The organism is Streptomyces sp. NPDC036813 (assembly GCF_055609245.1).
This window is the reverse complement of record NZ_JBVJPV010000001.1, coordinates 474,212-531,882: the sequence shown is the minus strand read 5'-3', so window position 1 is coordinate 531,882 and position 57,671 is coordinate 474,212. Positions and strand designations below refer to the sequence as shown.

Sequence of the window (57,671 nt, the reverse complement as noted above, 5' to 3'; positions counted from 1 at the left end):
CACCATCGTGATGACCGCCGGTGTGTCGATCTTCGGGATCTCCTTCCAGGTGGACTTCGCCAAGGAGGTCGGCTTCGGACCGCTGGTCGCCGCGTCCTCGATGGGCCTGATGGCCGTCATCAACGGCGTCGGGCGGGCGGTGGTGGGCTGGCTGTCGGACCTGTGGGGCCGCAAGATCACCCTGGTGTTCGTCATCGTGGTCCTGGGCCTCGCCCAGTTCGGCGTGATCTGGGCCGGTGACGTCAAGAACGAGTGGCTGTTCCTGTTCTTCGCGTTCCTCTCCGGCTTCGGGGGCGGCGCCTTCTACCCGCTGTTCGCCGCGCTCACCCCGGACTACTTCGGCGAGAACTACAACGCCACCAACTACGGCCTGGTGTACAGCGGCAAGCTGATCAGCGGCCTGTTCGGCGGCGGCCTGGGCTCCATGGTGGTCTCGGCGTGGGGCTACAACGGGGCGTACGCGCTGGCCGGCGGGGTGTCCATGGTGGCGGCGGCGATCGCGCTGCTGCTGCGGCAGCCGGGGCGGGCGTCGACGGGCTGAGACCGACGCCGGACACCTGAGGAGGGGCCTCCCCCGCGACACCGGGGAGGCCCCTCCTCATGGGTTGCGCTACTTGCGGCGCAGGGCCGCCATGTTCCGGTAGCCGATCGCCGCGTGCTCCAGGGACTGCCCCGGGTTGGTGGCGCTGGGCGCGTTGTCCTGTTCGACCATGGGGTTGTGGTAGTTGCGGTGGCCGACACGGGAGAAGAAGGTCGTGTAGTCGATCACGCCGGTGCCGAACGGCACCATGTCGTAGCCCATGCCGTTCGTGTTGTTCACGACGCCGTCCTTGGCGTGGAAGAGCGGGTAGCGCTTGTCGTACCGCTCGACCAGGCCGGCCGGGTCGAAGATGTCCGTCTGCGTGGAGCCGTCGTGGGCGGTGTAGGTGCGGAACTTGTACTGCGCCACATGCGCCCAGAAGACGTCCATCTCCAGCCACACCAGCTGCGGGTCGGTGACGGTGAGGAAGTACTCCAGCTTGCGCAGGCCGGAGCTTCGGGTGGGCCGGCCCTGGGCGTCCAGCGGGCCGCCGTCCAGCAGGAAGCCGTAGGCAGCGTCGTGATTGTGGGTGTACAGCTTGATCCCGGCGGCGCGGGCGATCTCGCCGAGGGCGTTCCACTTGTCGGCGGCCACGTCCCAGTCGGACTTCACGGCGCTGGCGGTGGGGTCGCCACCGGTGCCCATGTGCCCCATGCCGAGGATGTTCGCGATCTCCAGGTGCTTCTTGAAGGTGTCCAGGTCGGCGCTGGTCAGCGGCCAGGACGGCGGGATGAAGCCGTGGTTGCCCTGGGCGCGCAGCCCGTAGTCGTCGAGCCAGCCGCGCAGCAGCTTCGCCCCCTGCACCGACTCCAGGTTGGCGCCACCGGGCGCATTGGCGTGCTGGCCGTAGCCCGCGAACTCGACCTGCCGGTAGCCGAACCGGGCCAGCTGCTCGAAGACCGCGCGGAAGCCGGACGGCAGGCTGCTGGTCAGCGGGTCGCGGCCGATGGCGTCGCGCACGGTGTACAGGATGATGCCGCGCCGGTCGGCGGGCACCAGCTCGTGCCCGCCGGGAGTGGCGCCGTCCGCGGCCGCCGGGGTGGCGGCGTGCACGGGGGCCGCGCCGAGGACGGGCGCGGCGATCGCGCCGGCCGCGACGGCGGTGCAGGTGCTCAGGAACGAGCGGCGGCCGATGCCGAGGGAGCGGCGCAGCTGGTCGTCGGGGGTGCGGATGTCGTTCACGGGTGCCTCTCTTCGCCATGGTGGTCCGGTCCGTCGAGACCGGCAAGGTGGAGCAGGAGGGACTTCACGTCGGTGGCCGCGACACGGTCACCGACGGCGCGGGGGGTGGAGCACAGGACGAGCGGACCGTCGTCGTCGCTCGTGGGGAGGCGGCCGTGGCTGCCGCGCACGGGTGCCGGGTCCAGCGGCACGACCGCCATGCGGTAGCGCAGGCCGAGCTTCTTGCGGGCCAGGGCACCGGCCGCGCGGAGTTTCACATACGGGTCGAGCGGGTCCATGAACAGCTCGGCCGGGTCGTAGCCGGGTTTGCGGTGGATGTCGACGAGCCGCGCGAAGTCGGGGGCGCGGGCGTCGTCGAGCCAGTAGTAGTACGTGAACCAGGCGTCCTCCTCCGCGACGGCGACGAGGTCGCCCGCACGGGGATGGTCCAGGTGGTGGGCCTTCTTGCCCTCGTCGTCGAGCAGATCGGCGATCCCGGGCAGGCCGCCGAGGGCGGCGCGGGTGGCGGCGAGGTCCTCGGAGCGGCGGACGTAGACGTGGGCGATCTGGTGGTCGGCGACGGCGAAGGCCCGGGAGGCCATCGCGTCGAGGTACTCCATGCCGTCCTGGGTGTGCACCTGGAGCAGACCGGCGCGGCGCAGGGCGCGGTTGATGTCGACCGGGCGGCGCACCGGGGTGATCCCGTACTCCGACAACGCGAGCACGGTACGGCCGTCGGCGCGGGCGTCGTCCAGCAGCGGCGCGAGGGCGGCGTCGAGGTCGGCGGCGGCGCGGTGGGAGCGCGGGTCGTCGGGGCCGTAGCGCTGGAGGTCGTAGTCGAGGTGCGGGAGGTAGCACAGTGTCAGGTCGGGCCGTCGGGAGCGGTTGATGTGCCGGGTGGCGTCGATGATCCAGCGGCTGGAGGTGAGGTCGGCCGTGGGTCCCCAGTAGTGGAAGAGCGGGAACGTGCCGAACTTCTCGGTGAGTTCGTCGTGCAGGGCGGGGGGCCAGGTGTAGCAGTCGGGTTCCTTGCGGCCGTCGGCGTAGTACACCGGGCGGGGGGTGACCGTGCAGTCGGTGTCGGCGCCCATGGCGTACCACCAGCAGATGTTGGCGACCGTGTAGCCGGGGTGGGCGCGGCGGGCGGCGTCCCACACCTTGTCGCCCTCGATCAGCGCGTTGTGCTGCCGCCACAGCAGGACGTCGCCGAGGTCGCGGAAGTACCAGCCGTTGCCGACGATGCCGTGCTCGCCGGGGTGGGTGCCGGTGAGGAAGGTGGCCTGGGCGGAGCAGGTGACGGCGGGCAGGACCGTGTCCAGGGGTGCGCGGGAGCCGTGCTCGGCGAGGGCCTTCAGGCGCGGCATGTGCTCCAGCAGGCGTGGGGTGAGGCCGACGACGTCCAGGACGAGCAGGGGGGTCGGCTCGGTGGTGTCCGTGGGGGCTGGGTCCGGTCGGCTCATGGCAGCTCCTTCAGGCCGAGGTCCGTCAGCAGGTCGCGGGCCAGCGTGAGTTCGGCGGCGATGCCGTCGACGAGTCGCTCGCGGGTGCGCGGGCGCAGCTCGGGCGGCAGTGCCTGCCAGGTGTAGGTCTCGACCTCGAGGTGGTGGGTGAGCGGGTGCGGTCCGCCGGCCAGCCGGGTCAGCGCGGCCTCGAGGACGGGCAGGGTGGAGGTCAGCGGCGGGGCGGGGTCGGCGTGCAGGGGGATGTGGAAGTGGGCCCGCCAGGGCCTGGCGTCGGGCAGCGTGTCACCGCTCAGGGCGTCGCCGAGGTCGTCGGTGCCGCGCAGACCGGTGGCGGTCAGGGTGCGGGTCTGGTGCAGGAAGCGGGGTTCGGCGAACGCGGCCAGCGCCTGCCGCACCTCGGGCAGGTGCGGCTGCTCGGCGTGCAGGGCCGCGGACAGCTGGGACTTGACCACGGGGACGCCGGCCGCGGTGAGCGCGTCCAGGGCGGCGTCCGGGTCCTCGAAGGAGGTGGCGAGGTGGCACGTGTCCACGCACACCCCGATGCGGGGATGGCGGATCGCGGCGAGGGGGGCGAGGGCGTCGCCGGTGGTCTCGATCACGCACCCGGGCTCTGGCTCCAGGCCGATCCGCACCCCGCGTCCGGTCAACTCCCGCAGGGTGTCCAGACGTTCGCCGAGCACTCGCAGTGCGTCGAGGCCGCGGTCGGTGTCCGCCGCGGTGCGCCAGGCGAGCGGCAGGGTGGAGATGCTGCCTTCGGTGACGTCGTCCGGGAGCAGGGCGGTGAGGATGCGGGCGAGGGCGGTGGTGTGGTCGAGTCGCTCGGGCTCGGACCAGTCGGGCCGGTACACGCGGTACTTGACCTCTCCGGCGCCGAATCCCTCGTACGGGAAGCCGTTGAGGGTGACGACCTCCAGGCCGCGCCGTTCGAGTTCCTCGCGCAGGCCGCGCAGCGCGGCCGGGTCGGCGGCCAGGGCGCGGGCGGCGCCCTGCGCGAGCCACAGGCCGATGCCGAGGCGGTCGCGGCCCAGGCGGCGGCGCACCGGCTCGCAGTACTCCCTCAGCTGGGCGAGGACCCCGTCGAGGGTCTCGGCCGGATGGACGTTGGTGCAGTAGGCGAGGTGGATCGTGGAGCCGTCGGGGTGGCGGAAGCGCATCGGCGTCACTCCCCGCCGCGCAGCACGGAGTTGCCCTCGTGGGTGGGCCCGGTCGCGGTGACACCGAGGGCGAGGCGGCCGCTGAGTCCGTAGAACGCGACCGGGTTGCGCCACAGGACGCGGTCCACCTCGTCCTCGGTGAATCCTTCCGCCAGCATCAGGTCGGCGACCTTGCGGGTCTTGAGGGGGTCGCTGCGGCCCCAGTCGGCGGCCGAGTTCACCAGCACCCGCTCGGGGCCGTGGGCGCGCAGGATGGCGACCATGCGGGCCTCGTCCATCTTGGTGTCCGGGTAGACGGAGAACCCCAGCCAGCAGCCGCTGTCCTTGGCCTCCTTCACCGTGGTCTCGTTGAGGTGGTCGACCAGCACCCGTTCCGGTGGCAGCGCCGATTCGCGCACCACGTCGAGGGTGCGGCGCAGACCGGCGAGCTTGTCGCGGTGCGGGGTGTGCACGAGCGCGGGCAGGCCGTGGTCGGCGGCGAGCTGGAGCTGCACGGCGAGGGCCTTGTCCTCGGCCGGTGTCATGGAGTCGTAGCCGATCTCGCCGACGGCGACCACGCGGTCCTTGACGAGGTAGCGGGGCAGTTCGTCGAGGACGGGCAGGCAGCGCGGGTCGTTGGCCTCCTTGGGGTTGAGGGCGATCGTGCAGTGGTGGGCGATGCCGTACTGGGCGGCACGGAACGGCTCCCAGCCGAGCAGGGAGTCGAAGTAGTCGTAGAAGGTGGCGGGTGCGGTGCGGGGCTGGCCCAGCCAGAAGGCGGGCTCGACCACGGCACGCACCCCGGCGGCGTGCATGGCCGCGTAGTCGTCGGTCGTGCGGGACGTCATGTGGATGTGCGGGTCGAAGATGCGCATCACCGGTCCTCCTCCTCGGTCAGGGTGAGCACGCGGCAAAGGTCGTCCGGGACGGCACGGCCGGCGGCGGTGCGTTCGGCGGCGTAGTCGCGCAGCATGCGGGCGAGTTCGGCGTCACCGCGGGCACGCCGGTCCAGGTCGGCGACCGCGTCCACGGGCACGCCGGTGAACAGGCATTTCAGTACGGCGTGCCGCCAGGCGTGGGCGTCGAGATGGCGGGCGGCGTACGGGCCGACGGCGGCGGCCAGCAGCCGGGTGTCGTTGGTGCGCAGCGCGTCCTCGACCAGCGCCACGGCGTCCGGTCCGGCCACCAGGCCGGGCAGCGCGCGCAGCACGGCGAGGCGTTCCTCGGCGGTGCCCTGGTGGTAGACGCGGGCGAGGGCGTCCGGGGCGGGGCGGGCCGCGGCGAGGATGAGGGAGCGTGCGGCCTCCGCGTGCTCGGGTCCGCAGCGCCGGCCCGCCTCGGCCAGGCGCAGTTCCCACACGGAGATCGGGCCGTGCGATCCGGGATGGTCGGTGGCCTCGGTAAGGGCCTTGTCGAGCCAGGCGCGGGCGGTGCCGGGGAGACGGCCGCGCAGCTCGTCCGCGGTGGGAGGGGTCATGAGGTGCTCCCTTGGGCGTGCCTGAGGAAGGGCAGGGAGAGCGCCGCGAAGTGCGGGCCCGCGTGGGAGTGACGGGGCAGTTCGACGACGGTGAGGCCCTGGTAGCCGGTGTCGTCGAGGGCGGCGAGCACCGGCGGGAAGTCGATCTCGCCGTCGCCGAACGGGAGGTGCTCGTGGACGCCGCGGCGCATGTCCTCGATCTGCACGTGCCGCAGCCAGGGAGCGGCGGCGCGGACGCAGTCGGCGGGCGGCAGCGGCTCCAGGCACTGGCAGTGGCCGATGTCGAGGGTGAGGCCGAGGGGTTCGGGGTCGCCGAGGGTGCGGCGCAGGCGGTGGAAGTCGTCGAGGGTGGCGAGCAGGTGGCCCGGTTCGGGTTCTACGGCGAGCGGGACACCGGCCGCGCCGGCCGCGTCCAGTACGGGTGAGATGCTTTCGGCGAGCCGCTTCCAGGCGGTGTCCTCGTCGGTGTCGTCCGGGGGGAGGCCGCTGAAGCAGTGCACGGCGTGCGCGCCGAGGTCGGCGGCGATCGTCACGGCGCGCAGCAGCAGACCGGTGCGGCGGGTGCGGTCGTCGGGGTCGGCGTCGAGCAGGGAGGGGCCGTGTTTGCGGCGCGGGTCGAGGACGTACCGGGCGCCGGTCTCCACGGTGACGCCCAGCCCGAGTCCGGCGAGCCGCCGTGCGACCCGGCGGGTGCGGGCCGCGAGGTCCGGGGCCAGCGGGTCGAGGTGCATGTGGTCGAGGGTCAGGCCGACGCCGTCGTAGCCGAGGTCGGCGAGCAGGGCGAGGGCGTCGTCGAGGCGCAGGTCGGTGAGGCCGTTGGTGCCGTAGCCGAAGCGGAGGCTCATGTGATGCTCACCCTCTTCGCGAGGCGGGCCCCGAGCGGGGCGAGTGCCGCGATGAGCAGTGCGCCGGACCGGGCGCCGGAGCGGGCGGCGAGTGCGGCCTGGAGCGGGATCGTGGCGCGGATCCCGGCGCCGACGGCACGCTGGGTCAGCGGGGGCGACGGGTTGAGCGCGGCGTGGGTGTAGGGGCGGGCGGCGGTGGCGGCGTAGAGGGTGGTCAGGGCGGGGACGAGGGGGTCGGCCCAGCGTGGGGCGGGCCGGGTGCGGGCGGTGGTGGACGTGGGGCCCGGCAGCCCGCGGGAGGCTGCGTCGCCGTGGGCTGCCGGGAGCCGGGTGAGGGTGCGGCTGAGCCATGTGGTCGCCGCGAGGGCGGCCAGCGGGGCCAGGGGTGCGCCGCCGCGGGTCTCGGTGCGCGAGACCGTGGTGACGGCGAGGGTGTGGGTGCCGAGCAGGGCCGCCGACGGCACGGCCGCGCGGGTGCGGCCCGCGGTGGCGGCCGCGCCGAGCAGCAGGTCGAGGGCGCGGGCCGCCGCCATGGCCGCGGGTCCTGCCGGGGTGTGTTTCAGGGCGAGGTCGTACGCCCAGACGGTGGCCGCGAGCGGTACGGAGACCGTGAGGGCGGGGCGGCCGGCGCGGGCGGCGAGGCCCAGGCCGGCCGCCGTGAGCGCACCGGCCGCCGTGAGGGCCGCGGCGGGGCTGACGCGGCCGGACGGGAGCGGTCGGTGCGGGCGGTCCACGGCGTCCTCGGCGCGGTCCGCCCAGTCGTTGAGGGCCATGCCGGCCTCGTACAGGCACATGGAGGCGCCGACGGCGAGGAGCGTGCGCCGGTTCGGCCGTGCGGCGGCGGCCGCGGCGCCCGCCAGGACGTCGCCCGGGACCGTGCACAGGGCGGGCAGCCGCAGCAGTTCGGCCCAGGCCCGCGGGCGGGGCCTCACCGCTGTCCCCCGCCGAGCCGCTCGGCGAACCGCAGCAGCGCCGCGTACTGCTCCCCGAGCGCCGCCGGGCCGTCCCCGACCGGGTCCTTGAAGTAGAAGCCCAGGTCGGTGAGCGGGCCGCTCAGGCCGGCCTCGTGGGCGCGGGCGGTCAGCCGGGCCAGGTCGAGGACGAGGGGTGCGGCCAGGGCGGAGTCGCAGCCCTGCCAGATGGTCTGCAGGACCATGCGTGAGCCGAGGAAGCCGTCGAAGGCGACGTGGTCCCAGGCGGTCTTGAAGTCGCCGAGGGCCGGTACGTCGTCGATGTGCACCTCGCCCTCCGGCACGGCGCCGAGGGTGTCGGTGAGGACGCGTTCCTTGCCGGCGTTCTTGGCGGCCGCGGCGGCCGGGTCGGCCAGGGCGGCGCCGTCGCCCCCGCCCAGCAGGTTGGTGCCGGACCAGGCCCGCACGGTGAGCGAGCGCTGCGCGAACATCGGCCCGAGGACGGCGCGCAGCAGCGTCTGGCCGGTCTTGCCGTCCCGTCCGGCGTACGGCAGCCCGCTCGCCGCGGCGGGGGCGGCCAGTGCCGGGTGGTGGAGTCCGGTGGAGGGGGTGAAGTTGACGTAGGGCCAGCCGGCGCGCAGGGCGGCGGCCGCGTAGAGGGAGCTGGCGGGCAACTCGCCGTCCATGGGAGCCGGTTCGGTGGAGGCGACGTTCACGACGACGACACGTGCCAGCTCGTTCCTGTGCCGGAAGCCGGTCAGGTCGGCGGTGAAGTCCTCGATGAGCCGGTCCGCGTCCCTGGTGTCGCCCGGCAGGGGTCCGCCGGGCCGGATCTCCCGGTCGGCGGCGGCCAGTTCGGCGGCGACTGCCGACGGCAGGCCGTGCGGCAGCACCCCGGCCGCGGCCAGGTGCTCGGCCCGCTTGGGCAGCGGGCAGTCGACGGTGTCGTGACCGCCGAAGACCAGCGAGCCGAGCGGGGGCCAAGAGGCCGCGGCGAACGCCGGGGTCTCGGTGACCATTCCGGTCGGTGGGTGCAGGCCCGCCGTCAGCGCGGCGCAGCCCGCCACCACGGTCGTGGCGACCGAACCGCGGGCGCCTATCAGCCAGACTCCGGTGCGGGACGCGGACATGGGCAGCCTCCTTGTCGCGTGCGAACCCTGAAAAGGGTGGGGAAAAGACGGCGGGCGGGGGTCCGGCGTCCCCCGCCCGCCGCCGCTCAGTCGCCCTCGGCGGGCAGTTCCTTGATCCGGATGTCGCGGAAGGACACCTCGTCACCGGCTCCGTGGTTCTGGATGCCGATGTGTCCGTCCGCAAGGCTCCGGGCCGGATCGGTGTTGGTGAAGTCGTTGATCTGCACGCCGTTGAGCCAGACGCGCAGGCGCTCGCCCTGCACCCGGATCTCGTACGTGTTCCACTCCCCCGGCGGGTTCAGCGCACGGTCGCGCTTCTTCAGGTCGGCGGACTGAAAGCCGTAGACGGACCCGGTGGTCTTCTCCGGGACGTCGGTGGCGTCGATCTGGACCTCGTAGCCGTTGTTCACGGCCGACCACGGGTCGTCCGAGGGCGGGAAGCCCACGAACACACCGGAGTTGTCGTCGCCGGCCGTCTTCCAGTCGAGCTTCAGGGAGTACGACCCGAAGCTCGCGTTCGCGTACCAGAGCAGGCCCAGTCCGCCGGACGAGGTGAGCGTGCCGTCCTCGGAGAGGGTGAAGGAGCCCGGGCCGGCCTGCTTCCAGCCGTCCAGCGAGGTGCCGTCGAAGAGCGGCCGGTAGCCGTTCTCCGGCCGGCAGTCCGCCTGGGCGGCACCGATCGCGTACCGGATGCCGCCCAGCAGGTGCTGCCGGAAGGCGGGGTCGGCATAGGACTCCTTGGTGTGGCCGCCGCCGGTGTAGAAGGCGCGGCCGCCCTGGTACTCCTGGCACCAGGCGATCGGGTGGTCGCCGTTCATGGTGCCGCCGCTGTACGACGACTCGTCCAGCGAGGCGAGGACATGGGCCCGCTCGCGGGGATCGGAGCGGTAGTTGTACCACTCGTCGGTTCGCTGCCAGCTGGGCCCCAGGTGCGCGGTCGCCGGGTGGGCGCGGTCCTCGACGTTCACCGTGGCGGGCTGGATCGCCGGGTGCGACTGGAAGTAGGCGCCGGCCAGGCCGCCGTAGAACGCCCAGTCGTACTCGGTGTCGGCGGCGGCGTGGACGCCGACGTAGCCGCCACCGCGGTGGACGTAGTCCTCGAAGGCCCGTTGCTGGGCGGCGTTCAGCACGTCCCCGGTGGTGGACAGGAACACCACGGCGGCGTACCTGCGCAGGTTGCCCGGTGTGAACGCGCCCGCGTCCTCGGTGGCGTCGACCGTGAAGCCGCCGCTCGCGCCGAGCTGCTCGACCGCGGCCACCCCGTCCGGGATGGAGTCGTGGCGGAAACCGGCCGTCTTGGAGAAGACCAGCACCCGCTTGCCGTCGCCGGGCTGGGAGGTCGCCGGGCCGGTGGCGCAGCCGAGCAGCAGCGCGGCACTCGCGGCGGCGGTCGTGACTCTGCCGACGGTTCGCATGACGGCCTCCTCTCAGCCGGTCGTGAAGGTGAAGTCGTCCACGTCGAACAGGGCTCCGGTGCCGCCCTTGAACACCAGGTAGAGCGTCGTGGTGCCGCGCGGTGCGCGGGACAGGCCGGCCTCGACGTCCTGGAAGGTCTCCCAGCCGCCGGTGACCGGGACGGCCGCCTTGCCGAGCAGGGTGCCGGTCGGGGAGCCGGCGCGCACCTCGAGGGTGCCGCCCGCACCGCCGGAGGAGACCCGGGCGGTGATCCTGGTGGCGTTGCTCAGGGCGTACGGCGTGAAGGAGATCCAGTCGCCGTTGTCGATGTCGCCGACGGTCCTGCCGCCGTGCGCGGTGTCCTTGGTGATGACGTCGACGCCGGAGCTGTCACCGAAGTGCTCGGCCTGGCGGTGCTTGGGCTGGGTGACGTGCCGGGCGTGCGTGGTGAGCGGGGCCTGGCCGCCGCCTCCGAGGTCGGTGTACTGGGCGTCGAAGACACCGAAGATGTTGGCGTCCTCGTCGTGGCCGCCGTCGGCGCTGGTCTGGATGGTGCCGGAGCAGCCCGTGGCGGAGGTCAGCGGGTGGCCGTGGCTGTCGTGGCCGAGGACGAAGGTGACGGTGACCTTGGAGCAGTCGATCGCCGTGCCGTCCTCGGGGTCGGTGACCTTCACCTTGAACGGGATGGCGTCACCGAAGCTGAAGAGCTGTCCGTCCTGCGGAAGTTCCAGCGTCACCTTCGGTGCGGTGTTGCCGACGACGATCTGCACGCTCGCGCTGCCGGTGCGGCCGGACGTGTCCTTCGCGGTCAGCGTCGCCGTGTAGGTGCCGTTCGTCCGGTACTTGTGCGTGGGGTTCGCCTCGGTGGACGTGGCGCCGTCGCCGAAGTCCCAGCTGTAGGTGAGGGCGTCGCCGTCCTGGTCGGAGGTGCCGGCGGAGGAGAACTGCACCTTCAGTGGCGCCTGCCCGTTGGTACGGCTCGCGGCGGCCTGGGCGACCGGGGAGTGGCCGTCGGTGGCGTTCTCGATGCGGTACAGCGCGGAGTTGTCGTCGCCGCCGAACCAGGCCAGCCCGTAGTCGAGGACGTACAGGGCGCCGTCCGGGCCGAAGGCCATGTCCATCACCTGGGTGCCGGACCAGGGGAAGGGGTTGATGGACTGCACGGCACCGTTGTCGTCGCTGACGATGCGCTTGATCCAGCGGCGGCCGAACTCACCGGCGAAGAAGTTGCCGTCGTACGCCTGGGGGAACTTCACCGGCGAATCGAGCGCCGGGTCGTAGTGGTAGACCGGGCCGCCCATCGGGGACTCGGAGCCGGTGCCGAACTCCGGCACGGAACCGCCGTCGTAGGGGATCCACGCGGGCTGGGCCGGGGGCAGGTCGGTCAGGCCGGTGTTGTGCGGCGAGGTGTTCTTCGGCGCGTTGCAGTCGAAGGCGGCGCCGGAGGTCTTGGTGGCGAAGTCGTAGTCCACGTAAGCGTCGTTGGCGCCGGTGCAGTACGGCCAGCCGAAGTTGCCGGGGCCGGTGACCCGGGCGAACTCGACCTGGCCGGCCGGGCCGCGGCTGGGGTTGGCGGAGCCGGCGTCGGGGCCGTAGTCGCCGACGTAGAGGATGCCGGTCTTCTTGTCGACGCTGAACCGGAACGGGTTGCGGAAGCCCATGGCGTAGATCTCGGGCCGCGTCTTGTCCGTGCCCGGCGGGAAGAGGTTGCCCTGCGGTATGGAGTAGGAGCCGTCCGCGTTGACCTTGATGCGCAGGATCTTGCCGCGCAGGTCGTTGGTGTTGCCGGCGGTGCGCTGGGCGTCGAAGCCGGGGTTGCGGCCGTCGCGCTCGTCGATCGGTGTGTACCCGTCGGACTGGAAGGGATTGGTGTCGTCGCCGGTCGACAGGTAGAGGTTGCCGGCCGCGTCGAAGTCGATGTCGCCGCCGACGTGGCAGCACAGGCCCCGGGTGGTGGGGACGTCGAGGATCTGCTTCTCGCTGGCGAGGTCGAGGGTGCCGTCGCTCTTCAGCACGAACCGCGAGAGCCGGTTGACGCCGTCGAAGGGCGCGAAGTCGGCGGCGGTGCCGTTCTCGGGGGCGTCGCCCGCCGGGGTGTTCATGGGCGGGGCGTAGTACAGGTAGACGAACCGGTTGTTCGTGAAGTCCGGGTCGATGCCGACGCCCTGCAGGCCCTCCTCGTCGTGGGAGTACACGGCGAGCTTGCCCGCGAGCCTGGTGTTTCCGGCGGCGTCGGTCAGGCGCAGCTCACCGTCGCGGGAGGTGTGCAGGACGGAGCGGTCCGGAAGGACGGCGAGCGACATCGGCTCGCCGACCTCCGCCTCGCCCTTGGCGAGGGTGACCTGCTGGAAGTCCTCGGCTGCGAGGGCCTGTTGGTCGGCGACGGCTGCGCCGGCCGGCGGTGTGGTGAGGGTGAGCGTGGCGCCCGCGAGCAGGGCACCGCTGAACAGCGCGAGTCCCGCGCGCAGACGTGAGCGAGGGGATCTGGTGGTGCGGTCGTTCCCGTGCACGAATGCCTCCAGATGAGGGGCTGGTTGTACGGGCGGGTGGACACGCCGGGATGCGCCGTCATCCCGGAGATGGGGGAAGGGAAGTCAGTTGCCGAACGCCGCGTCGAAGGACGCCGTCGGGGGTTCGAAGTCGTACGCCTTCAGGCGGGACAGGGCCTCGGGGGCGCCCTGCAGGCGGTCCATGCCGGCGTCCTCCCACTCCACGGAGACGGGGCCCTGGTAGCCGATGGAGCGCAGCATGCGGAAGACGTCCTCCCACGGGACGTCGCCGTGGCCGGCGGAGACGAAGTCCCAGCCGCGCCGCGGGTCGCCCCAGGGCAGGTGGGAGCCGAGGCGGCCGTTGCGGCCGTCGAGGCGTTTGCGGGCTTCCTTGCAGTCGACGTGGTAGATCCGGTCGCGGAAGTCCCACAGGAAGCCGACCGGGTCGAGGTCCTGCCACACGAAGTGGGAGGGGTCGAAGTTCAGGCCGAACGCGGGGCGGTGACCGACCGCTTCGAGGGCGCGCCGGGTGGTCCAGTAGTCGTAGGCGATCTCGCTGGGGTGGACCTCGTGCGCGAACCGTACGCCCTCGGCGTCGAAGACGTCCAGGATCGGGTTCCAGCGGTCGGCGAAGTCCTGGTAGCCGCGCTCGATCATCGCCTCCGGGGCGGGCGGGAACATCGCGACCAGGTGCCAGATCGCGGAGCCGGTGAAGCCGATGACGGTGTCGACGCCGAACGCGGCCGCGGCGCGCGCGGTGTCCTTGATCCGGGCGGCGGCCCGCTGCCGTACGCCCTCCGGGTCGCCGTCGCCCCACACCTCGGCCGGCAGGATCGCCTTGTGGCGTTCGTCGATGATGGCGTCGCACACGGCCTGCCCGACGAGGTGGTTGGAGATCGCCCAGCACTTCAGGCCGTACTTGTCGAGCAGGCCGTTCCTGGAATCGATGTAGGAAGGGTCGGTGAGGGCCTTGTCGACCTCGAAATGATCTCCCCAGCAGGCGAGTTCGAGACCGTCGTAGCCGAAGTCGCGGGCGAGGCGGCAGACCTCTTCGAGGGGCAGGTCGGCCCACTGGCCGGTGAACAGCGTGAACGGACGCGGCATGGCGGTGGCTTCTCCTCAGAGCCCGACGGGCGTGTAGACGGAGTTCTTCTCGGCGCTCTCCTCCACGGCCGCGAGCACGCGCTGCACCTGCAACCCGTCGGCGAAGGAGGGCTCGGGGCGGCGGCCGTCGGCGACCGCGTGGACGAGGTCGCGGGCCTGGTGGACGAAGGTGTGCTCGTAACCGAGGCCGTGGCCGGGCGGCCACCAGGCCTGAAGGTAGGGGTGGTCGGGTTCGGTGACGAGGATGCGGCGGAAGCCCGCGTGCTCGCCGGGCTCGGTGCCGTCGTGGTACCAGAGCTCGTTGAGCCGCTCCAGGTCGAAACAGAGCGAGCCGCGTTCCCCGTTCAGCTCGATGCGCAGCGCGTTCTTGCGGCCGGTGGCGTACCGGGTGGCCTCGAAGGAGGCGAGGGCGCCGGAGGTGAAGCGGCCGGTGAACAGCGCCGCGTCGTCCACGGTGACCGTGCCGGTGCGGGCGGCGGCGGTCCCGGCGGACAGTCCCTGGACCGCCCCCGCGGGCAGCGGGCGTTCCCGCACGAAGGTCTCCGTCAGCGCGGACACCCCGGCCAGGTGCTCGCCCGCGACGTACTGGGCGAGGTCCACGATGTGCGCGCCGAGGTCACCGAGCGAGCCGGAGCCCGCCTGCTCCTTGCGCAGCCGCCAGGTCAGCGGGAACGCTGGGTCCACCAGCCAGTCCTGGAGATACGTCACCCGCACGTGCCGCAGGGTCCCGAGCCGGCCTTCTGCGACCATGCGGCGGGCCAGCGCGGTCGCCGGGACCCGGCGGTAGTTGAAGCCGACCATCGCCACCAGACCGCGTGCCTCGGCCTGCCGGGCCGCGCGGACCATCGCCTCGGCCTCGGCGACGGTGTTGGCGAGGGGTTTCTCGCACAGCACGTGCTTGCCGGCGGCGAGCGCGGCAAGCGCGATCTCGGCGTGGCTGTCGCCGGGGGTGCAGATGTCGACGAGGTCGATGTCGTCGCGTTCGATCATCTCCCGCCAGTCGGTGACGGCCGCCGCCCATCCGTGCCGTTCTGCCGCCGCGCGCACCGCGGCAGCGTCCCGGCCGCAGATCACGGCCCGTTCCGGGCGGCGGGGCAGGTCGAACACCCGGTCCACGGTGCGCCAGCCCTGGGAGTGGGCGGCGCCCATGAAGGCGTAGCCGACCATCCCGACGCGCAGCGGCGGTCTGTCCCGGCCCGGTGAGCCGGCCGGGCTCGTCGGGCTCTGGGTCCCGTCTGACTGCTGCGGCTGTGCCATGGGGTAAGTCCTCCGTCCTCGTCGTGACGACGTCGTGGCGGTGCGGTGGGGGGTGCGGGGTGTGCGGCCCTGCCGTTCGGCGCGCCCGGTGGGGCGGGGCCGGCCGGCCCGGCTGTCAGCGGAAGCCGACGGGCATGTACTGGTCGACGTTGGTCTTGTCGACGACGGCCGAGTAGAGCGTGATCGACGCCGGGATCTCGTACTCGGCGAGGCCGCCGACGCCCTTGCCCTGGCCGAGGGCGCGGGCGAGGTCGATGGCAGAGGCGGCCATGGTGGGCGGGTAGAGCACGGTCGCCTTGAGCACGCCGTTGTCCTGCTTGATGGCCTGGAAGGCGGACAGCGCGCCGGCTCCGCCGACCATCAGGAAGTCGTCGCGGCCGGCCTGCTCGATGGCGCGCAGCGCGCCGACGCCCTGGTCGTCGTCGTGGTTCCACAGTGCGTCGAAGCCCGACTGGGCCTGGAGCAGCTGCGCCATTTTGGCCTGGCCGGACTCCACGGTGAACTCGGCGGCCTGGCGGGCGACCTTGCGGATGTTGGGGTAGTTCTTCAGCGCGTCGTCGAAGCCCTGGGTGCGCTGCTTGGTCAGCTCCAGGTTGTCGAGGCCGGCGAGTTCGACGACCTTGGCGTTGGGCTTGCCCTTGAGCTTCTCGCCGATGTAGTGCCCGGCGTTCAGGCCCATGCCGTAGTTGTCGCCGCCGATCCAGCAGCGATAGGCCTGCGGGGTGTTGAAGACACGGTCGAGGTTGACCACGGGGATGCCGGCGCGCATCGCCTTCAGGCCGACCTGGGTGAGGGCCTTGCCGTCGGCGGGCAGCACCACCAGTACGTCGACCTTCTTGTTGATGAGGGTCTCGATCTGGCCGATCTGCTGCGCGGTGTCGTTGGAGCCCTCGGTGATCTCCAGGGTGACGTCGGAGTACTTCTTGGCTCGGCTCTTGGCGTTGTCGTTGATGGCGTTGAGCCAGCCGTGGTCGGCCTGCGGTCCGGCGAAGCCGATGGTGACGTGCTTGCCGGGCTTGTCGTCGGCGGCCGGCCGGTCGTCCGCGGCGGGCGTGGAGCCCTTCGGCTCGTTGCTGGTGCAAGCCGTGAGGAGGGCACCGGCGGAGACGGCGGCGGATCCGAAGAGCAGTCCTCTGCGGGTGGGCAGCTGGGGCATGGCGGGGAACCCTTTCCTCAGGTCGTGCTTGCGGTACGGCGCTGGACCAGCACGGCGGCGACGATGATCGCGCCCTTGGCGATCTGCTGGACGTCGCTCTGCAGGTTGTTCAGGGCGAAGATGTTGGTGATCGTGGTGAAGACCAGGACGCCGAGCACGGATCCGGTGATGGTGCCGCGTCCCCCGGTGAGGAGGGTCCCGCCGATGATGGCGGCGGCGATGGCGTCGAGTTCGTAGAGGTTGCCGTTGGTGTTCTGGCCGGAGCCGGACAGGACGATCAGCAGGAAGGCGGCGATGCCGCAGCACAGCCCGGACAGCAGGTACAGGTAGAGCCGCTGGCGCCGGACGTCGATGCCGGCGAGCCGGGCGGCCTCGGCGTTGCCGCCGACGGCGACGGTGCGCCGTCCGAAGGTGGTGCGGTTCAGCAGCAACCAGCCGAGGACGGTCACGAGTGCGAAGACCAGCACGAGCGGCGGGATCCCGAGGATGTAGGAGTCGCGTTCGCCGAGGCTCAGCACACTGTCGATGCTGACGATCTGCGTCTTGCCGTCGGTGATCTGCAGGGCGAGGCCCCGGGCCGAGGCCAGCATGGCGAGGGTGGCGATGAACGGGACCATCCCGCCGTACGCGATGAGCAGTCCGTTGACCAGGCCGCAGCCGAGACCGACGACCATCGCGGTGAACAGGATGCCGGCGAAGCCGAACTCCTGGGTGGCCAGCGTCGTCGCCCACACCGAGGCGAGCGCGACGATCGCGCCGACGGAGAGGTCGATGCCGCCGGAGGTGATGACGAAGGTCATGCCGACGGTGACGACACCGATCACCGAGGCCTGGGTGAGGACGAGTTGCAGGTTGCGGGTGTCGAGGAACTCGTCGGGCTTGGTGACACCGCCGATGACCACGAGCACGGCGAGCACGCCGAGCAGGGACAGGGTGCGGACGTCGGCGCGGCCCATCAGGGTGCGCCAGGCGGGGAGGTGGACCTGCGGCACCTTTCCGGTGCCGTCCCGCGGCGGGGACACGTGCTGCGTCATGACGCCGGGCTTCCTTCCATGACGAGGTCGAGGACGCGGTGTTCGTCGAGCTGCCGGGCGGGCGCGGTGTGCACCACCTGGCCCTCGCGCAGCACCAGGACGCGGTCGGCGAGGCCGAGCACCTCCGGCACTTCGCTGGAGACGAGGAGCACCGCGAGGCCCTCGTCGGCGAGGCGCCGTACCACCGCGTACAGTTCGGCGCGGGCGCCGACGTCGACGCCGCGGGTGGGTTCGTCGAGCAGCAGGACGCGGCAGCCGCGCAGCAGCCAGCGGGCCAGGACGGCTTTTTGCTGGTTGCCGCCGGACAGGGTGCGCACGGGCACGGACGGGTTGTCGGGCCGCAGGGACAGCTCCCGCACGGCGGCGCGGGCGGCACCGTTCTCGGCCCCGCGGTCGATCCATCCGCCTCGGGAGAACCGGGACAGCGAGGAGACGGAGACGTTGCGGGTGACGGACTCCAGCATCAGCAGCGCCTGCGCCTTGCGCTCCTCGGGCGCGAGTCCGAGCCCGGCACGGACGGCGGCACGGACGCTGCCGGGCCGCAAGGGAGTTCCGCCCACGCTCACCTGACCTGCCGTCGGCTTGCGGGCGCCGTAGATCGTCTCGAGGATCTCCGAGCGCCCCGAACCGACCAGCCCGGCGAGCCCGACGATCTCCCCGGCGTGCACATCGAGGTCGAGCGGCGCGAACTCGCCGTCCCGGGCGAGGCCGCGCACCTGGAGCACCGGGGTGCCCGCGGGCGGCTCGGTCGGCCGCCCGGGGAAGACGTACTCCACGTTCCGGCCGGTCATCAGGGCGACGACGTCACGTGTCGGGGTCGTCTTCGCGGGCAGTCCGCCCGCGACCGCGCGCCCGTCCTTCAGCACGGTGACGCGGTCGCCGATGCGGCGGATCTCCTCCAGCCGGTGCGAGATGTAGACGACGGCGACCCCGTCGGCGGTGAGATCCGAGACGATCCGGAAGAGGTTGTCCACCTCGTCGGGGTCGAGCGCGGCGGACGGCTCGTCCATCACGATCAGGCGTACGTCGTGGGACAGCGCCCGGGCCATGGAGACGATCTGCTGCTGTGCCGCTGACAAGTCCCCGACTGGGCGGCCCGGTTCGATCTCCGGATGGCCGAGTCGCCTGAGCAGCGCGGCGGTCGACTCCTTCGCGGCCTTGCGCCGTACGACGAAGCCGGCGGCCGTGGGCTCGTGGCCGAGGTGGACGTTCTCGGCCACGGACAGGTGCTCCACCAGGTCGAGTTCCTGGTAGATCGTGGCGATGCCCAGGCGCATCGCGGCGATCGGCGAGCGCAGGGTGACCGGCTCTCCGCGCCAGCGGATGGTGCCGGTGTCCGGCTGGTGGGCTCCGGCGAGGACCTTGATGAGGGTGGACTTGCCGGCGCCGTTCTGGCCGAGCAGACAGTGCACTTCGCCGGCCTGGACCTCGAGGTCGACGCCGTCGAGGGCCCGGACTCCGGGGAACGACTTGGTGATGCCGGACATGCTGAGCAGCGGTGGTTGTGGTGCCATGCGGATTCCCCTCGGCGGGCGTGCGGGCCGGGTCAGGGCGGGTCGGGGCAGGGCGGAGCAGGGCGGGGTGGAGCAGGGCAGGGTGGAGCAGGGTGAGCGGCTCCGGGCGGGCCGGGCCGGGTGGCGGAGCGGTTTCGGGCAGGGCGGAGCTGGGTGGGGCGGTTTCGGGCAGGGCGGAGCGGTGAGCTGTGCTGGTACGCCGGTGTGGGGCCGGAAGTGGCGCGGCGGCGGAGCCGGCGGCTACGCCGGTGAGAACAGGTGGTCGCTGATCAGCCGGGCCGCGCCGATGACTCCGGCGACGGGTCCCAGCTCCCCCAGGACGATGGGCAGGTTGCCGGTCGCCAGCGGCAGCGACTGGCGGTAGACCTGGGTGCGGATCGCGGCGAGCAGGGTGTGGCCGAGGCCGGTCACCCCGCCGCCGATCACCACCAGGCCGGGGTTGAAGAAGCTGACCAGGCCGGCGATGACCTGGCCGGTGCGGGTGCCGCCCTCCCGGATGAGGTCGAGGGAGGTGGCGTCACCGGCGGCCGCGGCCGCGGCGACATCGGCGGCGGAGAGCGTGCCGCCCGTCTCCAGCCGGGACGCCAGTTCCGGCGACAGCCCCTGGCGGGCGGCCTCGGTGGCGTCGCGGGCCAGGGCGGCACCGCTGAAGTGGGCCTCCAGGCAGCCGCGGTTGCCGCAGGCGCACGGACGGCCGTCGGGCACGGCCTGGATGTGGCCGATGTCGCCCGCGCTGCCGGTCACCCCGCGGTGGACGCCGCCGCCCACCACGATGCCGCAGCCGATGCCGGTGCCGATCTTGACGCAGAGGAAGTCGCCCACGGAGCGTGCGACGCCCGCGTGCATCTCCCCCATCGCCATCAGATTCACGTCGTTGTCGACCATGACGGGGCAGCCCAGTTCCTGGCTGAGCGCCTCCCGCACGGGGAAGCCGTCCCAGCCCGGCATGATCGGCGGTGCCACCGGGACGCCCTCCGGGAAGCGGACCGGGCCCGGGACGCCGATGCCGGCGCCGTCGTAGCCCTCCGCGAGCCCGGAGTCGCGCAACTTCGCTGCCATGGACAGCACGTGCTCGAAGACCGCGACGGGTCCCTCACGGACGTCCATGGGCTGGTTGAGGTGGCCCAGGACCTCCAGCTCGGCGTTGGTGACGGCGACGTCGATCGAGGTCGCGCCGATGTCGACGCCGAGGAAGCGCAGCTGCGGATTGAGCCGGACGTTGTGCGAGCGGCGTCCGCCGCGCGAGGCGGCGAGTCCGTCGGCCACGACCAGGCCCGTCTGCAGCAGCCGGTCGACCTCCACGGCGAGCTTGGACCGCGAGAGGTCGATCTGATCGCCCAGCTGCGCGCGGGAGTTGGGTCCCCCGTCGCGCAGCAGCTTCAGCAGCTGAGCCTGATGCGTGTTCCCGGGTCGTGCGGTCATGCGCCTCACGTGCCCCTCCCCGCCTCACATCGGCCACCGTCGTCGGGCTTTCGAGGGGAACGTAGCAGTGGCTGTTGAATGTGGGAAGAAGTCGCGCACGGATTCCCGCAGACTTTTTCCACTGACAGGACAAAGACCCGCGACCCCAACTCGCCCGTCCGCACGGCCCCTTACGATCGGCGAGCACACCGATCACCTGGGGGAACACGTGAACACCGCGCCATCGGAGCCGGGCCGCAGAGTCACCACACTGGAGCTGTTCTTCGACCTCGTCTTCGTCTTCACGCTCACCCAACTCACCGTGCTGCTCACCGGCGACCTGTCCTTCGCCACCGCCGGCCGGGTCGCCCTGATCCTCATGGTGCTGTTCTGGATGTACGGCGCCTACGCCTACCTGACGAACCAGGTTCCGCCCGACCGTCCCTCCCGCCGGCTGCTGCTGATGCTCGGCATGGGCGCCTTCCTGGTGTGCGCGCTGGCGATCCCGCGCGTCTTCGACGACACCGGGGTGGTGTTCGGACTGGGCTTCCTCGGCGTGGTGGTCGTGCACAGCGCGCTCTACACCCGCAGCCACGGCCGGGACACCATCTGGTACGGCGTGCCGAACGCGCTGGCCGCGCTGTCGGTGACCGCCGCGGGTCTGGTCGGCGGTCTGGCAGCGGACGGGCTGTGGGTGCTGGCGCTGGTGCTGCAGTTCGTCACCCCGCTGCTGGCGGAGCACGGACCGCGGCGCGCCGACGGCCGGTCGGCGGAGGTGCTGCGCACGCAGTTGGGCGCCCTGGACCCGGCGCACTTCGTGGAGCGGCACGGGCTGCTGCTGATCGTGGCGTTCGGCGAGTCGGTCGTCGCGATCGGCATCGGCATCGGGGATCTGCCGCTGACCCCGGGCCTGGTGGGCGGTGCGTTCCTCGCGCTCGCGCTCGCGGTGGCGCTGTGGTGGACGTACTTCGTGCGCGACGAGGAGGCGGCCGAGGCGGCGTTCGCCGCGACGCCTGCGCCGGCGCGCTGGCGGCGGGCGATGAACGCGTACTACTACGCCTTCCTGCCGATGCTGCTGGGCATCGCCTTCCTGGCCGCCGGAGTGAAGAAGACGCTCGGCCACCTCACCGAACACGCCCAGGGCGGGCCCGCGTTGGCGCTCGCGGGCGGGGTCGCGCTGTTCCTCGCCGGGGACGCGGCGTTCCGGGCGTCCCTGTCGCTGCGGCCCGTGCGCTACCGGCTGACGGCCGCTCCGGTGGCGCTCGTCGCGGCCCCGCTGGGCGTCCGCACCTCGGCGGCGGCCGAACTGACCTGTCTCGTCGCGGTGGTGGTGGCGATGCTGGCGGCCGAGGCTCGCTGGGCCGGGGGCCGCGCGACGGTCACCGAGGACGCCCCGGCGCCCGCGTAGCGGTCAGGGACGACGCCGCGGCCGCCCCGTAGCGGTCACCGGGGACCCAGGCGCCCGCGTAGCGGTCAGCCGCCCGCGTCAGGACGCCGGACGCTCGTGGTACGAGCGCCGCGTGTGCTCGGTGTGTTCGCGCATCAGCCGGGTGGCGCGGCTCTCGTCGCCGTCGGCGATGGCGGCGATCAGCGCGCGGTGCTCGATCCACGACTGCTGCCCGCGCCGGCGCGCCACCGGCGTGTAGTACCAGCGCACCCGGCGGTCCACCTGGGCGGCGAGGTCGGCGAGGACCGTGTTGCCGGCCAGCTCCATGATCGTGGCGTGGAAGCGAGCGTTGAGCGCGACGGCGGCGTCGACGTCGTCCGCGGCGACGGCCTCCTCGCCCTGCGCGCACAGCTCCTCGAGGCGGGTGATGCCGTCGCCGTCGGCGGCCGCGGCGGCAAGCCGGGCGGCCTCGGCCTCCAGCAGTGTGCGGACGGTGAGCAGCTGGTCGGCCTCCTCCTCCGTCGGCTCGTGCACGAACGCGCCCTGGGCGGGGCGCAGATCGACCCAGCCCTCGGTGTTGAGCCGCTGCAGCGCCTCGCGCACCGGCTGCCGGGAGACCCCGAGATGCCCGGCGAGTTCGCTCTCCACGAGGTGCTGGCCGGGCCGCAGAGCGCGCGTGGTGATCAGTTCGAGCAAGGCCTCGTAGACGCGCTCGCGCAGCGGGCCGGGCCGCTCGAGTCGGGGCACCGCGCCCTGCGGCAGTCCGGTCGACAACATCGCTCCCCCTCGCGGGACTCGGTGGGACGGCACGCGCAGCAGACCATCAGTATCGATTGTCTTTCGTCTACAGTCTACGGCGCACACGTCGCACCGCGGCGTGCGGCACCGTCACGCACGCGACCCCGCGCCCCACGCATCCCTCCACGGAAGCCGTCGGCGCCCGCCCCGGATCGAAGGCCCTCAGGGGCAGCGCACGACCTGCCCCGCGTACGACAGGTTGCCGCCGAAGCCGAACAGCAGCACCGGGTCGCCGGTGGCGATCCGGCCCTGCTCGACCAGCTTGGACAGGGCCAGCGGGATGCTCGCGGCGGAGGTGTTGCCTGAGTCGGTCACATCGCGGGCGACGACGGCGTTCGTGGCGCCGATGCGCTCGGCGAGCGGTTCGATGATGCGCAGGTTGGCCTGGTGGAGCACGACGGCGGCGAGGTCCTGCGGGGCGGTGCCGGCGCGTTCGCAGGCCTGCCGGGCCAGCGGCGGCAGCTGGGTCGTCGCCCACCGGTAGACGGACTGGCCCTCCTGCGCGAACCGGGCCGGCTGGCCCTCGATGCGCACAGCGTGCCCCATCTCCGGCACCGACCCCCACAGCACCGGGCCGATCCCGGACTCCTCCCCGTCGGCGCAGGCCTCGACCACCGCGGCCCCGGCCCCGTCGCCGACCAGGACGCAGGTGCTGCGGTCGCTCCAGTCGGCCACGTCGGACATCTTGTCCGCGCCGATGACCAGGGCCCGACGGGCGGCACCGGCGCGGACGGTGTGGTCGGCGGTGGCCAGCGCATGGGTGAACCCGGCGCAGACCACGTTGACGTCCATCGCGGCCGGACTCGGGATGCCGAGCCGGGCGGCGACCCGGGCGGCGGTGTTCGGGGAGCGGTCGATCGCGGTGGAGGTGGCGACCAGGACGAGGTCGATGTCGCCGGGCGTGAGGCCGGCCGCGGCGAGCGCCTTGGCGGCGGCGTGCGCGGCGAGTTCGTCGACGGGCTCGTCGGGCCCGGCGATGTGCCGCGTCCGGATGCCGACCCGGCTCCTGATCCACTCGTCGCTGGTGTCGACCAGCCCGGCGAGGTCCTCGTTGGTGAGCACCTTGGCGGGCTGGTAGTGGCCGACGGCGGCGATCCGTGAGCCGTTCATCTGGAGGGTCCCCCTCGTTGCCTGGACAGCGGACCCCTCAGTCTGATCAGTGACTCACGGGTACGAGGGCAGGCGAAGCGACAGGAATCGGGCGCGGGCGTTGTCGGCTTCCATCAGAGGACGAGCCGCTCGCCGAGCGGGGGCCAGGGTGTGCGTCGCCCCCGCTCGCCGAGCAGGGCTGCGCATACCCTTGCCCTCCTTCTCCATACTGTAGACAATATTTCGTCGACAGGATGCGTCACCGACGCGGCTCGGATACGCGGCCGCTTCCCCTGTCCGCCCTGCTCACCATCTCCGCGGTATCCCTCAAACCGAACGGAGTGTCCCCTGTGAAAGTCGCAGTTCTCGGCGCCGGAGCCATCGGCGCCTACGTCGGCGCCGCCCTGCACCGCGCGGGCGCCGACGTGCATCTCGTCGCCCGTGGACCGCACCTCGCGGCCATGAGGCAGCACGGTGTCCGGGTGCGCAGCCCGCGCGGAGACTTCACCGCCCGCGCCCACGCCACCGACGACCCGGCCGAGGTCGGCCCGGCCGACTACGTCTTCCTCGGCCTGAAGGCCAACTCCTACGCGGCGTGCGGGCCGCTGATCAAGCCGTTGCTGCACGAGACCACGGCGGTCGTCGCCGCCCAGAACGGCATCCCCTGGTGGTACTTCCACCGGCACGGCGGCCCGCACGACGGCCGCCGCATCGAGAGCGTGGACCCCGGCGGCGCGGTCAGTGCGGTGCTCGCGCCCGAACGGGCCGTCGGCTGCGTCGTCTACGCGGCCACCGAACTCAAGGCCCCGGGCGTCGTACGGCACCTGGAGGGCACGCGGTTCTCGGTCGGCGAGCCCGATCGCGGCGTCTCGGACCGCTGTGTCCGCTTCAGCGAGGCGATGCAGGCGGGCGGCCTGAAATGCCCCGTCGAGCCGGACCTGCGGAGCGACATCTGGGTCAAGCTGCTCGGCAACATCTCCTTCAACCCGATCAGCGCCCTCTCCCGGGCGACCATGGCGCAGATGTGCCGCCACGGCGGCACCCGCCGGGTCATCGAGATCATGATGAACGAGACGCTCGCCGTCGCCCGCGCCCTGGGCTGTGAGCCCGGCGTCTCGGTCGAGCGCCGTCTCGCAGGCGCCGAACGGGTCGGCGAGCACCGCACCTCCACGCTCCAGGACCTCGAACGCGGCAAGCCGCTCGAACTCGACGTGCTGCTCGCGGCCGTCGTCGAACTCGCGGAGATCACCGGCGTACCGGTGCCCACCCTGCGCACCGTGCACGCCCTGTCGGACCTGCTCGCGCTGAGGAGCGCCGCATGAGGAAGAGTCAGCCGAACACCCGCGCCGGCGCGCAGCCGAAGACCTACACCCGTCTCACCCACCCACTGGTCCGCGACTCCCGCGACGCGCCGCTGTGCCGGGCGAGCTGGGAGGAGGCCCTGGACCGCACCGCACGCGGACTGGCCCGCAACCGGGGCGCGTTCGGCCTGTTCTCCTGCTCCCGCGCGACCAACGAGATGAACTTCGTGGCGCAGAAGTTCGCCCGGGTCGTGATGGGCACGAACAACGTCGACTCCTGCAACCGCACCTGCCACGCGCCCAGCGTCGCTGGCCTGTCGGCCGCCTTCGGCTCGGGCGGCGGCACCTCGTCGTACGCGGAGGTCGAACACACCGACGTCATCGTGATGTGGGGCTCCAACGCCCGTTTCGCGCACCCGATCTTCTTCCAGCACGTACTGAAGGGCATCAGGAACGGCGCCCGGATGTACGCCGTCGACCCGCGCCGCACCTCCACCGCCGAGTGGGCGGAGAGCTGGCTCGGCCTGAACGTCGGCACCGACATCGCGATGGCCCACGCGATCGGCCGGGAGATCATCCACGCCGGCCTGACGAACACGGCGTTCGTCGAGCGGGCGACGAGCGGCTTCGAGGAGTACCGGGCGCTGGTCGAGCCGTGGACCCTCTCGCTCGCCGAGAAGGTGACGGGCGTGCCGGCCCGCGCGATCCGCGAGCTGGCCCATGCCTACGCCCGCGCCGAACGCGCCCAGTTGTGCTGGACCCTCGGCATCACCGAGCACCACAACGGCACCGACAACGTGCGCGCCCTGATCAACCTGGCCCTGCTGACCGGGCACGTCGGCCGCTACGGCTCCGGACTGCAACCGCTGCGCGGGCAGAACAACGTGCAGGGCGGCGGCGACATGGGCGCCATCCCCAACCGGCTGCCGGGCTTCCAGGATCTCCTCGACGCCGACATCCGGCTGAAGTTCGAGTCGGCCTGGGACACCGTGATCGAGCCGCACTACGGGATGACGCTGACCGAGATGTTCGAGGCGATGGAGGACGGCTCCCTGCGGGCCGTGTACTGCATCGGCGAGAACCCGGCCCAGTCCGAGGCGGACAGCGAGCAGGCGGTGCGGCGGCTGAAGGCACTGGACTTCCTCGTCGTGCAGGACATCTTCCTGACGAGGACCGCCGAGCTCGCCGACGTCGTGCTGCCCGCGACCGCCGGCTGGGCGGAGACCGAGGGCACCACCACCAACAGCGAACGCCGGGTGCAGCGCGTGCGGCGCGCGGTCACCCCGCCCGGTGAGGCCCGCGAGGACATCGACATCCTCTGCGACCTGGCCGCCCGCCTCGGCCGCGACTTCACGTACGCCGACGCCGAGGCCGTGTGGAACGAACTGCGCGCGCTGTCCCCGGACCACCACGGCATGACGTACGCGCGGCTGGAGGAGCACCAGGGCATCCAGTGGCCCTGCCCGAGCACCGACCGCATCGAACCGCCTTATCTGCACGGCCGGTTGTGGGAGAAGGACCCTCAGGCCAGGGGCAGGCCGGCGCCGTTCGGGATCGTGCAGCACGACCCGCCGGTCGACCTCACCGACGAGAGCCACCCCATCCGGCTCACCACCGGAAGACGGCTCGACTCCTACAACACCGGCGTGCAGACCGGCGGTTACGCCTCACCGCTCCGGCGCGGCGAGTCGATCGAGCTGAGTCCCGAGGACGCCGAGCGGTACGGCGTGGTGGTCGGTGAGCGGGTGCAGGTGACCTCGCGGCGCGGCTCGGTGGTGGCGCCGGTCTGGGTGGACCCGGCGCTGCGGCCGGGGCTCGCCTTCATGACGTTCCACTTTCCCGACGAGGTGGACACCAACCTGCTGACGATCGAGGCGAACTGCCCGATCGCGGGGACGGCGGAGTTCAAGGCGTCGGCGATCCGCATCGAGAAGCTTCCGGTCGTGACCTACGTGAGGTGAGCACGCGTGGACCTGCACTTCGGTGACAGCGAACCGACGGACGACGAACGCGCCGCGGTGGACGCCCTGCTGGGCCCCCCGGAGTCCTCCTGGGAGGGCGCCGACCGCTCGGAGGCGGACCTGCGCTGGGCGCGCGGCGGGCGTGCGGCCCGGGACCGCCGCGACCTGCTGCTGCCCGGGCTGCACGCCCTCAACGACCGGACCGGCTGGATCAGTCCGGGCGCCCTGGACTATCTGTGCCGCCGCCTGACCGTGCCCCCGGCGGAGGCCTACGGCGTGGCCACCTTCTATGCGATGTTCTCGGTGCGGCCCCGGCCCGCGACCGTGCTGCACGTGTGCACCGACCTCGCCTGCGCGGCCGCCGGCGCGCGGGAGCTGTGCGCCGGCGTGGAGTCCCGCCTCGGGCCGGGCAGCTGCGTCCATGTCGAGCGCAGCCCCTGCCTCGGCCTGTGCGAACGCGCCCCGGCCGCCCTCGCCCTGCGGGCCGGTGATCCGGTGCGTACGGCGGTGGCGGCCCCGGCGACCGTGGACGCCGCCCACCTCGCGGCGACGGCACCCGATTCCGCGACCGAGGAGCCGGGTGCCGTCGACGCCGTACCGCAGGCGGGTGACGACGGGCTGGTCCTGCTGCGCCGGGTCGGTGTCGTCGACCCGGAATCCCTCGACGACTACCGCGCCCACGGCGGTTACACGGCCCTGCGCCGCGCCTTCGCGCTCGGCCCGGCCGGCGTGATCCGCGAGGTCACCGACGCGGGTCTGGTCGGGCGCGGCGGCGCCGCCTTCCCCACCGGCCGCAAGTGGCAGGCCACGGCGTCCCAGCCCGACCACCCGCACTACCTGGTGTGCAACGCCGACGAGTCCGAACCGGGCACCTTCAAGGACCGGGTGCTGATGGAGGGCGATCCGTTCGCGCTGGTGGAGGCGATGACGATCGCGGCGTACGCGACCGGCGCGCACCGCGGGTACCTGTATCTGCGCGGCGAGTACCCGCGCGCCCTGCGCCGCATGGAACACGCCGTCGCGCAGGCCCGCGCCCGCGGCCTGCTCGGCGACGACGTCCTCGGCCAGGGCTACGCCTTCGACATCGAGATCCGGCGCGGCGCGGGCGCCTACATCTGCGGCGAGGAGACCGCGCTGTTCAACTCGATCGAGGGCCGCCGGGGGGAGCCGCGCTCCAAGCCGCCGTTCCCAGTGGTCAGGGGCCTGTTCGGCAAGCCGACGGTGGAGAACAACGTCGAGACGCTGGTGAACGTCCTGCCGATCCTGACGATGGGCGCCCCGACGTACGCGGCGATCGGCACCGAGGGCTCCACCGGCCCCAAGCTGTACTGCGTGTCGGGCGGTGTGGCCCGGCCCGGGGTGTACGAACTGCCCTTCGGTGCCACGCTCGGTGAGCTGCTCGACCTGGCCGGGGCGGGCGAGGGGCTGCGGGCGGTGCTGCTCGGCGGCGCGGCGGGCGGGTTCGTGCGGGCCGACGAGCGGGACATCCCGCTGACCTTCGAGGGCACCCGCGCCGCCGGCACCACGCTCGGCTCGGGCGTGGTCATGGCGTTCGACGACACCGTGCCGCTGCCCCGGCTGCTGCTGCGCATCGCGGAGTTCTTCCGCGACGAGTCGTGCGGGCAGTGCGTGCCGTGCCGGGTCGGCACCGTGCGCCAGCAGGAGGCCCTGACCCGGCTGCTGGAGCGCCGGGGAACGGCCGCCGCCGACGACATCTCGCTGCTTCGGGAGGTCGGCCGGGCGATGCGGGACGCGTCGATCTGCGGTCTCGGGCAGACCGCGTGGAACGCCGTGGAATCCGCCATCGACCGTCTGGGGGTCTACGCATGACCGCGATACCGCTCGGAGTGCCGCGCCGGCTGGTGGAGTGCACGGTCGACGGTCAGGAGGCGCGCGTGCCCGAGGGCGCGACGGTCCTCGACGCCTGCCGCGCCGCGGGGAAGGACGTGCCGACCCTGTGCCACGGCGACACGCTCACCCCCAAGAACGCCTGCCGGGTGTGCGTGGTGGAGGTGGCGGGGTCGCGCACCCTGGTGCCGGCCTGCTCACGCGCGGCGGAGCCCGGCATGGAGGTCCGCACCGACACCGAACGGGCCCGGCACAGCCGCAAGGTCGTCCTGGAACTGCTGGCCTCCTCGGCCGATCTGTCGACCACGCCGAGGGCGGCTCGGTGGATCGCGGAGTACGGCGCCGAACCGGACCGCTTCGGCCCGGACGCGGCGCGGCCGAACGAGGAGCCGAAGGTCGACAACGACCTCTACGTGCGCGACTACGACAAGTGCATCCTGTGCTACAAGTGCGTCGACGCCTGCGGTGAGCAGTGGCAGAACACCTTCGCGATCTCCGTCGCCGGCCGCGGCTTCGACGCGAGGATCGCCGTCGAACACGACGCGCCGCTGCCCGACTCGGTGTGTGTGTACTGCGGCAACTGCATCGAGGTGTGCCCGACGGGAGCGCTGTCGTTCAGGTCGGAGTTCGACATGCGGGCGGCCGGGACCTGGGACGAGACGCGGCAGAGCGAGACGACCACGGTGTGCGCGTACTGCGGAGTGGGCTGCAACCTCACGCTGCACGTGCAGGACAATGAGATCGTGAAGGTCACCTCTCCGCACGACAACCCGGTGACCCACGGCAACCTCTGCATCAAGGGGCGCTTCGGCTACCAGCACGTGCAGAACCGGGACTGACCGGGACGGATGGGGACCATGGGACGAGTGACGGAACGACGCAAGGTGATCCGTGTACGGGACGGAGCGGTCTCCGCCCGCCCGGACACGCTCGTCGCCGAGGAACCCCTGGAGATCCGGCTCGACGGCAAGCCCCTCGCCATCACCATGCGCACGCCCGGTGACGACTTCGCGCTGGCGGCGGGGTTCCTGGTCAGCGAGGGCGTCCTGGCGGAGGCCTCCGACCTGCGCAACATCGTGTACTGCGCGGGCGCCACGGCGGACGGCTCGAACACGTACAACGTGGTGGACGTCCACACCGCCGCTCACGTGGTCGTCCCGGACATCACCCTGGAGCGCAACGTCTACACGACGTCCTCCTGCGGCCTGTGCGGCAAGGCCAGCCTGGACGCCGTGCGCACCACGGCCCGCTGGCCCATCGCCGACACGCCCCCGCTGCGGGTGGCGCCGGAGCTGCTGGCGGCCCTGCCCGACCGGCTGCGCGCCGCCCAGCGGGTGTTCGACCGCACCGGCGGCCTGCACGCGGCCGCGCTGTTCTCGGAGCAGGGCGACCTGCTGGACGTCCGCGAGGACGTGGGCCGGCACAACGCGGTGGACAAGCTGGTCGGGCGCGCCCTGCAGAACGGGGACCTGCCCTTGTCCCGCACGATCCTGCTGGTGTCCGGGCGCGCCTCGTTCGAGCTGGCGCAGAAGGCCGTGATGGCGGGCATCCCGGTGCTGGCGGCGGTATCGGCGCCGTCGTCGCTGGCGGTGGACCTGGCGGTGGAGACGGGCCTGACCCTGGTCGGATTCCTGCGCGGCGCCTCCATGAACGTGTACGCGGGCGAGGACCGCATGGCCCTGAAGGCCACGGCCGACCAGGGCTGACGCCCTGCCCGCGACACGACGGCGGGGCCCCGCCCGGCGGGGAGCGCCCCCTGCGCCGGCGGGGCCTCGCCTCAGCTTTCCCGGGGTGTGCCGCTGACGCGGGCCAGCATCTCCACGAACCGCTCCCGTTCCTGCGCCGGCAGGGGCGCCAGCAGTTCGGCGTTGGCCGCGCGGGCCGCCTCCTCGCACCGCTCGAGCATCCGCTCCCCCTCCGGTGTCAGCCGCACGGCGTTCTTGCGGCGGTCCTTCGGGTCCGGTTCGCGCAGGACCAGGGACGCGGACTGGAGGTCGTTGAGGACGCCGACCAGGTCCTTGGGGTCGAGGCCCACGCTGCGGCCGAGGTCGGCCTGCGCGACCGGGGCGAGGTCGCGGACGGCGGAGAGCACCACGTGGTGCCACATCTTCATGCCCTGCGCGGCAAGCGCGTCGGCGACCAGGGCACGCCCGCGCGCGGCGGCGCGCCCGAGCAGCCAGCTGGGCAGGGAGCGGATCGCGGGCAGCGGTGCTTCGGCCATGCGAACACCCTATCCGGAAACCATTGGACTTCCCAACGACATGACCTCTATCGTTGGGACTCCCAATGAGTCCATGGGTGCTCCCCACGATTCCCCGGAGGTTCGCCATGCGCCGCATCCGCTACGACCGCCCCGCCGGCCCTCTCTTCCTCGAACAGGCCCCCGTCCCGGAGCCCGGCCCCGGCGAGCTGCTCGTGCGCTGCGAGGCGATCGGCGTCACCCTCCCCGTCGTCCGCAAGGTCACCGAGGCGGCGCAGCCCATCGCGCTCGGCGGCGAGATCGCCGGGGAGGTCGTGGCCGTCGGTGAGGGTGTGACCCGGTGGACGCCCGGCGACCGTGTCACCGGGCTGTGCTTCGGCCACGGCTACGCCGACTTCGCGCTGTTGCAGGACGCGATGGCCTCACCCGTGCCGGACACGGCCTCCCCCGTCGATGCCGTCGCCCTCGTCCGCAGCGGCCTCGTCGCCTACGGCGCCCTGGACGCGACGCGCCCCGAGCCGGGCGAGACGGCACTGGTCACGGCCGCCGCGAGCGGTGTCGGTCATCTCGCCGTGCAGCTGACCCGGATACGCGGCGCGGCCCGGGTGACCGGCGCCGTCTCCGACCCGGCCAAGGCCGGCTTCGTGCGCGCGCTCGGCGCCGACGAGGTCGTGGTGTACGGCGACGACCGCTGGGGTGAGCCGGCCGACTACGCGCTGGACGCCGTCGGCGGCGAACTGCTCACCCCGGCCCTCGCCGCGCTCGCCCCCGGCGGCCGCCTGGTGGCGTACAGCTCGGGCGGCGGAACCGTCCAGGCGTACGACCTGCTGGTGGGCGCGAAGTCCGTCATCGGGTTCCAGATGGCCCGCATCGCCCGCGGCCGGCCGGCGCTGTACGAGCAGTGGCGCGCGGAGCTGTGGCGTCTGTTCACGGACGGCTCCCTGAAGCCCGCCGTGCACGGGGAGTTCGCGCTCGACGACGCCGGAAAGGCGCACGAGCTGATTGAGAACCGGGCGAACCTGGGCAAAGTCATTCTGATCCCATGATCCACTCAGCCCGTCCGGGAGACGACGCCCGCCATGCCCCCACGCCGCCGTACCCGCCTCGGTCTCGTCACGGCCGCCCTCTGCACGGCGGCCGTTCCGCTGGTCGCGACACCCTTCCCCGCGCAGGGCCTCCCCCGGCCGGAGTTCGCTCAGCAGGTCCTCTTCAGGTCGGCCGGCGATTCCCCCTACGCCTGCTTCCGCATCCCGGCGCTCGTGCGGACGAACGCCGGCACCCTGCTCGCCTTCGCCGAGGCCCGGGCGCGCACCTGCGGGGACGCCGGTGACATCGACATCGTCGTCCGGCGCTCCACCGACGGCGGGCGCACCTGGGGGCCACTGACGGTCGTCGACGACGGCGGCGGCGACACGCACGGCAACCCGGCACCCGTCGTCGACCGCACCACCGGCCGCGTCCTGCTCGCCGAGACCTACAACTCGGGCCGCGCCGACGCCCAGGGCTGCGCCGCCCCGTGCGAGCGCACCCCGCACCTTCAGTACAGCGACGACGACGGCCGGACCTGGTCGGCGCCGCGCGTCCTCGGCGCCGAGATCCGGCCGGCGCACTGGAACTCCTGGTACGCCACCGGCCCCGGACACGGCATCCAGCTCACCCGGGGCCCGCACGCCGGCCGGCTCGTCATCGGCGTCAACGCCGAGAGCTGGGCCCGAGGCCGGATCACCGCCAACCACGCCGCGCTGATCGTCAGCGACGACCACGGCGCCCACTGGCGTCTCGGCGCCACCGGCACCTGGCCCGTCGCCGCCGACGGCACCTTCCGGCAGAAGCCCTCGGAGCTGAGCCCGGCCCAGCGCGCCGACGGTGCGCTGCTGGTCAGCGGCCGGGAGCAGGACGGCACCGACCTCGGCCACCGCACCCAGGCCGTCAGCCGAGACGGCGGCGACCGCTTCACCGTCCCCTTCCGAGCCCTGCCGGACCTGTACGCGCCGCAGGTCCAGGGATCCGTGCTGCGGCTGGGCGACCGCCTCCTGCTGGCCTGCCCCGGCGACCCCGACCGCCGGCGCACCCTGATGATCCGCTCCTCCCAGGACGGCGGCCGCACCTGGGACGGCGCCGACCGCGGCACGGTCGTCACCCGGGGCCCATCCGGCTACTCCGACCTGGCCGAGATCGCCCCCGCCACCGTCGGCCTGCTCTACGAGGGCGGGACGGCCGACGCCCGCGAGGAGATCCGCTTCGCCCGCTTCACCGAGGACTGGCTCGCCCCACGCCGCGGCCCCGACCCGTCCACCCCCGACCTGGCTCCGCACGGCCGGCCCGCCGCGGTTCTCGGCCACCCGCGCCGGACGGCCGGCGTGCGCGGCGGCGCCCTGGAGTTCGACGGCACCGACGACGCGGTACGCCTGCCGTATCGTGCGCGGCTGGCGCTGGGCACCGGGGACTTCACCGTGTCCGTGTACTTCCGTCACACGGCGACGGCCGGGGAGCAGCCGCTGGTGTGGATGGGCGGGGTCGGCGCCTCGCAGCCGCAGGTGTGGCTGGGCGCCGAGCCGGCGGAGAACCGTGTCGTGGGCCTGATCACCGTGCGGAGCGGCGGCGCGGCACCGCGGACCACGTCCGTACGCACGAGTGGCGCGTACAACGACGGCCGCTGGCACCGTGCGGTGCTGCGCCGGGGCGGCGGCCGTCTGTCGCTGTCCGTCGACGGCACGCAGTCGTCCGTCGCGGCCCCGCCGGGCTCGGTCAGCCGGACGTCGCCCTTCGGTGTGCACCTCGGTCAGCGCATGGACGGCCATGTCTTCTTCACCGGCGCGCTCGACGAGGTGCGCGTCTGGAACCGGGCGCTGAGCGACGGGGAGCTGACCCGTCCGCAGGTTCCGGGCTCAGCGCAGGACGTGGTCCTGTCGCTGCCCCTGGACCGGGTGAGCGGCTGAGCCCTCGACGTCGGTCTCGGGGTCGTGGGAGCGGCGTTTGGCGATCACCGCGCACACCATCAGCTGCATCTGGTGGAACAGCATCAGCGGCAGCACGGCCAGCGAGGCCTGCGGACCGAACAGCACGCTGGCCATGGGCAGCCCGGACGCCAGCGACTTCTTCGACCCGGCGAACTGGATCGCGATCCGGTCCGCGCGCCCGAAGCCCAGTGCCTTCGCGCCGTACCAGGTCAGCAGCAGCATCACCGCGAGCAGGACCGCCTCGACGACGAGCAGCCCGCCGAGGCGGACGGGGCTGACCTGGTGCCAGATGCCGCGGACCATGCCCTCGCTGAACGCGGTGTACACGACGAGGAGGATCGAACCGCGGTCGACCAGGCCGAGCACCTTCTTGTGCCGGGCGACGAACCCGCCGATCCAGCGGCGCAGCACCTGTCCGGCGACGAACGGGACCAGCAGCTGCAGCACGATCTGCACCACCGAGTCGGCGGAGAAGCCGCCCGCGCTGCTGCCCAGCAGACCCGCCGCCAGCAGTGGGGTGACGACGATGCCGACCAGGGAGGAGAACGAGCCGGCGCAGATCGCGGCAGGCACGTTGCCGCGCGCTATGGAGGTGAAGGCGATGGAGGACTGGATGGTGGACGGCACCAGCGTCAGGAAGAGCAGGCCCTGGTAGAGCGGCTGGGTGAGGAAGACGGGGACCAGTCCGCGGGCGGCCAGACCCAGCAGCGGGAAGATCACGAAGGTGCAGGCCAGAACGGTGCCGTGCAGCCGCCAGTGCTTGAGGCCGTCCAGCGCCTCACGGGTGGACAGCCGTGCGCCGTACAGAAAGAACAGGAACGCGATCGCCGCGGTGGACGCGCCGGAGGCGACGTCGGCGCCCGTGCCGCGCGCCGGCAGCAGCGCGGCGAGACCCACCGTGCCGAGCAACAGCACGATATAGGGGTCGATCGGCATCCAACCCGGCCACTGCAGGCGTTTCACGGTGCTCCACGTGCTTCGTCGTCGGTGCGTGCGGGGCTCTGCGGCCCCCTCTTGTCCGAGGCCCGGAGGGCCCCCTTCCATCCTGCTCCCCCGCACCGCGATCGGGAATCCGGCATACGGCTCTGACTGTCATCACGTTTCATGATGAGCGGCTAGGGTGGCAGGCGTGTACGACCCCTCCCAGCTGCGCACCTTCCTCGCGGTGGCGCAGACGCTGAGCTTCACACAGGCCGCGCGACGGCTCGGGCTGCGCCAGTCGACCGTGAGCCAGCACGTGCGGCGGCTGGAGGACGCCACCCGGCGCACGCTGTTCACCCGGGACACGCACGCGGTGGAGCTGACCGAGGACGGTGAGGCGATGCTCGGCTTCGCGCGCCGGATCCTCGAGGTGCACGAGCAGGCGACGGCCTTCTTCACGGGGACCCGGCTGCGCGGCCGGCTGCGCTTCGGCGCGTCGGAGGACTTCGTGCTGACCCGGTTGCCGGAGATCCTGGAGGGCTTCCGGCACGACCATCCCGAGGTCGATCTCGAGCTGACCGTGGAGCTGTCCGGCACGCTGCACGAGCAGCTGGCGGCCGGGAAGCTCGACCTGGTGCTGGCCAAGCGGCGCCCGCAGGATCCACGGGGCGAGCTGGTGTGGCGGGACGAACTGGTGTGGATCGGCGCGGAGCGGCTGCGCCTGGACCCCGACCGTCCGGTCCCGTTGATCGTCTACCCGCCGCCGGGCATCACCCGGGCGCTCGCCATGGAGGCGCTGCAACGGGCGGGGCGCCCGTGGCGGATCGCCTGCACCAGCGGCAGCCTGAACGGCCTGATCGCGGCGGCCCGCGCGGGCCTCGGGGTGATGGCGCACTCCCGCGGCCTGGTCCCGCCGGGCCTGGTGCGCGTCCCGGACCGGGCCGGCCTGCCGGAGCTGTCGGGCGTCGACTTCGTCCTGGTCCACGGTCACCGCCGCCCCTCCGCCCAGGACGCCGCCGACGCCCTGGCCGCGGCGATCCTGGCGGGCGGCGACCGCTTGCAGCGGCGCCGCCGGACCGGCGTCGGCTAGCGGTCGGGGCGGACGTCTCGGGTACGGCCGGCGACGGCGCCGGCCCGGGGGTGACGGAATCCGGGGCGCGGACGCTGACCGAAGTGAGGCGCCGACAGGACCCCGGCCCCACGGCAGTCCGGTCGTACAGATTCGGTGGAGATCGGGGCGCCGAAACTTACGGAACCGTCGGTTTTCTGTCCGACCCTTCCGCATGTGCGTCTATTTTCCGTCCATGACCAGCGGGGGCCCCGGCGCCGCCCGCCGCCCTCGCCCCTCCCGTCCCGCCGCCGCGTGGGGTAGCTTTCACGGCGCTGCGCGGGCGCCAAGGACGAGCCGGGCGCCGGGACCGGGGAGCGGGGAGCGGGTTTGCGCGAGTACACCAACCCTCCGTTGGCGCTGTCACCGCCGGTGGGCGGTCTGGCCGACGTCGTCTTCCGGCATGCCGAGACCGATCCGCTGCACGTCGCGCTGGGCCGCAAGGACGACGCCGGGCGGTGGCGGGACGTGACCGCCGCTGAGTTCCGCGACGAGGTGCTGGCGCTGGCCAAGGGGTTGCTCGCGAGCGGCATCCGGTTCGGCGACCGGGTCGCGATCATGTCCCGTACCCGCTACGAGTGGACGCTGTTCGACTTCGCGCTGTGGACGATCGGCGCCCAGGTGGTGCCGGTGTACCCGACCTCCTCGGCCGAGCAGTGCTTCTGGATGCTGTACGACGCCGAGTGCACGGCGGCGATCGTGGAGCACGAGGACCACGCCATGACGATCGCCACCGTCATCGACCGGCTGCCGAGGCTGCGCCGGCTGTGGCAGCTCGACGAGAGCGCCGTGCAGGAGCTGTACGACGCCGGCGCCCACCTGGAGGACGACGTGGTGCACCGGCACCGCGAGGCGGTCACCCCGGAATCGGCGGCCACGATCATCTACACCTCCGGCACCACCGGCCGCCCCAAGGGCTGTGTGATCTCGCACGGCAACTTCATGTACGAGGCGGACACGGTCATCGGCCGCTGGGAGCCGGTGTTCCACTCGAAGAAGGGCGACGAGGCAGCGACGCTGCTGTTCCTGCCGCTGGCGCACGTCTTCGGGCGGATGGTGCAGGTCGCGGCGATCCGCGGCAAGGTCCGCTTCGGCCACCAGCCGCAGCTGAACGCGGCCGCGCTGCTGCCGGACCTGCAGGCGTTCAAGCCGACGTTCATCCTGGCCGTGCCGTACATCTTCGAGAAGGTGTTCAACGCGGCGCGGCGCAAGGCGGAGAAGGACGGCAAGGCGGGGCCGTTCGAGAAGGCCGTCGAGGTGGCCGTGAAGTACGCCGAGGCCATCGAGGCGAAGGCGTGGGGCATCGGGCCCGGACCGTCGGCGGGGCTGCGCATGCAGCACCAGTTCTTCGACAAGCTGGTGTACGCGAAGGTCCGCGCGGCGATGGGCGGCCGGATCCGCAACGCGATGTCCGGCGGCTCGGCGATGGACCGCCGGATGGGCCTGTTCTTCGCGGGCGCCGGAGTACAGATCTACGAGGGCTACGGCCTGACCGAGTCCACGGCGGCGGCCACCGCGAACCCGCCCGAACGCACCCGGTACGGCACGGTGGGCCGGCCGATCCCGGGCGTGACCGTGCACATCGCCGACGACGGCGAGATCTGGCTGCGCGGCCAGAACGTCTTCCAGGGCTACCTCAACAACCCCAAGGCCACCGACCAGGCCCTGCACGACGGCTGGCTGGCCACCGGCGACCTCGGCCAGCTGGACGAGGACGGCTACCTGACGATCACCGGCCGCAAGAAGGAGATCCTGGTGACCTCGGGCGGCAAGAGCGTCTCGCCGGGTGTACTGGAGGAGCGGGTGCGCGAGCATCCGCTGGTGAACCAGTGCATCGTCGTCGGCAACGACCGGCCGTTCATCGCCGCCCTGGTCACCCTCGACCAGGAGGCCGTCGAACACTGGCTCCAGATGCGCAACAAGCCGCGCCTCACCGCGTCGGAGCTGGTGCGCGACGCCGATCTGGAGACCGAGGTGCGCCGCGCGGTCGTGGCGGCGAACACCCTGGTCTCGCAGGCGGAGTCGATCCGCACCTTCCGTATCCTCGCCCAGCCCTTCACCGAGGAGCACGGTCTGCTCACGCCGTCGCTGAAACTGAAGCGCAAGGCGATCGAGAAGGCCTACGCCCGCGAGGTGGAGGCGCTCTACCAGGTGTGAACCGTCGCACGGCAGGCGACGGATTTCGCGGTCAGGAATGCATCACGGCCTCTGATCGTTGACGATGTCCGTACCACCTGACGGACAACCGAAGGATCAAGAGCTCGTGAGCAGCAAGGTCCCCCCGATCACCCTCAACAACGGCATCGAGATGCCCCAGCTGGGATTCGGCGTCTGGCAGGTGCCGGACGACGAGGCCGAGCGGGCCGTCGCCACCGCCCTGGAGGCCGGGTACCGCAGCATCGACACGGCGGCGATCTACGGCAACGAGGAAGGCACCGGCAAGGCCATCGCCGCCTCCGGTCTGCCCCGTGAGGACGTCTTCGTCACCACCAAGCTCTGGAACAGCGAGCAGGGCTACGACTCGACGCTGCGCGCGTTCGACACCTCGCTCGCCAAGCTCGGCCTGGACTACGTGGACCTCTACCTGATCCACTGGCCGCTGCCGTCCAAGGACGCCTACGTCGACACCTACAAGGCGTTCGAGAAGCTGTACGCCGACGGCCGCGCCCGCGCGATCGGCGTCTCCAACTTCCTGCAGCCCCACCTGGAGCGGCTCATCGCCGAGACCTCGGTGATCCCGGCGGTCAACCAGATCGAGCTGCACCCGCACCTCCAGCAGCATTCCGCCCGCGAGTACCACGCCGAGCAGGGCATCGCCACCGAGGCCTGGTCGCCGCTCGGCTCGGGCAAGGGCATCCTGGAGATCCCGGCGATCGTCGCGATCGCCCAGAAGCACGGCCGCACCCCCGCCCAGGTGGTGCTGCGCTGGCACCTCCAGCTCGGCAACGTCGTGATCCCGAAGTCCGTGACGCCGTCGCGGATCAAGGAGAACATCGAGGTGTTCGACTTCAGCCTGGACGACGAGGACCTCGCCGCGATCAGCGCGCTCAACGAGGACCGGCGCCTCGGCCCGGACCCGGCGACGTTCGACGTGGTCTGAGCGTCACCCGGTCGGACGATCATCCCTCCCGATCGTCACCCGATCACCACGCCGCCCCGCGCCACGCCGTCCCGGGGCGGCGTGGCGCGTCCGCGCGGGGCGGCACCCGGGCTAGCGTCCCTGACCCGTGCACTCGTTTCCCCCAGCGCGTACCCGATCCCGCCGTCTCGCCCTGCGGGCGGTGGCGGCCGCCGTTCTCGCCGCCGGTGTCCTCCCGGCGCTCGCCGACCGCGGTTCCGGCGCGGCCTTCGCCCACGAGGGCTCCACAGCACGCGTCCTCGCCCACGAGGGCTCCGTGACCGCCGCCGATCTGCTCACCAAGGTGCGCTCCTGCAAGCAGGTGTCGCACGGCCTGTACCGCACCGACCAGGACAGGGCCCCCGCCGTCCCGGTGTGCGGGGCGAAGGGCGCGGTGTTCTTCACCGCCGACATGGACATCGACTGCGACGGCCGCCCCAGCGCCCGGTGCAGCAGGGCCACCGACCCGTCGTTCCAGGACGACACCGCCTTCCACCAGTCCAACGGCAAGCCGCTGCGTGCCGACCGGCTGCCGTTCGTCGTCGTGCCCGGCGCGAGCGACCTCTGGGACTACCGCGCGGCGGGCGTGCGGGGCGGTGGCGTGGCGGCGGTGATCCACGACGACCAGGTCGAGTACGCGGTCGTCGGCGACGTGGGCCCGAAGCAGATCATCGGGGAGGCGTCGTACGCCACCGCAGCGGCCCTGGGCCTCGACCCCGACCCGGAACGCGGCGGCACCGACGCCCCGGTGACGTACATCCTGTTCACGGACTCCGAGGTCACGCCGCTGGAGAGCCACGCGGCGGCCGTGCTTCTCGGCGAGCAGCTGGCCCGGGAGTTCCTGAGGAACAACTGACGCGGGACGTCACACGGGCTGCCCGATGGGCCGTACGACGACGGTGTTGACGTCGACACCGTCCGGCCGGCGGATCGCCCAGACGACCGAGTCGGCGATCTGGTCGGCGGTGAGCAGGTGGCCGGGCGGCAGGCTGCCGTAGGAGTCCCAGAACGGCGTCTCCACCCGGCCCGGCGCCACCAGCGTGACCCCGACACCGTGCTCGGTGACCTGGCGCCGGGTGTTCTCCGCGAGCCCGGTCACCGCCCACTTCGTCGCCCCGTACAGGTTGCCCGGACCGTGGACGAACCCTGCGACGCTGCCGAGCAGCACGATCCGGCCCCGCGTCTCCTTGAGGGCGTCGACGGAAGCCCGGATGAGCAGCGCCGGACCGAGCACATTGGTCAGCACCATCTCCGGCCAGAGCGCCGGATCGCCCTCGGCGACGGTGTCGTGGGTGGCGAAACCGGCGTTGGCGACGACGGTGTCGAGCCGGCCGTACGCCTTCAGCGTGCGCGCGACGGCGTCCTGGACGTCGGCGTACTCGGCGGCGCTGCCGGCGACCGTCAGCAGCCCCTCGGGGTCCCCGAGCCCGGCGGCGAAGTCCCGCAACCGCTGCTCCCCGCGTCCGGTGACGGTCACCCGCCACCCGTCGTCCAGCAGCTGCCGCGCGACGGCCGCGCCGATGCCGCTGCCCCCACCGGTGATGAGTGCGACCGGAGAGTCGGTCATGACAAGCCCCCTGAGATGTCGTTCGCGTGGTGAACGAACGGGAGTTCATCAGTTGGAGCGCACTCGATGTCAAGGACGGCCGGTCAGTACGGCCGGACCGCCGTGTGGACCGTGTGCGCGGCGAGGACGAACACGTCCGGGCGGTGGTGGACGCTCGCCGGGTCACCGGGGTCGAGGAGGCGGTCCAGGGTGGCGCGGTCCTCCGCGTCCAGGTCGTCGCCGAAGTTCTCCCGCTGCCGGCCCAGGAAGGTGACGACATGGGCGCGGGCCCGGTCGGGCACGGGGGCCGGGATGTCGAGCAGGAAGGTGCGGGTGCGGGTGTGCTTCAGGCCGGCCGCGGTGAGCAGCTCCGCCCAGTTCTCGGTCACGGCGACGCTCCCGGGCAGCTCGGCGCGCATACGGGCGAAACGGTCCTCCTGCAGTGCGTCCAGTCGGGCCTGCAGACCGGGGCGGCCGAAGCCGATGTCGCGGGGCAGGTGGCGGGCCGGCAGCCCGCCCTCCAGGAGGGCCAGCGTGCCGCCGGGAGCCAGCCGCTCGGCGAAGGCGGTGAGGGCGGCGCGCTGGTCGCCGAGGTGGTGCAGGCTCCGGCTGGCCCACAGCAGGTCGGCGGGGTAGTCGAGTTCGTCCAGGGCCTCGGGCAGGTCTCCCGCCAGGGTCGCGAAGCGGTCGGCGACGCCGGTGCGCTCGGCGCGCGCACGGGCCCGCTCCAGCAGCGGTGCCGAGCCGTCCGCGGCCAGCACCCGCGCGCCCGGGAACGCCTCGGCGAACAGACACGACACCACACCGGGCCCGCTGCCCGCGTCGACGATCAGCCCCGGCTCGGTCACCTCTTTCCCCAGCCAGGCCAGCGCCCGCTCGTACAGGGGCGTGAACAGCTCGGCCTCCGACTCCAGGTACGCCGCCATCTCGGCCCAGTCGATGTCGGTGCCGTGGTCGTGTCCGTGGCCGTGGCCGTGGCCGTGCGCAGGGTGGTGGTGCTCGTGTGCCATGGTGGTCAGCCTCTCGTCCGGATGCCGCCAGCGTGCGCCGACGCACCGCGCGGCGGCCAGTACTGTTGCCGGGACGGCAAAAACACACGCGCGCGGCTGCCGTGGCGGGAAACGGGCCACGGCCTTCAGCGAGATCACCGAGGCTCACGCGCCGACCCGGATCAGGGTCGGCGCGCACCTCGACGTATCGGCGGTCCTCGAGTCGTACGGCGAGGCCGGCGCCTCCTTCCTGGAGCTGGGCCCGCAGGTGGACGCGGCCCCGGCGCACCGCCCGGTGGTGTCCGCGGCCGGGCGGCCGGGCAACGTCTGCCTGCGGGGCGGCGGCGGCGAGAGTGCTGAAGAGGGTTGCTGCGGCCTGTGCCGTCCGTTCCTGGATGCACGCCGCCCGGCCGCACCACGGCTCCCGCCCACGCTTTGGCGCAGCCGCCGCTGCACCCCGCGGAGCCGGTGACGCCGGCGGCCGGACGGCGACTGCCCGGCCGTCGAGTTGCGATCCGCCGGGGCCTGGGCCAGGAGCCCTGACCCCGGCGGTCGCGCTCGAGGCCGGCTCCCCACTGCCGGCCCCGAGCGGTCGCTCACCGCGCTACGGCAGCGGCGGGTAGGCGTTCTGCATCAGCTGCTGGAACTGGGCGGAGAACCAGTGCCCGGCCAGCGGCGCGTTCGGCAGCGCGCTCGTCGGGTTGTTGCCGTTGCGCGCGTTGCCTCCGTAGGTCGGGTCGCACATCCGGTCGAAGCCCTTGCCCTCGTCGTTGGCGACGGCGGAGCTGGACCCGTCCGACTCCCCCGGCGGCTTGACCCACACATAGGCGTCGATCCCGGCGGCGGGCGCCGCGGTGGGCCGTTCGCCGAGGCCGGCGCCGCTCTGGTTGCACCAGTTGCCGACGTGGATGCGCCGGTCGGTGCGGCCGCCGTTGACATAGTCGTCGACGGAGGTCAGCGGGCCGGGTCCGGCCGGGCGCGCGGTGCCGCCCCAGCCGTTGCGGGAGGTGTCGATCAGCATGCCGAGACCGGAGTTGAACCCGGCTGCGACGAGCTTGTCGCGCAGCGCCTGGGCGAAGGACTGCTCGTCCACGTACTGGTTCCAGTCGACCCACTTGGACTGGCGCACGGTCTGGCCGTTCACCGTGTCGGTGACCTTGAGGTACGGCTCCTTGGTGGGGCTGTAGTTGGCCGTGTTGACGATGAAGCCGGCCACGTCGTTCACGCCGGCGCCGTTGCTGGTGGCGACCTTGTAGAACTCCTGGACCGACGGATTCAGGTTGGTGTCCCAGCCGAGCCAGCCGTGGTGACCGGCGTCGATGTAGTTGTAGACGTTCGGGACGGCGCCGAGCTTGTCGAGGGCGTAGCCGACGCCCTTTTCGTAGTTGCCGTTGGACTTCATGGTCACGCAGGCGTCGGTGGTGGTGCTGGTGCCGCCGGCGTTGGTGACCAGGTTGGGCAGCGAGTCGGGTTCGATGACGGTGGCGATGCGCAGGCCCGCGTACTTCGGGTCGGACAGGATCGAGGCGATCGGGTCGATGTACTGGGTCTTGTACTTGTCGATGTCGTTCGGGCCCAGCTCGCCGTTGGAGGCGAGGGCGGCGCAGTCACGGCCGGGCAGGTCGTAGATGACCAACTGGACGACGAGCTGGCCGGAGCCCTTCTGCTTGAGGGCCTCGTCGAGGTGGGCGCGCAGGCCCATGCCGCCGTTCACGCCGTTGATCGCGGCGATCCGGTCGAGCCAGACGTAGGTGGGCTGGTTGGCGATGCGGCTGCCGCCCGGTTCGGCGGCGGCCAGCGCTGACCACTCGGGGTTCACGTACACCTTGGCCCCGCTGTAGGGGTTGTCCACCCGGCCGGTGGGATCGGGCGTCGGGTCGGTGGGCGTGGGGGTCGGGTCGGTGGGCGTGGGCGTGGGGGTTCCGCCACCGTCGACGTTGCAGGTGACGCCGTCGAGGGTGAACGTGGCCGGGACCGCGTTGCCACCGCTGTAGGAGGCCTGGAAGCCGAAGCTCGCCGAACCGCCGGTGGGCAGTGACCCGTTGTAGGACTCGTTGGCGGCGGTGACGGCGGTGCCGGACTGGGTGACCTTCGCGTTCCAGGCGTTGCCGATCTTCTGGTTGCCGGCGTAGGTCCACTTCAGCGACCAGCTCGCCTTGGCGGCACCGTTGTTGGTGACGGTGACGGCGGCGGTGAAACCGGTGTCCCACTGGTTCTGCACCGTGTAGCCGACGGTGCACGCGGGCGCTGCGGCCGCGGCCCCGGCGGGGACGGCCGTGAGGGCGGCCGCACCGGACCCGGCGGTCAGCGCCAGGGCGGAGATCAGGGCAAGTCTTGTACGGCTCATGGGGGGTCCTTCTAGGTGAGGGGGTTGAGGGTGCGCAGGTGGTCGCGCAGACCGGCGCCGTACGCGGTGGGGGTGCCGTCGTAGGCGGAGATGAGCGAGGGGCCGGAGGAGCAGTCCCAGGTGTTCCAGGTCCAGCCGAGGTAGGACAGCCCGTGGTCGTCGAACCACTTCATGACCCGGTCGACGAAGGAGTGGCCGCAGGTGTTCTCGCCGATCTCGCCCGCCACCAGGGGGACTTGGGCGGCGACCGGGGCGAGCGTGGAGTTCCAGCAGCTCTCGCTGGAGCAGGTGTTGAAGTTGTACCCGTGGTACGCGGCGGCGAGATTGCCCGCCGGGTCGGTGGGCCTGTACGCCGGCCACTGGCTCAGGTCGTTGGAGTAGGCCAGGCCGCCCAGCATGAGCACGTTCCTGGCTCCGGTGGCGCGCACCGCGTCGACCAGGTCCTGCATGCCGGCGACCTCATAGCCGATCCCCGGGCAGGTGCCGCCGTCCCGCCAGCACTGCCAGGCCTGGGCGGTGGTGGAGGTGGCGCGGTCCGGGTAGGGCTCGTTGAACAGGTCGAAGACGACGGCCTGGTCGCCCTTGAAGGTGTTCGCGACCGACGACCAGAACGACGGGCTGTACTGCGCGTCCGGCATCGGCTTCTGGCAGGTGGCGTGCACGTCGGAGCAGCCCGCCGAGTTGCCGGTGTACTGCCCGTAGGTCCAGTGCAGTTCGACGATCGGGGTCATGCCGTGTGCCTCGACGCGGGCCACCAGCTCCTTCACGGCGCTGATGTAGCGGGCGCCCGCGTACTCGGGTTTGACGTCGGACAAGCCGAGCCAGCACTCCTCGTTGAGGGGGATGCGGACCGCGTCGGCCTTCCAGTCGGCGATCGCCTGGATCGCGGCGTCGTCGACCGGGCCGTCCCAGATGCCGTAGCCCTGGACGCACATGAACTCGCCGCCGGAGCGGTTCACGCCGAGCAGCCGGCGGGTCCTGCCGTCGGCGTCGACGAGTTTGCTGCCCTGGACGTGCAGAGCGGGTGCCGGGCCGCCGGAGGGCGGCGGGTCGGTGGGCCCCGGATCGGTCGGGTCCGGGGTCGGGCGGGTGTCGGCGTTGCAGGTGGTGCCGTTGAGCTTGAAGACGGCCGGTACGGCGTTGGTGCCGGAGAACGAGCCGAGGAAGCCGGCGCTCACGCTCGCGCCGGTGGCGAGCGCGCCGTTCCAGCTCTCGTTGGCCGCGGTGACGGTCGTGCCGGACTGTGACCACTGGGCGTTCCAGCCCTGGTTGACCTTCTGACCGCCGGGGAAGTCGAAGGTCAGCCGCCAACTGCTCAGCGCGGCCGCGTTGTTGGTGATCTTAACGGCGCCCTGGAAGCCGGTGTCCCACTGCCCGGTGACGGAGTACTCCACCGTGCACGCGGGTGCGGCGGCCTGTGCGGTGACGACCGGCACGATCGCGGCGGTGAGCAGGGCGATCGCGCCGGCGACTGCTAAAAGTCCTGAACGCGGGGGGTGTCTCATCGAGCGACTCCTTGCAGTTCGGGTGCGTGGGGCACACGCGCCGACTGGATGGAACCGCTCCCACTGGTGCGGAGGAAAGTAGCGCCCGGGGGACCGGGATGAACAGAGGGGGCGCAGAATTTTTCCGAAGTCGCCCCCGTCGAATCTTTTCGACTCTTCAAGCGTCTTGACCCTCCGTCACCGCGTCCCCACTATGGGAGCGCTCCCACTGGTTCAAGCCTTGACTTCTCCGAGCCCGCACACCCCGAGCCGCAAGGAGGAACCAGCACCATGCATCCCCCACCCCGCACACGCGGAGCCGCCGTACGACGGCTGTGGACCGCCGCCGCGGCAGCCCTGGTGCTGCCCCTGTCGATGCTGGCGAGCGGCGCGACGACCGCGCACGCCGCAGCGCTCCAGTGCAGCGTCGACTACAAGACCAACGACTGGGGTTCCGGTTTCACCGCCGACCTGACCCTCACCAACCGCGGCACCGACGCCGTCGACGGCTGGACCCTGACCTACGCCTACTCGGGCAACCAGAAGCTCAGCAACGGCTGGAACGGCACCTGGAGCCAGTCCGGCCAGACGGTCACCGTCAAGAACGCCTCGTACAACGCCACGATCGCCGCCGGAGCGGCCGTCGGCACCGGTGCCCAGTTCACCTACAGCGGCACCAACACCGCGCCCACGTCCTTCGGGATCAACGGCACACCCTGCACCGGCGCGCACCAGCCACCGGTCACCGTGCTGACCAGCCCGGCCGCGGGCGCGGTCTACACGCAAGGGGACGCCGTCCCCCTCGCGGCGACCGCGGCCGCGGCGGACAGCGCGTCGATCAGCAAGGTGGAGTTCTACGACGACGCCACGCTGCTGGGCACGGACACGACGGCACCGTACGCTCTCTCGGCCTCCGGCTTGACCGTGGGCAGTCATTCCCTGGTGGCGAAGGCGTACGACAGCCTCGGCGCGTCGGCGTCCTCCACACCGGTCGGCATCACGGTAGCCGCCGGACCGTCCGTGGTCGCCTCCACCAACCAGCTGGCGGTGCAGCAGGGCAGGACGGCCTCGTACGAGGTCAAGCTGTCGACCCGGCCCAGCGGGAACGTCACCGTGACCACCGCGCGGGCGAGCGGCAACACCGGCCTGGGCGTCACCGGCGGCGCCTCGCTCACCTTCACCCCGGCCGACTGGTCGACCCCGCAGAAGGTGACGATCGCCGCGGACGCCTCCGGGACCGGCGCGGCGGCCTTCGAGTCGACCGCACCGGGGCTCGCGAAGGCGTCGGTGACGGTCACACAGATCGCCGCGGCCAAGGAGTACGACGCCCGCTTCCTGGACCTGTACGGGAAGATCACCAACCCGGCGAACGGCTACTTCTCGCCCGAGGGCATCCCCTACCACTCGGTCGAGACACTGATCGTCGAGGCACCCGATCAGGGACACGAGACGACGTCCGAGGCGTACAGCTACCTGCTGTGGCTCCAGGCGATGTACGGCAAGGTGACGGGCGACTGGTCCAAGTTCAACGGCGCCTGGGACATCATGGAGAAGTACATGATCCCCACCCACGCCGACCAGCCGGCCAACTCCTCCTACAACGCCTCCAAGCCGGCCACCTACGCCCCCGAGTACGACACCCCGAACGAGTACCCGGCCAAGCTGGACACCTCGGTGCCGGTCGGCTCGGACCCGATCGCCGGCGAACTGAAGAGCGCCTACGGCACGGACGACGTCTACGGCATGCACTGGATCCAGGACGTCGACAACGTCTACGGCTACGGCAACGAGCCCGGCAAGTGCGAGGCCGGACCGACGGCGACCGGGCCGTCGTACATCAACACCTTCCAGCGCGGCCCCCAGGAGTCGGTCTGGGAAACCGTCCCGCAGCCCACCTGTGACGCCTTCAAGTACGGCGGCAGGAACGGCTACCTGGACCTGTTCACCGGGGACGCCTCCTACGCCAAGCAGTGGAAGTACACCGACGCCCCGGACGCCGACGCGCGTGCGGTGCAGGCCGCCTACTGGGCGGACGTGTGGGCCAAGCAGCAGGGCAAGGGCACGGCGGTGTCCGGCACGGTCGCCAAGGCCGCCAAGATGGGCGACTACCTGCGCTACGCCATGTACGACAAGTACTTCAAGAAGATCGGCAACTGCGTCGGTCCGTCCGCCTGCCCGGCCGGCACCGGCAAGGACGCCTCGCACTACCTGCTGTCCTGGTACTACGCCTGGGGTGGCGCCACCGACACCTCGGCCGGCTGGGCCTGGCGCATCGGCTCCAGCCACGTCCACGGCGGCTACCAGAACCCCCTCGCCGCGTACGCGCTCAGCTCCTACGCCGACCTGAAGCCCAAGTCGGCCACGGGCGCGACCGACTGGGCCAAGTCCCTCGACCGGCAGCTGGAGTTCTACCGCTGGCTGCAGTCCTCGGAGGGCGGCATCGCGGGCGGCGCGACCAACAGCTGGGCGGGCCGGTACGCCACACCGCCGGCCGGCACGTCGAGCTTCTACGGCATGTACTACGACCCGGCGCCCGTCTACCACGACCCGCCGTCCAACCAGTGGTTCGGCTTCCAGGCGTGGTCGATGGAGCGTGTCGCCGAGTACTACCAGCAGACGGGGAGCGCGGCCGCGAAGACCGTCCTCGACAAGTGGGTGAAGTGGGCGCTGTCCAAGACCACGGTCAACCCGGACGGCACGTACCTCATCCCCTCCACGCTCCAGTGGACCGGACAGCCGGACACCTGGAACGCGTCGAGTCCCGGCGCCAACGCGGGACTTCACGTCACCGTCGCCGACTACACCAATGACGTCGGTGTCGCCGCCGCGTACGCCAAGACCCTGACGTACTACGCCGCCAAGTCCGGTGACGCGCAGGCGAAGTCGACGGCCAAGGCGCTGCTGGACGGCATGTGGAAGAACTACCAGGACGCCCTCGGCGTGGCCGTCCCGGAGACCCGCGCCGACTACAGCCGCTTCAACGACAGCGTGTACGTGCCGAGCGGCTGGAGCGGCACGATGCCGAACGGTGACGCGATCAACTCGTCCTCGACGTTCGCCTCGCTGCGGTCCTTCTACAAGAACGACCCGGCGTGGTCGAAGATCGAGGCCTATCTGAAGGGCGGCGCGGCGCCCGTGTTCACGTACCACCGGTTCTGGGCCCAGGCGGACATCGCACTCGCCATGGGTTCGTACGCGGAGCTCCTCGAATAGTCCCCGCTCTCCGCGTACACGCCGGGCGGCCCCACCCTCCTGGGGGGCCGCCCGGCTCCCGTGTCCTCGTTTCGCAGGAAGGAACCCCCACCGTGCGAAGAACCCGTACCTGGAGGGCCGTTCTGGCCCTCGCCGCCGGGCTGCCGGCCGGCGCTCCCCCCGCGCTCGCCGCCGACGCGCCGAAGGCGCAGGCCGCCTACCTGGAAGAACGTCCGGATCGACCTGGAGCCCACCGCGGCGGTCGGCGCGGCCAGGACGGCTGCGGTACGGCGTCCGCGGTGCCGGGGCGCGGGTGCGGGTGGTCCATACGGGCCGCCCTCCTGAGGGGGAGCGGACAGGTGCCACCGGTCGCCGTCGGCGAAGGGAAGGCTGCCCCGGTCTACACCGGCCTGCGAAAGGCCCGCAGCGTGAACCGCGGGTCCGGGCGGGGCCGGTCCTGGTCCGGTAGCTCGGCCAGCCGGGCAGCGTACTGCTCGGTGACCGGCCGGCCGGGCGGCAGGGTGACGAACCAGCCGCGGCGCAGGTCGGCGATCGTACGCCGCGGACTGCGCCCCTGACCGCGGCCGGTGAAGCGTGCCTCGCCGGCCGGGACCAGGCCGTGTTCGGTCGCGTACTTCTCGACGAGGCCGGCGGCGTCCCGGGCCTCGCTCGGCGGGCGGGAGGCGAGGACGGCGTCGATGTCGCTGCCCACGTTGTGCGCTGCCGCCTTGTCGACCGTGGTGACGTACACCCCGCCGGGCGCGAGGACGCGGGCGCACTCGGCGACGGCGGCACGCACGTCCTCGGGGGTGTCCAGCAGGTGCAGCAGCCACACGCTGGTGACCGCGTCGAACGCGGCGCGCGCGAAGGGCAGGCGGCGTGTGTCGGCGCGGACGACGGCGCCGGGCAGGCGGCCGGCGGCGTGCCGGGTCATGGTCTGCGCCAGGTCGGCGCCGGTGACGGCGAGACCGGGGCGGGCGGCGGACAGCCGCCGGGTGACGATGCCGGTGCCGCAGGCGGCGTCGAGCATCCGCCGCGCGGTCGGCGGTACGAGGCTCAGCACGGCGTCCGCCGCCGCGGCCGCCCGGGGTTCGCCGCCGCGCAGGGCGTCGTAGCGCTCGGCTTCCTTGTCGTAGTCCAGCACCGTCCGCTCCCCCTCGTCCGCGTGTGTGCCGGTCAGTCGGCCCCGTGACCGGGGGCGAGATCCTGGACGCGGCGTGCCAGCTCGAAGTCGAGCGCGGTGAGCGCACCGCCGGCGCTGTGCGTGCTGACCGTGAGGGAGACGGTGTTGTAGCCGAGGGTCAGGTCGGAGTGGTGGTTCAGCTCTTCCTGCACCTGGGCGATGTGGATGACCATCGCGGTCGCCGCGAAGTGGGAGGCCAGCCGGTAGGAGCGGGCGAGGCGGTCTCCGTCCAGGGACCAGCCCGGCAGCTCGGCCAGCCGGTCCTCGATCTCCTTCTGCGACAGCGGTTCGACGGCCATGCCGGGCTCCCTTCAGCGGTGTCGCGGTACGCGTCCAGCCTGCCACAACGCGGCGCTGAGAGCGCTGGTCGACGCGGTAGTCCGGTGCCCCGGGGCCCGGATCCGGCCGCCGGGGCACCGGCGACGCCGTGAGGTGTCTGCGGCGAGCCGGCGCGGCGCGGGCGCAGGACGGCACCGCGACGCCGCGAGCGGTGCCCACCTCGACTACGGTCGTGCCCATGACCACTGTCGCGTCCGGCACCCCCGCTTCCCCCACCGCCCCCGCCGGCCAGGGCGTCGGCCCGTTGCTGCGGGCCTGGCGGGTGCGGCGGCGGGTCAGCCAGCTGGAGCTGGCGCTGCGCGCCGACTCCTCCGCCCGGCACATCTCCTTCATCGAGACGGGCCGGTCGCGGCCGAGCGAGGAGATGGTGCTGCGGCTGGCCGAGCACCTGGAGGTGCCGGTGCGGGAGATCAACGCGCTGCTGCTGGCGGCCGGTTACGCCCCGCGCTACCGGCAGACCCCGCTGGACGACCCGGCGCTCGGTGCGCTGCGGGACGGCATGGAGCGGCTGATCCAGGGCTACGAGCCGTATCCGGCACTGGTGGTGGACGGGCTGTACACGGTTCAGGCGGCGAACCGGGGCATCATGATGTTCCTGGACGGGGTGGAGGAGCAGTTGCTCGAACCGCCGTTGAACGCGATGCGGTTGACGCTGCACCCGCGGGGCATGGCGCCGCGCATCCGGAATCTGCGCGAGTGGCGCGGCCATCTGCTGGCGCAGATGGAACGGCAGATCGCGCTGCAGCGCTCGGAGGAACTGCGGGAGCTGTACGAGGAGGTGGCGGCCTATCCGGTGCCCGAGGATTCCGCGGCGGACGCCGAGCCCGAGGAGCCCTACCCGTATTTCGCGCTGCCGCTGCGGATCGAGCACGAGGGACGGGTGCTGTCGTTCATCTCGTCGATCTCCACGTTCAACACGCCGATGGACATCACGGTCGCCGAACTGGCGATCGAGACGTTCCTCCCGGCCGACCCCGCCACCGTGAAGTACCTTCATTCACTGGGCGATTGACGGGACACGGCACTTGGGGAGGACAGCGTGAGCGAGCGGCGGCCCGCGCCCACGGTGGGCCAGGTGGTGCTCGGCAGGCGGTTGCAGGAGCTGCGGGAGGCGGCCGGGCTCAAACGTGAGGAGGCCGCGCAGGTGCTGCGGGTGGCTCCGGCGACCGTGCGGCGGATGGAAACGGCCGAGGTCGCGCTGAAGATCCCGTACGTGCAGGTGCTGCTGGAGACGTACGGCGTCGGTGCGGCGGAGGCCGCGCTGTTCGTGGCGCTGGCCGAGGAGGCCAACCGGCCCGGCTGGTGGCAGCGCTTCCACGACGTGCTGCCGGACTGGTTCAGTCTGTTCGTCAGCCTGGAGGGCGCGGCGAGGCTCATGCGTTCCTACGAGCCGCACTTCGTGCCGGGGCTGCTGCAGACGGAGGGCTACGCGCGTGGCGTGCTGGAGTCCGGCACGATCGGGCGGCGCAGCCCGGCGGCCACGGAGCGGCATGTGACGCTGCGCATGGAGCGGCAGCGGCTGCTGGAGCGCCCGGACGCGCCCCATCTGTGGGTGGTCATGGACGAGACGGTGCTGCTGCGCCCGGTGGGCGACGACCCGGCGATCATGCGCGAGCAGCTGGAGAAGCTGCTGGAGTTCGGCGAGCGCGACAAAGTCACGCTGCAGGTGGCCGAGTTCGCCTCCGGCCCGCACCCGGGGACGTACGCGCCGTTCTCGCTGTTCCGCTTCGCGGAGCCGGAGCTGCCCGACATGGTGGTCTCCGAGTACCTCAGCGGCGCGCTGTACCTGGACTCGCGCTCGGAGGTGTCGGTGCACCTGGAGGTGCTGGACCATCTGACGACGCACGCCGCGTCGGCCGAGCGCACGAAGAAGATCCTCGCGGACCACCGTGACCGACTGAGCTAGGCGAGGCCCGCGCATGAGCGGATCCGAGACCGCGGCGCCCCGCGTCGACACGAGCAGGCCGCACCCGGCCCGCGTGTACGACTGGTGGCTGGGCGGCAAGGACAACTACCCGGTGGACGAGGAACTGGCCCGCCGGATCCTCGCCGTCGACGGCACCGTGGTGCGCGGCGCCCGCGCCAACCGCCGGTTCATGCACCGGGCGGTGCGCACGGCGGCCGAGGCGGGCGTCCGCCAGTTCCTGGACATCGGCACGGGCATCCCGACCGAGCCCAACCTGCACCAGGTCGCGCAGGGCGTGGATCCGCGGGCAAAAGTGGTGTACGCGGACAACGACCCGATCGTGCTGCGGCACGCCGAGGCGCTGCTGCGCGGCACACCGGAGGGCACCACGGACTATGTGCACGCCGACGTCCGCGACGTGGACGCCCTGCTCGCCCGGGCCGCCGAGTCGCTGGACCTTCACCAGCCGGTCGCGCTGTCGCTGGTCGCCCTCACGCACTACCTGAGCGCCGACCCGGACGGGGACGACGTCCACGGCCTGGTCGAGCGGTACGTCGACGCGCTCGCCCCCGGCAGCCATCTGATCCTGTCCCAGGTCACCCCGGACCTGAACCCGGAGGCCATCGAGAAGGCCGCCGAGAACTTCCGGCGCGGCGGCACCCCGTTCTTCCCGCGGTCGCTCGCCGAGTTCTCCCGCTTCTTCGACGGGCTGGAACTGCTGGGCCCGGGGGTGATCCCGGTGACCGGCTGGCGCCCGGAGCCGGTGGACGTCGCCGCCCAGGCGGAAGGCATCGTGCCCGTGTACGCGGGGGTCGCCCGCAAGCCCTGACCGGCGCACGTCCGCCGCCTCCCCCCTCCCCGAGGCCCACCGGTCCCGCTGACCCGTACGGATGCGCTGGACAGGTGCCCGAACCCGGCCGCCCCTAGCGTCGAGCCTGAGGTGAGCGAGGGAGGGCCCGTGACCGACACGCGCATACCGCCGACCGAGCCGGGAGCGGCCCTGCTGCGCGCCGGCCGGTTCTTCCGGCCGGGCAAGCCCGCGCCGGACCTGCACAGCCTCGAGCTGACCGGCGGCCGGGAGGCCGACGCCTTCTACCGGGACCGGTGGAGCCACGACAAGGTCGTCGACTCCACGCACGGCGTGAACTGCACGGGCTCGTGCCGCTGGAAGGTGAGTGCTCGCTGGAGTTCCACGGCGGCCCCGGCATGGGCGGCGACGGCCCGTTCGGCGGCGACTCCGGGCGCCGCAGGCTCCCGCTGGTGTCCGTGGAGAACTTCCACCTGCTGCGCCGCAGGCAGACCGCGGACGACGAAGCCGAGGTGGCCCACCCGAAGGAGGCACCCTGATGCCCTCGGACGCCGTGCTGTACCAGGCGGCCGCGCTCTGCCTGACCTATCCCGACGACGACCTGTTCGCCCGGCTGCCGCTGCTGCGCGAGGCGGCGCCGCAGCTGCGGGAGTTCACCGACCACGCGGCCGTCACCGAGCCGCAGGAGCTGGCCGCGCACTACGTGCGGGTGTTCGACCTGAAGAACCGCCACAGCCTGTACCTGAGCTGGTGGCGCGACGGCGACACCCGGCGCCGCGGGATGTCGCTGGTCCGCTTCAAGGAGCAGTACCGGGCGCACGGCCTGGAGTTCACCGACGAGGAGCTGCCGGACTTCCTGCCCGCGGTGCTGGAGTTCACCTCCCGCACCGGCGACACCGGGCTGCTCACCGAGTACCGCGACGGGCTGGAGCAGCTCCGGGCGCGGCTCACCGCCTTCGGCACCCCGTACGCGGCCGTCCTGGACGCCGTGTGCGCCGCGCTGCCGCCCGCCCGTACCGAGGTGCGCCGATGACCACCCTGCTCTGGGGCGCCCTGCCCTACATCGCGTTCGCCCTGCTGGTGGCCGGCCTGTACTGGCGCCACCGCTACGACAAGTTCGGCTGGACGACCCGCTCCTCACCTGCTGTCGCTGTACGGCGGCACCGCCGCCGGGGTGGCGACGGTCGCCGGGATCGCCCAGCTCGTCTACCGTCGGCGCACCAAGGCGCCGGTGTTCCGGGCCACCACGGTCAACGACAAGCTCATGTACCTTGTGCTGCTGGCCGCGATCGGGCTCGGCATGGCCGCCAAGCTCACCCACGCCTCCGGGAACGGCTACGACTACCGCACGACGATCGGCCCCTGGGCGCGCAGTCTGTTCACCCTCCAGCCGATGACGCATCTGATGGAGGGTGTGCCGGTGCTGTACCAGGTGCACGCGGTGGTCGGCATGGCGCTGATCGCGCTGGTGCCGTACACCCGGCTGGTGCACATGTTCAGCGCGCCGGTGCAGTACCTGTTCCGGCCGTACGTCGTCTACCGCAGCCGCGACCCGCGCCGCCTGGGGCCGCGCCCGGAGCGGCGGGGCTGGGAGCGGACCGGCGGCTGAGGAGCGGTCAGGTCCGTCCGACGGCCGTCAGGTCCACGTCCTTCGTCTCGCGGTACCCGACGAACGACACGGTGCTGACCAGGCACAGCGCGGCCACGTACCAGCGGTACCAGTCGGCGTGACCGTGCGCGGCGAGGTACTGGATCAGATAGGGGGCGCTGCCGCCGAAGAGGGCCACCGTCAGCGCGTACGGCAGCCCGACCCCGCTGGAGCGCAGGGCGGTGGGGAACATCTCGAGCGTCGCCACCGGCGCGGCCGCGGCATAGCAGCCGAACAGCAGCAGCGCGGCCGTCATCACCGCGAACAGCCGCACGGCCGAGCCCGACAGCACCCCCATGAACAGCGGCGACAGACAGACGAACCCGCAGCCGAACACCAGCAGCAGCGGACGGCGCCCGAACCGGTCGGCGGCCATGCCGAGCACGGGCAGCGCGGCCATGAACACCACCTGGGCGGCTACCCCGGCCCACAGCGCGGCGTTCGCCGACATCCCGTACCTGAGCTGGGCGTACAGCGGAAGGTAGGCGGCGAAGGTGTAGTAGACGACGGTCGCCCCCAGAGTGAAGCCGACCACCCGGGCCGCAGCCCGTGGGTGCCTGCGCACCGCCTGCCATGCCGGGTTGCGCGGTCGCTCCCGGACCGCGCCGTAGACGGGCGTCTCCTCCATCCGCCCGCGCAGATACCAGCCGTACAGGGCCAGCAGCGCCCCGAGCGCGAAGGGCACGCGCCAGCCCCAGCTGCCCAGCTGCGCGGGGGTGAGCGTGGCGTGCAGCGCCAGCGCGAGCAGCGTCGCCGCGAGCGTACCGAGTGTGGTGCTGACGTAGATGGCGCTGGAGTACAGGCCGCGGCGCCCGGCCGGCGCGGTCTCGCTGACGTACGTGCTCATCGCCGCGCCCTCGCCGCCCGCGGACAGCCCCTGCACGGCCCTGCCCACCACCAGCAGCACCGGCGCCAGGACGCCGACGGACCGGTAGGGCGGGACGAGGGCGATCAGCAGGCTGCCGCCCGCCATCATCAGCAGGGACAGCCGCAGCGCGGCGCTGCGCCCGCGGCGGTCGCAGTAGGCGCCGATCAGCGCCCCGCCGAGCGGCCGGAACAGGAACCCGACGGCGAACACCGACAGCGTCCGCAGGACGTTCGTGGCCGTGTCACCGGCCGGTTGGAGCTGCGCGCCGAGCAACGCGGCGAACGTCACGAACGCGCCCCAGTCGAACCACTCCATGGCGTTGCCGACCGAGGCGACGATCACCCGGCGCAGCCCGCCCCGCCCGGTGTCAGTCGGCGTCGTCGTGCTGAGGGCAAGGGTGCTCACGATACGGCCCCGGTCTTCCTGGTCGTCCTGATGTGCTCCGGCTCCGGTGACGGGCCGGTGTCGAGCCGGGTGCGGACGTCGTCGGCCTCGGCGGCGCCGATCTCGGTGAACACCGCCAGAGCCCGGGTCCAGTACGCGGCCGCCCGAGGGTGGTCGCCGCCGAGCGCGGCGACCGTGCCGAGGACGTGCTCGGCCCGGGCGACGTTCAGGCGCTGCGCGGTCGGCCGGGACAGCGCGAGCGCGTGCTGCGCGCACTCCTCGGCGCGGTCCGGATCGCCCAGGCTCAGATACAGCGGGGCCAGTTCCAGCAGGACCTTGCTCCGGGCGACGCGGTTGGCGTTCGTCTCGGCGAGCGAGCGGGCCGCCTCGGCGTGTCCGTGGGCCTGGTCGCCGCCCAGCAGCCGGTCGATGACCGCGAGGCGGGCCAGCGCGTACGCCTCCCCGTCGACGTAACGGATCTGCCGGGCCCCTTCGAGCGCCCTGCCCGCGTAACGGGCCGACTCCGGCAGCGCGTCGAGACCCGCGCTGATGGCCGACAGCAGGCACAGCGTCTGCACCTCGTAGGTGCGGTCGCCGCACTCCTGGAAGGAACTCAGCGCCCGCTGCGCGGACTCGAGCGCGCTGTCGTGCCGGCCGAGGTCCAGGTCGACCAGGGCGAGCCCGTACAGCGAGATGCTCCGGTCGTAGGAGGAGTCGATGGACTCGGACGCCTTCAGCGCACGCGTGAAGCAGGACCTCGCCTCGGACAGCTCGCCGGTGGCCTGGCGTACCAGCCCCAGGTTGCGCAGGCTGTAGGAGTTGATGTGGTGCAGGCCGAGCGTGCCGGCGGTGGCCAGCGACGCGGTGAGGAACTCGGTGGCCCGGACCATGTCGCCCTGCGTCCAGTGGATGAACCCCAGCAGGCCCTGGGTGGTGGCCTCCAGCCGGGGCGAGAGGATGCTGTGCGAGACGTCGAGGGCTTGCCGCGCCGCCTGTTCGGCCTGCGCGCCCCGGCCCAGGCTGAGGTGGGCGAGGCTCATGTTGTTGAGCGTGGCCGCGACCTCCTCGGCCATGCCGAGCCGGTCGTGCAGCGCGAGGCTCTTCTCCTGGTGTGCGATGGCCCGTTCGTAGTCGCCGAGGGTGTTGTACAGGTTGGCGAGGCTGCGGTGCATCGCCGCGACGCCGGGCTCGTCGTCCAGGGACTCGGCGGCGGACAGGCCGATGCGGGTCGTCTCGTCCCACTCGGTGCGGTACTTGCCCGTCCAGAAGAAGCCGCGCAGCGCGTCGGCCAGACGCCAGGAGAGGTGGTGCGGGCCGTGCGTGCCGAAGTGGCGCACGCACGCCATGAGGTTGCGCCGCTCGGCCAGCAGCCAGGCCATCGCATGGCTCTCGTCCCGGAATCGCGGCGCGTCGAACGTCGCGCTGGGCCGGGCCGGATCGGCAAGCCGGACGAACTCCGAGTACAGCACGTCGGCGGCGGCGCAGGCGCCCGCGAGATACCACCCGCCGAGCCGCTGGAGCGCCTCGGCCCGCTCCTGCGCGGAGTTCTCCTCCAGGGCGCGGTCCTGCGCGTACTCACGCAGCAGGTCGTGGAACTGGTAGCGGCCCGGTGCGGTCTGCTGCAGCAGGCTCGCGGTCTCCAGCCGGCTCAGACCGGACCGCGCCTGCGCCTCGCTGATGTCGGCGAGCACCGAGACGGCGGCGGGAGTGAAGTCGGAGCCGGGGAACAGCCCGGTGAGCCGGAAGACGGCGCGGTCGTCCGGCGTCATGGCGTCGTAGGACAGGGCGATGGCCGTGGAGACGGCGGACGCCGTGTCCCCGTCGACGGAGAGGGCGGCGAGGCGGTTGCCCCGCCGCAGACTCTCCAGGTACACGTCGGTCTGCCCGCCCGGGGCGCTGATGAGGTTGGCGGCGGCGATGCGCAGCGCGAGCGGCAGGTAGGAGCACAGCGCGGCCACTTCGTCGACCACGTCCGGCCCGATGGACACACCGGCCTGACGCACCATGCCGGTGACCAGTTCGGCGGATTCCCGCGGGCTGAGCGTGCCGACGCCGATCACCTGGGCGCCGTGGGTCACCGCGAGGGAGCGCAGCTGCCGTCTGCTGGTGATCAGTACGGAGCATCCCGCGTCGCCCGGGATGAGCGGGAGCACCTGCTCGGCGCTGGAGGCGTTGTCCAGCACCACCAGGACGTTCTTCCCGGTCAGCTTGGAGCGGTAGAGGTTCGCCTGCTCCA

Annotated in this window: 45 protein-coding genes and 4 pseudogenes (2 of these 49 running past the window's edge); 21 read left to right on the top strand and 28 right to left on the bottom strand. The window is 72.4% G+C overall.

Annotated features, from left to right (window positions below):
- Positions 1-541: the final stretch of an OFA family MFS transporter gene (locus ACZ67Q_RS02250; RefSeq protein WP_471175278.1), read on the top strand. The gene continues 836 nt to the left of window position 1, outside the view; the window shows 541 of its 1,377 coding nt (coding positions 837-1,377); the start codon falls outside the window, past its left edge; the stop codon is at positions 539-541.
- A gap of 69 nt (positions 542-610) precedes the next feature.
- Here ACZ67Q_RS02250 and ACZ67Q_RS02245 read toward each other — a convergent pair whose 3' ends face one another.
- The 16 genes and pseudogenes from ACZ67Q_RS02245 to ACZ67Q_RS02170 all read right to left on the bottom strand — a co-directional run bounded on the left by ACZ67Q_RS02245 (position 611) and on the right by ACZ67Q_RS02170 (position 20,071).
- Positions 611-1,762, bottom strand: a complete 1,152-nt coding sequence (locus ACZ67Q_RS02245; RefSeq protein ID WP_471175276.1) for a sugar phosphate isomerase/epimerase family protein — start codon at positions 1,760-1,762, stop codon at positions 611-613.
- A complete protein-coding gene (locus ACZ67Q_RS02240; RefSeq protein WP_471175274.1) occupies positions 1,759-3,201 on the bottom strand; it encodes a nucleotide pyrophosphatase/phosphodiesterase family protein in 1,443 nt (480 codons plus the stop codon). Before ACZ67Q_RS02240 ends, ACZ67Q_RS02245 begins: the two co-directional genes overlap by 4 nt.
- Positions 3,198-4,358, bottom strand: coding sequence for a metabolite traffic protein EboE (gene eboE, locus ACZ67Q_RS02235; protein WP_471175272.1), 1,161 nt, complete (start codon positions 4,356-4,358; stop codon positions 3,198-3,200). The genes ACZ67Q_RS02240 and eboE overlap by 4 nt, the downstream gene beginning before the upstream one ends.
- Positions 4,359-4,363: 5 nt before the next feature.
- The gene (locus tag ACZ67Q_RS02230) at positions 4,364-5,212 is read right to left on the bottom strand and encodes a TatD family hydrolase (protein WP_471175270.1); all 849 of its coding nucleotides are present in this window, start codon (positions 5,210-5,212) and stop codon (positions 4,364-4,366) included.
- Positions 5,212-5,781, bottom strand: a pseudogene (locus ACZ67Q_RS02225) (EboA domain-containing protein); the annotation flags it as partial. The gene ACZ67Q_RS02230 and the pseudogene ACZ67Q_RS02225, both read right to left, overlap by 1 nt.
- A 29-nt stretch (positions 5,782-5,810) precedes the next feature.
- Positions 5,811-6,659 carry a sugar phosphate isomerase/epimerase family protein gene (locus ACZ67Q_RS02220; protein ID WP_471175268.1) on the bottom strand — a complete coding sequence of 283 codons (849 nt, stop codon included), beginning with the start codon at positions 6,657-6,659 and terminating at the stop codon, positions 5,811-5,813.
- On the bottom strand, positions 6,656-7,591 hold the full coding sequence (locus ACZ67Q_RS02215; protein WP_471175266.1) for an SCO3242 family prenyltransferase: 936 nt from the start codon (positions 7,589-7,591) through the stop codon (positions 6,656-6,658). Before ACZ67Q_RS02215 ends, ACZ67Q_RS02220 begins: the two co-directional genes overlap by 4 nt.
- Complete coding sequence (locus ACZ67Q_RS02210) at positions 7,588-8,700, bottom strand: inositol-3-phosphate synthase (RefSeq protein WP_471175264.1); 1,113 nt, start codon at positions 8,698-8,700, stop codon at positions 7,588-7,590. Before ACZ67Q_RS02210 ends, ACZ67Q_RS02215 begins: the two co-directional genes overlap by 4 nt.
- Before the next feature lie 86 nt (positions 8,701-8,786).
- The gene (locus tag ACZ67Q_RS02205; RefSeq protein ID WP_471175262.1) at positions 8,787-10,115 is read right to left on the bottom strand and encodes a ThuA domain-containing protein; all 1,329 of its coding nucleotides are present in this window, start codon (positions 10,113-10,115) and stop codon (positions 8,787-8,789) included.
- A gap of 12 nt (positions 10,116-10,127) precedes the next feature.
- Positions 10,128-12,605, bottom strand: a complete 2,478-nt coding sequence (locus ACZ67Q_RS02200; protein WP_471175260.1) for a PQQ-dependent sugar dehydrogenase — start codon at positions 12,603-12,605, stop codon at positions 10,128-10,130.
- Positions 12,606-12,689: 84 nt separating this feature from the next.
- Positions 12,690-13,688: a sugar phosphate isomerase/epimerase family protein gene (locus tag ACZ67Q_RS02195; protein WP_471175258.1), complete on the bottom strand. Its 999-nt coding sequence runs from the start codon at positions 13,686-13,688 to the stop codon at positions 12,690-12,692.
- Between the two features lie 15 nt (positions 13,689-13,703).
- Complete coding sequence (locus tag ACZ67Q_RS02190; protein WP_471175256.1) at positions 13,704-14,945, bottom strand: Gfo/Idh/MocA family protein; 1,242 nt, start codon at positions 14,943-14,945, stop codon at positions 13,704-13,706.
- A gap of 115 nt (positions 14,946-15,060) precedes the next feature.
- Positions 15,061-16,101, bottom strand: a complete 1,041-nt coding sequence (locus tag ACZ67Q_RS02185; protein WP_471175254.1) for a substrate-binding domain-containing protein — start codon at positions 16,099-16,101, stop codon at positions 15,061-15,063.
- Between the two features lie 17 nt (positions 16,102-16,118).
- Positions 16,119-17,135, bottom strand: coding sequence for an ABC transporter permease (locus ACZ67Q_RS02180; protein WP_471175252.1), 1,017 nt, complete (start codon positions 17,133-17,135; stop codon positions 16,119-16,121).
- Positions 17,132-18,649 (bottom strand): sugar ABC transporter ATP-binding protein, encoded by a 1,518-nt coding sequence (locus tag ACZ67Q_RS02175; RefSeq protein WP_471175250.1) that lies wholly within the window; start codon positions 18,647-18,649, stop codon positions 17,132-17,134. Before ACZ67Q_RS02175 ends, ACZ67Q_RS02180 begins: the two co-directional genes overlap by 4 nt.
- A 240-nt stretch (positions 18,650-18,889) precedes the next feature.
- Positions 18,890-20,071: an ROK family protein gene (locus ACZ67Q_RS02170; protein ID WP_471175248.1), complete on the bottom strand. Its 1,182-nt coding sequence runs from the start codon at positions 20,069-20,071 to the stop codon at positions 18,890-18,892.
- Positions 20,072-20,279: 208 nt separating this feature from the next.
- Here ACZ67Q_RS02170 and ACZ67Q_RS02165 point away from each other — a divergent pair, with 208 nt between their 5' ends.
- Positions 20,280-21,458 (top strand): low temperature requirement protein A, encoded by a 1,179-nt coding sequence (locus ACZ67Q_RS02165; protein ID WP_471175246.1) that lies wholly within the window; start codon positions 20,280-20,282, stop codon positions 21,456-21,458.
- A 78-nt stretch (positions 21,459-21,536) separates the two neighbouring features.
- Here ACZ67Q_RS02165 and ACZ67Q_RS02160 read toward each other — a convergent pair whose 3' ends face one another.
- Both ACZ67Q_RS02160 and ACZ67Q_RS02155 read right to left on the bottom strand, forming a co-directional pair.
- Positions 21,537-22,214 (bottom strand): GntR family transcriptional regulator, encoded by a 678-nt coding sequence (locus ACZ67Q_RS02160; protein WP_471175244.1) that lies wholly within the window; start codon positions 22,212-22,214, stop codon positions 21,537-21,539.
- Positions 22,215-22,397: 183 nt separating this feature from the next.
- Entirely contained in the window at positions 22,398-23,345 is a 948-nt protein-coding gene (locus ACZ67Q_RS02155; protein ID WP_471175242.1) for a beta-ketoacyl-ACP synthase III, read from the bottom strand.
- 329 nt (positions 23,346-23,674) lie between these two features.
- Between ACZ67Q_RS02155 and ACZ67Q_RS02150 the strand changes: the two genes are divergently transcribed.
- From ACZ67Q_RS02150 to fdhD, 5 genes are read left to right on the top strand one after another with little or no spacing between them, the layout of a single operon-like run.
- Positions 23,675-24,646, top strand: a complete 972-nt coding sequence (locus ACZ67Q_RS02150; protein WP_471175241.1) for a 2-dehydropantoate 2-reductase — start codon at positions 23,675-23,677, stop codon at positions 24,644-24,646.
- On the top strand, positions 24,643-26,586 hold the full coding sequence (locus ACZ67Q_RS02145) for a molybdopterin oxidoreductase family protein (protein WP_471175239.1): 1,944 nt from the start codon (positions 24,643-24,645) through the stop codon (positions 26,584-26,586). Before ACZ67Q_RS02150 ends, ACZ67Q_RS02145 begins: the two co-directional genes overlap by 4 nt.
- 6 nt (positions 26,587-26,592) lie before the next feature.
- The gene (locus ACZ67Q_RS02140; RefSeq protein WP_471175237.1) at positions 26,593-28,416 is read left to right on the top strand and encodes an NADH-ubiquinone oxidoreductase-F iron-sulfur binding region domain-containing protein; all 1,824 of its coding nucleotides are present in this window, start codon (positions 26,593-26,595) and stop codon (positions 28,414-28,416) included.
- Positions 28,413-29,273 carry a 2Fe-2S iron-sulfur cluster-binding protein gene (locus ACZ67Q_RS02135; RefSeq protein WP_471175235.1) on the top strand — a complete coding sequence of 287 codons (861 nt, stop codon included), beginning with the start codon at positions 28,413-28,415 and terminating at the stop codon, positions 29,271-29,273. Before ACZ67Q_RS02140 ends, ACZ67Q_RS02135 begins: the two co-directional genes overlap by 4 nt.
- Positions 29,274-29,291: 18 nt before the next feature.
- Positions 29,292-30,140, top strand: coding sequence for a formate dehydrogenase accessory sulfurtransferase FdhD (gene fdhD / locus ACZ67Q_RS02130; RefSeq protein WP_471175234.1), 849 nt, complete (start codon positions 29,292-29,294; stop codon positions 30,138-30,140).
- A gap of 71 nt (positions 30,141-30,211) precedes the next feature.
- On the opposite strand, the gene ACZ67Q_RS02125 is transcribed toward fdhD, so the two are convergent.
- Positions 30,212-30,655, bottom strand: a complete 444-nt coding sequence (locus ACZ67Q_RS02125; protein WP_471175232.1) for a MarR family winged helix-turn-helix transcriptional regulator — start codon at positions 30,653-30,655, stop codon at positions 30,212-30,214.
- 107 nt (positions 30,656-30,762) lie between these two features.
- On the opposite strand from ACZ67Q_RS02125, the gene ACZ67Q_RS02120 reads away from it, so the two are divergent.
- Both ACZ67Q_RS02120 and ACZ67Q_RS02115 read left to right on the top strand, forming a co-directional pair.
- Entirely contained in the window at positions 30,763-31,680 is a 918-nt protein-coding gene (locus ACZ67Q_RS02120; RefSeq protein ID WP_471175230.1) for a quinone oxidoreductase family protein, read from the top strand.
- A 33-nt stretch (positions 31,681-31,713) separates the two neighbouring features.
- Complete coding sequence (locus ACZ67Q_RS02115) at positions 31,714-33,573, top strand: exo-alpha-sialidase (protein ID WP_471175228.1); 1,860 nt, start codon at positions 31,714-31,716, stop codon at positions 33,571-33,573.
- On the opposite strand, the gene ACZ67Q_RS02110 is transcribed toward ACZ67Q_RS02115, so the two are convergent.
- Positions 33,523-34,557 (bottom strand): bile acid:sodium symporter family protein, encoded by a 1,035-nt coding sequence (locus tag ACZ67Q_RS02110; RefSeq protein ID WP_471175226.1) that lies wholly within the window; start codon positions 34,555-34,557, stop codon positions 33,523-33,525. The genes ACZ67Q_RS02115 and ACZ67Q_RS02110 overlap by 51 nt on opposite strands.
- Before the next feature lie 166 nt (positions 34,558-34,723).
- Between ACZ67Q_RS02110 and ACZ67Q_RS02105 the strand changes: the two genes are divergently transcribed.
- The 4 genes from ACZ67Q_RS02105 (at position 34,724) to ACZ67Q_RS02090 (ending at position 39,597) form a co-directional block, all read left to right on the top strand.
- A complete protein-coding gene (locus tag ACZ67Q_RS02105; protein WP_471175224.1) occupies positions 34,724-35,605 on the top strand; it encodes a LysR substrate-binding domain-containing protein in 882 nt (293 codons plus the stop codon).
- A gap of 348 nt (positions 35,606-35,953) precedes the next feature.
- Entirely contained in the window at positions 35,954-37,780 is a 1,827-nt protein-coding gene (locus ACZ67Q_RS02100; RefSeq protein ID WP_471175223.1) for an AMP-dependent synthetase/ligase, read from the top strand.
- Positions 37,781-37,886: 106 nt separating this feature from the next.
- Entirely contained in the window at positions 37,887-38,723 is an 837-nt protein-coding gene (locus ACZ67Q_RS02095; protein WP_471175221.1) for an aldo/keto reductase, read from the top strand.
- 181 nt (positions 38,724-38,904) lie between these two features.
- A complete protein-coding gene (locus ACZ67Q_RS02090) occupies positions 38,905-39,597 on the top strand; it encodes a glycoside hydrolase family 75 protein (RefSeq protein ID WP_471175219.1) in 693 nt (230 codons plus the stop codon).
- 9 nt (positions 39,598-39,606) lie between these two features.
- Here the strand turns inward: ACZ67Q_RS02090 and ACZ67Q_RS02085 are convergent, their stop codons facing one another.
- The 4 genes from ACZ67Q_RS02085 to ACZ67Q_RS02070 all read right to left on the bottom strand — a co-directional run bounded on the left by ACZ67Q_RS02085 (position 39,607) and on the right by ACZ67Q_RS02070 (position 45,128).
- Positions 39,607-40,308, bottom strand: a complete 702-nt coding sequence (locus ACZ67Q_RS02085; RefSeq protein ID WP_471175217.1) for an SDR family oxidoreductase — start codon at positions 40,306-40,308, stop codon at positions 39,607-39,609.
- An 83-nt stretch (positions 40,309-40,391) separates the two neighbouring features.
- Positions 40,392-41,297 carry a methyltransferase domain-containing protein gene (locus ACZ67Q_RS02080; RefSeq protein WP_471175215.1) on the bottom strand — a complete coding sequence of 302 codons (906 nt, stop codon included), beginning with the start codon at positions 41,295-41,297 and terminating at the stop codon, positions 40,392-40,394.
- Positions 41,298-41,880: 583 nt separating this feature from the next.
- Entirely contained in the window at positions 41,881-43,623 is a 1,743-nt protein-coding gene (locus ACZ67Q_RS02075) for a glycoside hydrolase family 6 protein (RefSeq protein ID WP_471175213.1), read from the bottom strand.
- 11 nt (positions 43,624-43,634) lie between these two features.
- Entirely contained in the window at positions 43,635-45,128 is a 1,494-nt protein-coding gene (locus ACZ67Q_RS02070; protein WP_471175211.1) for a cellulose binding domain-containing protein, read from the bottom strand.
- A 270-nt stretch (positions 45,129-45,398) separates the two neighbouring features.
- On the opposite strand from ACZ67Q_RS02070, the gene ACZ67Q_RS02065 reads away from it, so the two are divergent.
- Positions 45,399-48,320, top strand: a complete 2,922-nt coding sequence (locus tag ACZ67Q_RS02065) for a glycoside hydrolase family 48 protein (protein WP_471175209.1) — start codon at positions 45,399-45,401, stop codon at positions 48,318-48,320.
- 379 nt (positions 48,321-48,699) lie between these two features.
- On the opposite strand, the gene ACZ67Q_RS02060 is transcribed toward ACZ67Q_RS02065, so the two are convergent.
- The gene (locus ACZ67Q_RS02060) at positions 48,700-49,443 is read right to left on the bottom strand and encodes a class I SAM-dependent methyltransferase (protein ID WP_471175207.1); all 744 of its coding nucleotides are present in this window, start codon (positions 49,441-49,443) and stop codon (positions 48,700-48,702) included.
- Between the two features lie 32 nt (positions 49,444-49,475).
- Positions 49,476-49,781, bottom strand: a complete 306-nt coding sequence (locus ACZ67Q_RS02055; protein ID WP_471175206.1) for a 4a-hydroxytetrahydrobiopterin dehydratase — start codon at positions 49,779-49,781, stop codon at positions 49,476-49,478.
- Between the two features lie 218 nt (positions 49,782-49,999).
- Between ACZ67Q_RS02055 and ACZ67Q_RS02050 the strand changes: the two genes are divergently transcribed.
- From ACZ67Q_RS02050 to narI, 7 genes and pseudogenes are all read left to right on the top strand, one after another.
- Positions 50,000-50,833 (top strand): helix-turn-helix domain-containing protein, encoded by an 834-nt coding sequence (locus tag ACZ67Q_RS02050; protein WP_471175205.1) that lies wholly within the window; start codon positions 50,000-50,002, stop codon positions 50,831-50,833.
- 27 nt (positions 50,834-50,860) lie between these two features.
- Positions 50,861-51,727 carry a helix-turn-helix domain-containing protein gene (locus tag ACZ67Q_RS02045; RefSeq protein WP_471175203.1) on the top strand — a complete coding sequence of 289 codons (867 nt, stop codon included), beginning with the start codon at positions 50,861-50,863 and terminating at the stop codon, positions 51,725-51,727.
- 13 nt (positions 51,728-51,740) lie between these two features.
- Positions 51,741-52,556, top strand: coding sequence for an SAM-dependent methyltransferase (locus ACZ67Q_RS02040; protein ID WP_471175202.1), 816 nt, complete (start codon positions 51,741-51,743; stop codon positions 52,554-52,556).
- A gap of 129 nt (positions 52,557-52,685) precedes the next feature.
- Positions 52,686-52,901, top strand: a pseudogene (locus ACZ67Q_RS02035) (hypothetical protein); the annotation flags it as partial.
- Positions 52,892-53,074, top strand: a pseudogene (gene narY, locus ACZ67Q_RS02030) (nitrate reductase subunit beta); the annotation flags it as partial. The pseudogenes ACZ67Q_RS02035 and narY, both read left to right, overlap by 10 nt.
- On the top strand, positions 53,074-53,568 hold the full coding sequence (gene narJ, locus ACZ67Q_RS02025) for a nitrate reductase molybdenum cofactor assembly chaperone (protein ID WP_469807723.1): 495 nt from the start codon (positions 53,074-53,076) through the stop codon (positions 53,566-53,568). The pseudogene narY and the gene narJ, both read left to right, overlap by 1 nt.
- Positions 53,565-54,144: pseudogene (gene narI, locus ACZ67Q_RS02020) on the top strand (respiratory nitrate reductase subunit gamma). The gene narJ and the pseudogene narI overlap by 4 nt, the downstream one beginning before the upstream one ends.
- A 7-nt stretch (positions 54,145-54,151) precedes the next feature.
- On the opposite strand, the gene ACZ67Q_RS02015 reads toward narI, so the two are convergent.
- Both ACZ67Q_RS02015 and ACZ67Q_RS02010 read right to left on the bottom strand, forming a co-directional pair.
- Complete coding sequence (locus ACZ67Q_RS02015; RefSeq protein ID WP_471175201.1) at positions 54,152-55,456, bottom strand: MFS transporter; 1,305 nt, start codon at positions 55,454-55,456, stop codon at positions 54,152-54,154.
- Positions 55,453-57,671, bottom strand: partial view of an AfsR/SARP family transcriptional regulator gene (locus ACZ67Q_RS02010; RefSeq protein ID WP_471175199.1) — the 3' portion only. The gene runs 1,042 nt beyond the window's last position; the window shows 2,219 of its 3,261 coding nt (coding positions 1,043-3,261); its start codon lies beyond the right edge, outside the window — the gene reads right to left on this strand; it ends in the stop codon at positions 55,453-55,455. The genes ACZ67Q_RS02015 and ACZ67Q_RS02010 overlap by 4 nt, the downstream gene beginning before the upstream one ends.

Coding starts and splice junctions, on each gene's coding strand:
- fdhD (WP_471175234.1), top strand. CDS start 29,292: ATGGGACGAGTGACGGAACGACGCAAGGTGATCCGTGTACGGGACGGA.
- ACZ67Q_RS02125 (WP_471175232.1), bottom strand. CDS start 30,655: ATGGCCGAAGCACCGCTGCCCGCGATCCGCTCCCTGCCCAGCTGGCTG.
- ACZ67Q_RS02230 (WP_471175270.1), bottom strand. CDS start 5,212: ATGCGCATCTTCGACCCGCACATCCACATGACGTCCCGCACGACCGAC.
- ACZ67Q_RS02195 (WP_471175258.1), bottom strand. CDS start 13,688: ATGCCGCGTCCGTTCACGCTGTTCACCGGCCAGTGGGCCGACCTGCCC.
- ACZ67Q_RS02155 (WP_471175242.1), bottom strand. CDS start 23,345: ATGAACGGCTCACGGATCGCCGCCGTCGGCCACTACCAGCCCGCCAAG.
- ACZ67Q_RS02160 (WP_471175244.1), bottom strand. CDS start 22,214: ATGTTGTCGACCGGACTGCCGCAGGGCGCGGTGCCCCGACTCGAGCGG.
- ACZ67Q_RS02135 (WP_471175235.1), top strand. CDS start 28,413: ATGACCGCGATACCGCTCGGAGTGCCGCGCCGGCTGGTGGAGTGCACG.
- ACZ67Q_RS02220 (WP_471175268.1), bottom strand. CDS start 6,659: ATGAGCCTCCGCTTCGGCTACGGCACCAACGGCCTCACCGACCTGCGC.
- ACZ67Q_RS02175 (WP_471175250.1), bottom strand. CDS start 18,649: ATGGCACCACAACCACCGCTGCTCAGCATGTCCGGCATCACCAAGTCG.
- ACZ67Q_RS02115 (WP_471175228.1), top strand. CDS start 31,714: ATGCCCCCACGCCGCCGTACCCGCCTCGGTCTCGTCACGGCCGCCCTC.
- ACZ67Q_RS02180 (WP_471175252.1), bottom strand. CDS start 17,135: ATGACGCAGCACGTGTCCCCGCCGCGGGACGGCACCGGAAAGGTGCCG.
- ACZ67Q_RS02190 (WP_471175256.1), bottom strand. CDS start 14,945: ATGGCACAGCCGCAGCAGTCAGACGGGACCCAGAGCCCGACGAGCCCG.
- ACZ67Q_RS02070 (WP_471175211.1), bottom strand. CDS start 45,128: ATGAGACACCCCCCGCGTTCAGGACTTTTAGCAGTCGCCGGCGCGATC.
- ACZ67Q_RS02210 (WP_471175264.1), bottom strand. CDS start 8,700: ATGTCCGCGTCCCGCACCGGAGTCTGGCTGATAGGCGCCCGCGGTTCG.
- ACZ67Q_RS02075 (WP_471175213.1), bottom strand. CDS start 43,623: ATGAGCCGTACAAGACTTGCCCTGATCTCCGCCCTGGCGCTGACCGCC.
- narJ (WP_469807723.1), top strand. CDS start 53,074: ATGCCCTCGGACGCCGTGCTGTACCAGGCGGCCGCGCTCTGCCTGACC.
- ACZ67Q_RS02080 (WP_471175215.1), bottom strand. CDS start 41,297: ATGGCACACGAGCACCACCACCCTGCGCACGGCCACGGCCACGGCCAC.
- ACZ67Q_RS02170 (WP_471175248.1), bottom strand. CDS start 20,071: ATGACCGCACGACCCGGGAACACGCATCAGGCTCAGCTGCTGAAGCTG.
- ACZ67Q_RS02120 (WP_471175230.1), top strand. CDS start 30,763: ATGCGCCGCATCCGCTACGACCGCCCCGCCGGCCCTCTCTTCCTCGAA.
- ACZ67Q_RS02050 (WP_471175205.1), top strand. CDS start 50,000: ATGACCACTGTCGCGTCCGGCACCCCCGCTTCCCCCACCGCCCCCGCC.
- ACZ67Q_RS02145 (WP_471175239.1), top strand. CDS start 24,643: ATGAGGAAGAGTCAGCCGAACACCCGCGCCGGCGCGCAGCCGAAGACC.
- ACZ67Q_RS02085 (WP_471175217.1), bottom strand. CDS start 40,308: ATGACCGACTCTCCGGTCGCACTCATCACCGGTGGGGGCAGCGGCATC.
- ACZ67Q_RS02185 (WP_471175254.1), bottom strand. CDS start 16,101: ATGCCCCAGCTGCCCACCCGCAGAGGACTGCTCTTCGGATCCGCCGCC.
- ACZ67Q_RS02040 (WP_471175202.1), top strand. CDS start 51,741: ATGAGCGGATCCGAGACCGCGGCGCCCCGCGTCGACACGAGCAGGCCG.
- ACZ67Q_RS02205 (WP_471175262.1), bottom strand. CDS start 10,115: ATGCGAACCGTCGGCAGAGTCACGACCGCCGCCGCGAGTGCCGCGCTG.
- ACZ67Q_RS02065 (WP_471175209.1), top strand. CDS start 45,399: ATGCATCCCCCACCCCGCACACGCGGAGCCGCCGTACGACGGCTGTGG.
- ACZ67Q_RS02055 (WP_471175206.1), bottom strand. CDS start 49,781: ATGGCCGTCGAACCGCTGTCGCAGAAGGAGATCGAGGACCGGCTGGCC.
- ACZ67Q_RS02240 (WP_471175274.1), bottom strand. CDS start 3,201: ATGAGCCGACCGGACCCAGCCCCCACGGACACCACCGAGCCGACCCCC.
- eboE (WP_471175272.1), bottom strand. CDS start 4,358: ATGCGCTTCCGCCACCCCGACGGCTCCACGATCCACCTCGCCTACTGC.